The sequence below is a fragment of the Dorea formicigenerans genome, from assembly GCF_025150245.1.
Taxonomy (GTDB): Bacteria; Bacillota; Clostridia; order Lachnospirales; family Lachnospiraceae; genus Dorea; species Dorea formicigenerans.
On record NZ_CP102279.1, the window covers coordinates 1 to 57,671 of the forward strand.

At 41.9% G+C, this 57,671-nt stretch carries 46 protein-coding genes, 10 tRNA genes, 3 rRNA genes, 3 pseudogenes and 1 riboswitch (1 of these 63 running past the window's edge); of the genes and pseudogenes, 60 read left to right on the plus strand and 2 right to left on the minus strand.

Annotated features, from left to right (window positions below; genetic code table 11):
* From dnaA to NQ560_RS00070, 14 genes and pseudogenes are all read left to right on the plus strand, one after another.
* Positions 1-1,389, plus strand: coding sequence for a chromosomal replication initiator protein DnaA (gene dnaA, locus NQ560_RS00005; RefSeq protein WP_005334678.1), 1,389 nt, complete (start codon positions 1-3; stop codon positions 1,387-1,389).
* A 340-nt stretch (positions 1,390-1,729) separates the two neighbouring features.
* Positions 1,730-2,839: a DNA polymerase III subunit beta gene (gene dnaN / locus NQ560_RS00010; protein WP_005334676.1), complete on the plus strand. Its 1,110-nt coding sequence runs from the start codon at positions 1,730-1,732 to the stop codon at positions 2,837-2,839.
* A 95-nt stretch (positions 2,840-2,934) separates the two neighbouring features.
* Positions 2,935-3,144, plus strand: a complete 210-nt coding sequence (locus NQ560_RS00015; protein ID WP_005334675.1) for an RNA-binding S4 domain-containing protein — start codon at positions 2,935-2,937, stop codon at positions 3,142-3,144.
* Positions 3,134-4,219 (plus strand): DNA replication/repair protein RecF, encoded by a 1,086-nt coding sequence (gene recF / locus NQ560_RS00020; RefSeq protein ID WP_005334674.1) that lies wholly within the window; start codon positions 3,134-3,136, stop codon positions 4,217-4,219. The genes NQ560_RS00015 and recF overlap by 11 nt, the downstream gene beginning before the upstream one ends.
* 10 nt (positions 4,220-4,229) lie before the next feature.
* Entirely contained in the window at positions 4,230-6,161 is a 1,932-nt protein-coding gene (gyrB, locus tag NQ560_RS00025; RefSeq protein WP_005334672.1) for a DNA topoisomerase (ATP-hydrolyzing) subunit B, read from the plus strand.
* A gap of 57 nt (positions 6,162-6,218) precedes the next feature.
* The gene (gyrA, locus tag NQ560_RS00030) at positions 6,219-8,759 is read left to right on the plus strand and encodes a DNA gyrase subunit A (RefSeq protein WP_005334671.1); all 2,541 of its coding nucleotides are present in this window, start codon (positions 6,219-6,221) and stop codon (positions 8,757-8,759) included.
* A 149-nt stretch (positions 8,760-8,908) separates the two neighbouring features.
* Positions 8,909-9,751: a fumarate hydratase gene (locus tag NQ560_RS00035; RefSeq protein ID WP_005334670.1), complete on the plus strand. Its 843-nt coding sequence runs from the start codon at positions 8,909-8,911 to the stop codon at positions 9,749-9,751.
* A 2-nt stretch (positions 9,752-9,753) separates the two neighbouring features.
* Positions 9,754-10,305, plus strand: coding sequence for a Fe-S-containing hydro-lyase (locus tag NQ560_RS00040; protein WP_005334669.1), 552 nt, complete (start codon positions 9,754-9,756; stop codon positions 10,303-10,305).
* Entirely contained in the window at positions 10,302-11,012 is a 711-nt protein-coding gene (locus NQ560_RS00045) for a lysophospholipid acyltransferase family protein (RefSeq protein WP_005334668.1), read from the plus strand. The genes NQ560_RS00040 and NQ560_RS00045 overlap by 4 nt, the downstream gene beginning before the upstream one ends.
* A gap of 11 nt (positions 11,013-11,023) precedes the next feature.
* Complete coding sequence (locus NQ560_RS00050) at positions 11,024-11,347, plus strand: Spy0128 family protein (protein ID WP_005334667.1); 324 nt, start codon at positions 11,024-11,026, stop codon at positions 11,345-11,347.
* Positions 11,304-11,792, plus strand: a pseudogene (locus tag NQ560_RS00055) (Spy0128 family protein). Before NQ560_RS00050 ends, NQ560_RS00055 begins: the two are co-directional and overlap by 44 nt.
* Complete coding sequence (locus NQ560_RS00060; RefSeq protein WP_005334665.1) at positions 11,770-11,922, plus strand: sortase B protein-sorting domain-containing protein; 153 nt, start codon at positions 11,770-11,772, stop codon at positions 11,920-11,922. The pseudogene NQ560_RS00055 and the gene NQ560_RS00060 overlap by 23 nt, the downstream one beginning before the upstream one ends.
* 295 nt (positions 11,923-12,217) lie before the next feature.
* Positions 12,218-12,412 (plus strand): annotated as a pseudogene (locus NQ560_RS00065) (hypothetical protein); the annotation flags it as partial.
* 294 nt (positions 12,413-12,706) lie between these two features.
* Positions 12,707-13,534, plus strand: a complete 828-nt coding sequence (locus NQ560_RS00070; protein WP_005334661.1) for a MurR/RpiR family transcriptional regulator — start codon at positions 12,707-12,709, stop codon at positions 13,532-13,534.
* A gap of 178 nt (positions 13,535-13,712) precedes the next feature.
* Here the strand turns inward: NQ560_RS00070 and NQ560_RS15830 are convergent.
* A pseudogene (locus NQ560_RS15830) lies at positions 13,713-13,787 on the minus strand (hypothetical protein); the annotation flags it as partial.
* Between NQ560_RS15830 and NQ560_RS00075 the strand changes: the two are divergent.
* From NQ560_RS00075 to sdaAA (NQ560_RS00230), 32 genes are all read left to right on the plus strand, one after another.
* The gene (locus NQ560_RS00075; protein ID WP_373130730.1) at positions 13,785-15,383 is read left to right on the plus strand and encodes a peptide ABC transporter substrate-binding protein; all 1,599 of its coding nucleotides are present in this window, start codon (positions 13,785-13,787) and stop codon (positions 15,381-15,383) included. The pseudogene NQ560_RS15830 and the gene NQ560_RS00075 sit on opposite strands and share 3 nt — an antisense overlap.
* Positions 15,384-15,449: 66 nt before the next feature.
* Positions 15,450-16,373 carry an ABC transporter permease gene (locus NQ560_RS00080; RefSeq protein ID WP_005334658.1) on the plus strand — a complete coding sequence of 308 codons (924 nt, stop codon included), beginning with the start codon at positions 15,450-15,452 and terminating at the stop codon, positions 16,371-16,373.
* Positions 16,374-16,384: 11 nt separating this feature from the next.
* The gene (locus NQ560_RS00085) at positions 16,385-17,332 is read left to right on the plus strand and encodes an ABC transporter permease (RefSeq protein WP_005334655.1); all 948 of its coding nucleotides are present in this window, start codon (positions 16,385-16,387) and stop codon (positions 17,330-17,332) included.
* 17 nt (positions 17,333-17,349) lie between these two features.
* Complete coding sequence (locus NQ560_RS00090) at positions 17,350-18,372, plus strand: ABC transporter ATP-binding protein (RefSeq protein WP_040015604.1); 1,023 nt, start codon at positions 17,350-17,352, stop codon at positions 18,370-18,372.
* On the plus strand, positions 18,372-19,349 hold the full coding sequence (locus NQ560_RS00095) for an ABC transporter ATP-binding protein (RefSeq protein WP_005334650.1): 978 nt from the start codon (positions 18,372-18,374) through the stop codon (positions 19,347-19,349). The genes NQ560_RS00090 and NQ560_RS00095 overlap by 1 nt, the downstream gene beginning before the upstream one ends.
* 83 nt (positions 19,350-19,432) lie before the next feature.
* Positions 19,433-20,815, plus strand: coding sequence for a TldD/PmbA family protein (locus tag NQ560_RS00100; protein ID WP_005334648.1), 1,383 nt, complete (start codon positions 19,433-19,435; stop codon positions 20,813-20,815).
* A complete protein-coding gene (locus tag NQ560_RS00105) occupies positions 20,809-22,185 on the plus strand; it encodes a metallopeptidase TldD-related protein (RefSeq protein WP_005334646.1) in 1,377 nt (458 codons plus the stop codon). The genes NQ560_RS00100 and NQ560_RS00105 overlap by 7 nt, the downstream gene beginning before the upstream one ends.
* A 26-nt stretch (positions 22,186-22,211) precedes the next feature.
* Entirely contained in the window at positions 22,212-23,126 is a 915-nt protein-coding gene (locus NQ560_RS00110) for a YitT family protein (protein ID WP_005334645.1), read from the plus strand.
* A gap of 68 nt (positions 23,127-23,194) precedes the next feature.
* Positions 23,195-23,282 (plus strand) — tRNA-Ser (locus tag NQ560_RS00115).
* 155 nt (positions 23,283-23,437) lie between these two features.
* Complete coding sequence (locus tag NQ560_RS00120) at positions 23,438-24,526, plus strand: AAA family ATPase (protein WP_005334644.1); 1,089 nt, start codon at positions 23,438-23,440, stop codon at positions 24,524-24,526.
* A gap of 529 nt (positions 24,527-25,055) precedes the next feature.
* Positions 25,056-26,586, plus strand: a 16S ribosomal RNA gene (locus NQ560_RS00125).
* Positions 26,587-26,705: 119 nt separating this feature from the next.
* Positions 26,706-26,823, plus strand: a 5S ribosomal RNA gene (rrf, locus tag NQ560_RS00130).
* A gap of 88 nt (positions 26,824-26,911) precedes the next feature.
* A tRNA-Ile gene (locus tag NQ560_RS00135) sits at positions 26,912-26,985 on the plus strand.
* 39 nt (positions 26,986-27,024) lie between these two features.
* Positions 27,025-27,097 (plus strand) — tRNA-Ala (locus tag NQ560_RS00140).
* Between the two features lie 227 nt (positions 27,098-27,324).
* A 23S ribosomal RNA gene (locus NQ560_RS00145) occupies positions 27,325-30,213 on the plus strand.
* Together the 16S, 23S and 5S rRNA genes with 9 tRNA genes alongside form the textbook arrangement of a ribosomal RNA operon.
* 67 nt (positions 30,214-30,280) lie before the next feature.
* Positions 30,281-30,354 (plus strand) — tRNA-Asp (locus tag NQ560_RS00150).
* Between the two features lie 4 nt (positions 30,355-30,358).
* A tRNA-Val gene (locus NQ560_RS00155) sits at positions 30,359-30,431 on the plus strand.
* A 34-nt stretch (positions 30,432-30,465) separates the two neighbouring features.
* A tRNA-Tyr gene (locus tag NQ560_RS00160) sits at positions 30,466-30,547 on the plus strand.
* A gap of 17 nt (positions 30,548-30,564) precedes the next feature.
* A tRNA-Thr gene (locus NQ560_RS00165) sits at positions 30,565-30,637 on the plus strand.
* Positions 30,638-30,665: 28 nt separating this feature from the next.
* A tRNA-Met gene (locus tag NQ560_RS00170) sits at positions 30,666-30,739 on the plus strand.
* A 30-nt stretch (positions 30,740-30,769) separates the two neighbouring features.
* Positions 30,770-30,842 (plus strand) — tRNA-Phe (locus tag NQ560_RS00175).
* A gap of 32 nt (positions 30,843-30,874) precedes the next feature.
* Positions 30,875-30,947, plus strand: a tRNA-Lys gene (locus NQ560_RS00180).
* Between the two features lie 143 nt (positions 30,948-31,090).
* Positions 31,091-33,079, plus strand: coding sequence for an acyltransferase family protein (locus tag NQ560_RS00185; RefSeq protein WP_005333833.1), 1,989 nt, complete (start codon positions 31,091-31,093; stop codon positions 33,077-33,079).
* 263 nt (positions 33,080-33,342) lie between these two features.
* A riboswitch (glycine riboswitch) is annotated at positions 33,343-33,453 on the plus strand.
* A 106-nt stretch (positions 33,454-33,559) separates the two neighbouring features.
* A complete protein-coding gene (locus tag NQ560_RS00190; protein WP_040015547.1) occupies positions 33,560-34,801 on the plus strand; it encodes a serine hydroxymethyltransferase in 1,242 nt (413 codons plus the stop codon).
* A 53-nt stretch (positions 34,802-34,854) separates the two neighbouring features.
* The gene (gene gcvT / locus NQ560_RS00195; RefSeq protein WP_005333839.1) at positions 34,855-35,946 is read left to right on the plus strand and encodes a glycine cleavage system aminomethyltransferase GcvT; all 1,092 of its coding nucleotides are present in this window, start codon (positions 34,855-34,857) and stop codon (positions 35,944-35,946) included.
* A 51-nt stretch (positions 35,947-35,997) separates the two neighbouring features.
* A complete protein-coding gene (gene gcvH, locus NQ560_RS00200) occupies positions 35,998-36,375 on the plus strand; it encodes a glycine cleavage system protein GcvH (protein WP_005333840.1) in 378 nt (125 codons plus the stop codon).
* 25 nt (positions 36,376-36,400) lie between these two features.
* A complete protein-coding gene (gene gcvPA, locus NQ560_RS00205; protein ID WP_005333842.1) occupies positions 36,401-37,711 on the plus strand; it encodes an aminomethyl-transferring glycine dehydrogenase subunit GcvPA in 1,311 nt (436 codons plus the stop codon).
* A 3-nt stretch (positions 37,712-37,714) separates the two neighbouring features.
* On the plus strand, positions 37,715-39,148 hold the full coding sequence (gcvPB, locus tag NQ560_RS00210; protein WP_005333843.1) for an aminomethyl-transferring glycine dehydrogenase subunit GcvPB: 1,434 nt from the start codon (positions 37,715-37,717) through the stop codon (positions 39,146-39,148).
* A gap of 63 nt (positions 39,149-39,211) precedes the next feature.
* Complete coding sequence (locus NQ560_RS00215) at positions 39,212-40,210, plus strand: lipoate--protein ligase (protein ID WP_005333844.1); 999 nt, start codon at positions 39,212-39,214, stop codon at positions 40,208-40,210.
* Positions 40,211-40,341: 131 nt separating this feature from the next.
* Entirely contained in the window at positions 40,342-41,748 is a 1,407-nt protein-coding gene (lpdA, locus tag NQ560_RS00220; RefSeq protein ID WP_005333846.1) for a dihydrolipoyl dehydrogenase, read from the plus strand.
* 20 nt (positions 41,749-41,768) lie between these two features.
* Entirely contained in the window at positions 41,769-42,443 is a 675-nt protein-coding gene (gene sdaAB, locus NQ560_RS00225; RefSeq protein WP_005333847.1) for an L-serine ammonia-lyase, iron-sulfur-dependent subunit beta, read from the plus strand.
* 1 nt (position 42,444) lies between these two features.
* On the plus strand, positions 42,445-43,314 hold the full coding sequence (sdaAA, locus tag NQ560_RS00230) for an L-serine ammonia-lyase, iron-sulfur-dependent, subunit alpha (protein ID WP_005333849.1): 870 nt from the start codon (positions 42,445-42,447) through the stop codon (positions 43,312-43,314).
* Positions 43,315-43,423: 109 nt separating this feature from the next.
* Here the strand turns inward: sdaAA (NQ560_RS00230) and NQ560_RS00235 are convergent, their stop codons facing one another.
* Positions 43,424-44,467, minus strand: a complete 1,044-nt coding sequence (locus tag NQ560_RS00235) for a M42 family metallopeptidase (RefSeq protein ID WP_005331751.1) — start codon at positions 44,465-44,467, stop codon at positions 43,424-43,426.
* Positions 44,468-44,632: 165 nt separating this feature from the next.
* Here NQ560_RS00235 and NQ560_RS00240 point away from each other — a divergent pair, with 165 nt between their 5' ends.
* The 14 genes from NQ560_RS00240 to NQ560_RS00305 all read left to right on the plus strand — a co-directional run.
* Positions 44,633-45,796: a DUF819 family protein gene (locus NQ560_RS00240; protein WP_005331753.1), complete on the plus strand. Its 1,164-nt coding sequence runs from the start codon at positions 44,633-44,635 to the stop codon at positions 45,794-45,796.
* Positions 45,797-45,954: 158 nt separating this feature from the next.
* Complete coding sequence (locus NQ560_RS00245; RefSeq protein ID WP_005331758.1) at positions 45,955-46,632, plus strand: GntR family transcriptional regulator; 678 nt, start codon at positions 45,955-45,957, stop codon at positions 46,630-46,632.
* Positions 46,633-46,700: 68 nt separating this feature from the next.
* Positions 46,701-48,092, plus strand: coding sequence for an aminopeptidase (locus tag NQ560_RS00250; protein ID WP_040015362.1), 1,392 nt, complete (start codon positions 46,701-46,703; stop codon positions 48,090-48,092).
* Positions 48,093-48,135: 43 nt separating this feature from the next.
* Positions 48,136-48,972, plus strand: coding sequence for a YitT family protein (locus tag NQ560_RS00255; protein WP_005331761.1), 837 nt, complete (start codon positions 48,136-48,138; stop codon positions 48,970-48,972).
* 12 nt (positions 48,973-48,984) lie between these two features.
* A complete protein-coding gene (sdaAB, locus tag NQ560_RS00260; RefSeq protein WP_005331763.1) occupies positions 48,985-49,656 on the plus strand; it encodes an L-serine ammonia-lyase, iron-sulfur-dependent subunit beta in 672 nt (223 codons plus the stop codon).
* Positions 49,657-49,658: 2 nt separating this feature from the next.
* Positions 49,659-50,528 (plus strand): L-serine ammonia-lyase, iron-sulfur-dependent, subunit alpha, encoded by an 870-nt coding sequence (gene sdaAA / locus NQ560_RS00265; protein WP_005331765.1) that lies wholly within the window; start codon positions 49,659-49,661, stop codon positions 50,526-50,528.
* A 105-nt stretch (positions 50,529-50,633) separates the two neighbouring features.
* Positions 50,634-51,491 (plus strand): YitT family protein, encoded by an 858-nt coding sequence (locus NQ560_RS00270; protein WP_005331767.1) that lies wholly within the window; start codon positions 50,634-50,636, stop codon positions 51,489-51,491.
* Positions 51,492-52,239: 748 nt separating this feature from the next.
* A complete protein-coding gene (locus tag NQ560_RS00275; RefSeq protein ID WP_005331770.1) occupies positions 52,240-52,686 on the plus strand; it encodes a hypothetical protein in 447 nt (148 codons plus the stop codon).
* 84 nt (positions 52,687-52,770) lie between these two features.
* On the plus strand, positions 52,771-53,307 hold the full coding sequence (locus NQ560_RS00280) for a hypothetical protein (RefSeq protein ID WP_005331772.1): 537 nt from the start codon (positions 52,771-52,773) through the stop codon (positions 53,305-53,307).
* On the plus strand, positions 53,304-53,801 hold the full coding sequence (locus tag NQ560_RS00285; protein ID WP_005331774.1) for a hypothetical protein: 498 nt from the start codon (positions 53,304-53,306) through the stop codon (positions 53,799-53,801). The genes NQ560_RS00280 and NQ560_RS00285 overlap by 4 nt, the downstream gene beginning before the upstream one ends.
* 47 nt (positions 53,802-53,848) lie before the next feature.
* Positions 53,849-54,154, plus strand: a complete 306-nt coding sequence (locus NQ560_RS00290) for a hypothetical protein (protein ID WP_005331776.1) — start codon at positions 53,849-53,851, stop codon at positions 54,152-54,154.
* A gap of 172 nt (positions 54,155-54,326) precedes the next feature.
* Positions 54,327-54,818, plus strand: coding sequence for a hypothetical protein (locus NQ560_RS00295; protein WP_005331778.1), 492 nt, complete (start codon positions 54,327-54,329; stop codon positions 54,816-54,818).
* Between the two features lie 192 nt (positions 54,819-55,010).
* A complete protein-coding gene (locus NQ560_RS00300; protein WP_005331779.1) occupies positions 55,011-55,637 on the plus strand; it encodes a hypothetical protein in 627 nt (208 codons plus the stop codon).
* A 514-nt stretch (positions 55,638-56,151) separates the two neighbouring features.
* Positions 56,152-57,671 carry the 5' portion of a cation-translocating P-type ATPase gene (locus NQ560_RS00305; protein ID WP_005331780.1) on the plus strand. The gene runs 1,024 nt beyond the window's last position, so the window shows 1,520 of its 2,544 coding nt (coding positions 1-1,520); its start codon is at positions 56,152-56,154; its stop codon lies beyond the right edge, outside the window.

Here is a 57,671-nt window from a genome sequence, read left to right on the forward strand (position 1 = left end):
ATGAACGAAGTGAAAGAAAAATGGCCTGAGATCATCGAACATTTACGAGTGGAACACGAGCTGCTGAATGTATCCTTTAATACGTGGATAAAGCCGCTGAAAGTTTACGATGTCATCGATGACACTGCTTATATTCTTGTGAACAAGGATTCCAGTGTTGAATACATCGATAAGAAGTACCGTCTCCCACTCATGGTATGTATTGCTGAGATTACAGGCAAAGAGTACGAGATACAGTTTGTATCGGAAGATGACGATAAACTGAATGAAATTCATAATGCATCTATTGATAACGGTCAAAAGAAAAAGACGAAGTCCTTAGCAGAGAAAGCAGGGCTGAATCCAAAATATACTTTTGATACTTTTGTTGTAGGCGGAAATAACAACTTCGCTCATGCAGCTTCACTGGCCGTTGCCGAATCTCCCGGTGAAGTGTACAACCCTCTCTTTTTATATGGAGGTGTTGGACTTGGAAAAACCCATTTGATGCATTCCATTGCACACTTCATTTTGGACAAGAATCCGAAGAAAAAAGTATTATATGTAACCAGTGAGACGTTCACCAACGAACTGATTGATGCCCTGAGGAATGGTAAAACAGCCGGTAATGAATCTGCCATGCTGAACTTCCGTGATAAATACAGGAACATTGATGTTCTGTTGATTGACGATATCCAGTTTATAATAGGTAAAGAAAGTACTCAGGAAGAGTTCTTCCATACTTTCAATCACCTTCATACACTTGGAAAACAGATCATAATCTCCAGTGATAAACCTCCGAAAGATATCGAGACACTGGAATCCAGACTCCGCACACGTTTTGAGTGGGGTCTCATTGCTGATATCTCATCTCCGGATTATGAGACACGTATGGCAATTCTCCAGAAGAAGATCGAACTGGATCATCTGGAAAAATATAACATTAAGAATGATGTACTGGATTATATTGCAGCCAACGTCAAATCTAACATCCGTGAGCTGGAAGGTTCTCTGAATAAACTCATTGCCCTCTATAAGCTCAACAACAATAATAATCCGATTGATATTGCTCTTGCAGCAGAAGCATTAAAAGATATTATTTCTTCTGATAATAGAAGAGAAGTTACTCCGGAACTGATACTTGATATCGTTGCGGATCATTTTGGTATCACCGTTGCTGACCTTAAAAGCAAAAAACGTGATTCGGAGATTGCCGTTCCACGTCAGATCTGTATGTATCTGATGCGTACTATGACCGATACTGCCCTGAAAGGAATTGGTGCAGTTCTTGGAGGTAAAGACCACTCTACTGTCAAATATGGAGTAGAAAAGATCGCCAAGGATATCGAATCAGATGAGATGATGGCGAATACAATCAATATAATAAAGAAGAAAATCAACCCGGCTTAGGATTTTCCATATAGTTATCCACAATTTATCCACATTATCCACATTTTTGGATACTTGTGTGGATAGTATGTGGACAGTGCGTGGAAAATCCTCCGATTTATTTGGATATGGTGTGGAGAAGTGCTTTTTTGTCCATTTTTCAAAAAAGCAACAAAAATGTTTTCCAAAGCAGTTCCACACATTTTCCAGTTTAATTACACAGACTTATCAAAGCGCGAAACGCCTGAGTTTACTGGGCGCGCAGGGGTTTTCCTCTTATCCACAGCCCCTAAGGCGAATAAGGCGGAAAAAATTTATTTATTTCTATATATGCGTAACGTGGGAAAGGAGTTTTACACATATGAAAATCGTATGTAACAAATCAGACCTTGTAAAAGGAGTTAATATTGTTTCTAAAGCTGTTCCTGGAAAAACAACAATGCCAATATTGGAATGTATCTTAATTGATGCCACTACTGACATTATTAAGTTGACTGCCAACGATATGGAACTTGGCATCCAGACAGAAATTGCAGGTGAGATCATTGATCGTGGTATGATTGCCATTGATGCAAAGATTTTTTCTGAAATTGTTAGAAAACTTCCGGATAATGAAGTTTCTATAGAAACTGATGACAGACTTCAGACAACTATTGTGTGTGAAAAAGCAAAATTTGATATTTCCGGAAAACCTGGCAATGAATTTGCTTATCTTCCAATTATTGAGAAGGATGATTCTATAGTAATTTCACAGTTTACTTTGAAAGAAGTCATTCGCCAGACTATCTTTTCTATTGCTGATACAGAAAGCAACAAATTAATGACCGGAGAATTATTTGAAATAAAAGATAATGTTTTAAGAGTTGCATCCTTGGATGGACATCGAATTTCTATCCGTAAAATTGAATTGAAAAATCCAGTAAGTGATTATAAGATGGTTGTACCTGGTAAAACTTTAATTGAAATTAGTAAAATTTTATCCGGAGAAGCTGAGAGTATGGTTGAAATTTCTTATACAAATAACCATATTGTGTTTGAATTTGACAATACAATCGTTGTTTCCAGACTTATCGAAGGCGATTATTTTAAAATTGATCAGATGCTGTCCAGTGATTACGATACAAAAGTAAGAATTAACAAAAAAGAATTCTTAAATTGTATCGACCGCGCAACACTTCTCATCAAAGAAGGAGATAAAAAACCGATCATCATTGACATCCAGGATGAAATGATGGAGTTAAAAATCAAATCTCAGATTGGATCCATGAATGAAGAGATTATGATTTCCAAGGATGGAAAAGATCTTCTGATCGGATTCAATCCGAAATTCCTGATTGATGCACTGCGTGTTATTGATGATGAAGAGGTTACACTTTATCTGATGAATGCAAAAGCACCTTGCTTCATCAAGGATGAGACAGAAAGCTATATTTATCTTATCCTTCCTGTAAACTTTAATGCAAATGTATAATAAGTGCATAATTATACGAAAACGCTAATATTATCCATAAAAATGCATGAATAATTATACATTTATTCATTTTTGATAAATATAAAGGAGCGACTATGGAAACAATCAAATTGCGTGATGAATTTATAAAGCTTGGGCAGGCATTAAAAGCAGCCGGTCTTGTTGAATCGGGCGTTGAGGCAAAAGAAGTCATCCAGGACGGACAGGTGTCTGTAAATGGAGAAATTGATACTCGCCGTGGAAGAAAATTATACGGCGGGGATGTTGTATCATTTGGCGGAGAAGAAATCAAAATTGAAGATTAAATCTTTGAAACTGAAAAATTTTAGAAACTACGAACTTTTGAATCTGGAATTTGACGACAGCACCAACATTTTCTACGGGGATAATGCCCAGGGAAAGACGAATATTCTGGAGGCTGTCTATCTGTCCGGGACGACGAAGTCCCACAGAGGGAGCAAAGACCGGGATATGATCCGGTTCGGGGCAGAGGAATCACACATTGAGGTGATTGTTGAAAAACGCGGGATTCAGGATCAGATTGACATGCATCTGAAGAAGAACCGGCCGAAAGGTGTTGCTATTAATAAGATTCCGATACGCAAAGCCGGAGAATTATTTGGCATTGTAAATCTCGTATTTTTTTCACCGGAAGATCTGAACATTATAAAAAATGGTCCGGCGGGAAGAAGAAAGTTCATAGATTTAGAGCTGTCACAGCTTGACAAAGTATATTTTAATCATTTATCCAACTACAGTCGGGTCGTAAATCAGAGAAATCATTTACTAAAAGACAGTGCATACCGGCAAGATGCAATGGAGACTCTGGACATCTGGGATCTCCAGCTTGTTCAGTATGGCAATGCAATCATTGCGAGGAGGAAACAATTTGTTGACGAAATGAACGAAATTGTTTCCGGAATACATAAGAAACTGACTGGCGGTAAGGAAGAAATCCGTCTGATCTACGAACCGAGTACGAAAAACATGTCTCTTGAGCAGGCTCTTGAGATGAACAGACAGCGAGATATCAGGATGAAGAGTACTTCGGTAGGGCCTCATCGAGACGACGTCTGTTTTATGGTCGGGAATCTGGACATCCGGAGATTCGGATCCCAGGGACAGCAAAGGACCGCAGCATTGTCATTGAAACTGGCAGAAATCGAGCTAGTGAAAAGAGTGACCGGAGACACACCGGTCCTGTTACTTGACGATGTGTTGTCTGAACTTGACAAACACAGGCAAAACTATTTATTAGACAGTATTCATGATATACAGACACTCATTACCTGTACAGGAGTGGATGAATTTGTAAATCATAGATTTGAAGTCAATAAAGTATTTCATGTCCAGAACGGACAAGTGATAAAGGAAAACTAGGAGGATTAGCATGGCTACAGAAAAGGTACAGCACGAATATGGCGCAGACGAAATTCAGATACTGGAAGGACTGGAAGCTGTAAGAAAGCGTCCGGGAATGTATATTGGAAGTACCTCATCAAGAGGTCTTCATCATCTGGTATATGAGATTGTTGATAATGCGGTTGATGAGGCGTTGGCAGGATTCTGTGATACCATTCACGTAACGATCAATCCGGATAATTCCGTTACTGTCACAGATAATGGACGTGGAATTCCGGTCGGAATCAACCATAAATCAGGACTTCCGGCAGTTGAAGTCGTATTTACGGTGCTTCATGCCGGAGGAAAATTCGGTGGTGGAGGATACAAGGTATCCGGAGGACTTCATGGAGTAGGTGCATCTGTTGTAAATGCGCTTTCTGTCTGGCTGGAAGTTGAAATCTGTCACGAAGGAAAAGTATACAGACAGCGCTATGAGCGAGGAAAAGTTGCAAAGAAGCTGGAAGTCATCGGAGAATGTGAGCCGGGAAAGACAGGAACAAAGGTCACATTCCTGCCGGATGGAGAGATTTTTGAGACAACAATCTTTGATTACAGCATTTTACAGCAGAGATTCCGTGAGATGGCATTTTTGACAAAGGGACTGAAGATCGTTCTTCGCGATGAAAGACCACAAGAGCCGATTGAGAAGACTTTCCACTACGAAGGTGGAATCAAAGAATTTGTTGAGTATCTGAACCGCAGTACGACTCCGCTTTACGAGCAGATCATTTACTGTGAGGGAATCGTCAACAATGTATCTGTTGAAGTTGCAATGCAGCACAATGATTCCTACAATGAGAACAGCTACGGATTTGTAAATAATATTACGACTCCGGAAGGCGGAACTCATATTGTCGGATTTAGAAATGCGTTAACAAAGACATTTAATGATTACGCAAGAAAGAATAAACTTTTAAAAGATAATGAGCCGAACCTGACAGGTGAGGATATCCGTGAGGGACTGACTGCAATTATCAGTGTCAAGATCGAGGATCCTCAATTCGAAGGTCAGACAAAGCAGAAACTTGGAAACAGTGAGGCAAGAGGAGCAGTTGATAATGTTGTCAGTGAACAGCTTCAGATTTTCCTGGAACAGAATCCGCAGGTCGCTAAAGTAACAGTTGAGAAGTCTGTGATGGCACAGCGTGCGAGAGAGGCTGCAAGAAAAGCGAGAGATCTGACAAGAAGGAAATCAGCCCTTGATGGTATGTCACTTCCTGGTAAGCTTGCAGACTGTTCTGACAAGAATCCGGAAAAATGCGAAATCTACATCGTAGAGGGAGACTCCGCCGGTGGTTCCGCAAAGACAGCCAGAGACCGTGCAACACAGGCCATCCTTCCACTTCGTGGTAAGATCCTCAATGTTGAGAAGGCAAGACTGGATCGAATTTATGGAAATGCGGAGATCAAAGCCATGATCACGGCATTTGGAACCGGAATCCATGAAGACTTTGATATCAGCAAATTACGTTATCACAAGATCATCATCATGACCGATGCCGACGTGGATGGAGCCCATATCAGTACACTGCTTCTGACATTTATGTACAGATTTATGCCAGATCTGATCAAAGAAGGATACGTGTATCTGGCACAGCCGCCACTTTATAAGCTCGAAAGAAATAAAAAAGTTTGGTATGCATACAGCGACGAAGAACTAGACAGCATTTTGCAGGAAGTTGGGCGTGATAACAATAATAAAATTCAGCGTTACAAAGGTCTTGGAGAGATGGATGCAGAGCAGCTTTGGGATACCACTATGGATCCGGAGCACCGCGTACTCCTTCGTGTCACAATGGATGATGAGACAGCAAGCGAGCTGGATCTCACATTTACAACACTGATGGGAGATAAGGTAGAGCCAAGACGTGAGTTCATCGAAGAAAATGCACAGTATGTACAGAATCTTGACATTTAAACCTGACATTTAAATATCAGCGAAATATTTTCGCTTTGCAGAAAGGAAAATAGATAAATGGAAGACAATATTTTTGATAAAGTCCATGAGGTTGACCTAAAGAAAACGATGGAGACCTCCTATATCGATTATGCCATGAGTGTTATTGCTTCCCGTGCGCTTCCAGATGTAAGAGACGGATTGAAACCTGTACAGAGAAGAATTCTTTACTCCATGATCGAGCTGAACAATGGACCGGATAAACCGCACAGAAAATCAGCCCGTATCGTCGGTGATACAATGGGTAAATATCATCCGCACGGTGACAGTTCTATTTACGGAGCATTGGTTAATATGGCTCAGGAATGGTCTACCAGATATCCGCTCGTTGACGGGCATGGAAACTTCGGTTCTGTGGACGGTGACGGAGCAGCGGCTATGCGTTACACAGAGGCAAGATTGAGTAAGATTTCCATGGAACTGACTGCTGATATCAACAAAGATACAGTAGACTTCATGCCAAACTTTGATGAGACGGAGAAAGAGCCGGTTGTACTTCCGGCAAGATTCCCGAACCTTCTGGTGAACGGTACATCCGGTATCGCCGTAGGTATGGCAACGAATATCCCTCCACACAATCTTCGTGAGGTTATTGACGCAGTAGTCAGAATTATCGATAACAAGATTGCAGATAAAGACGAGACAACAATGGAAGAAATCCTTGAGATCATCAAGGGACCAGACTTCCCGACCGGTGGAGAGATTCTTGGTACAAGAGGAATCGAGGAAGCATATCGAACAGGACGTGGTAAGATTCGTGTACGTGCCGTAACGAACATTGAGACGATGCCGAATGGAAAGAGCCGCATCATTGTTACAGAGCTTCCGTACATGGTCAATAAGGCCCGTCTGATCGAGAAAATCGCAGAGCTGGTACGTGACAAGAAGGTGGATGGAATCACAGACTTAAGTGATCAGTCCAGCCGTGAAGGTATGCGTATTGTTATTGAACTTCGTAAAGATGTCAATGCAAATGTATTGCTGAACCAGCTTTACAAACATACACAGCTTCAGGATACATTTGGCGTAATCATGCTGGCACTGGTCGGCAAACAGCCAAAAGTCATGAATATTTTAGAGCTTCTTGGATATTACCTGAAGCATCAGGAAGATGTTGTGACACGTCGTACAAAGTACGAACTGAACAAAGCAAAAGAAAGAGCGCATATCTTAAAAGGATTATTGATCGCGCTTGATAATATTGACGAAGTTATCCGAATCATCCGTGGTTCCAGTACGGTACAGGCTGCAAAAGCAGAACTCATGGAGAAATTCGAACTGGATGATGTTCAGGCTCAGGCTATCGTAGATATGCGTCTGCGTGCTCTGACAGGATTGGAAAGAGAGAAGCTTGAGAAAGAATATGCAGAACTTATGGCTCAGATTGAGAGACTGGAGGCAATTCTGGCAGACGAAAAATTACTTCTTGGAGTGATTCGTGAAGAAATCCTTGTCATTAAGGATAAATATGGTGATGACAGAAGAACATCCATCGGATTTGACGAGTATGACATTTCCATGGAGGATCTGATTCCGAAGGAGAATATTGTAATTACCATGACAAAGCTTGGTTACATCAAGCGTATGTCTGATGATACATTTAAGGCACAGAATCGTGGCGGTAAGGGAATTAAAGGTATGCAGACTCTGGATGAAGACTATGTGGAAGAGCTATTCATGACGAATACGCACCACTACATTATGTTCTTTACGAACACCGGACGTGTCTACAGACTGAAAGGTTACGAGATTCCGGAGGCAAGCCGCACATCAAGAGGAACTGCGATCATCAACCTGCTCCAGTTAATGCCAGGTGAGAAGATTACCGCAGTAATCCCGATTGATTACTACCGCGACCAGGATTATCTGATCATGGCAACGAAGAAAGGTCTTGTGAAGAAGACATCGCTTCGCGAGTACATGAATGTAAGAAAAACAGGACTTGCCGCAATTACACTACGTGATGAAGATGAACTGATCGAAGTAAAATTCACAGACAACAATCAGGAAATCATTCTTGCAACGAAGTATGGTCAGTGTATCCGCTTTAATGAGACCGACGTAAGAGCAACAGGACGTAACTCCATGGGAGTACGCGGAATCAACCTTGCAGACCGCGATGAAGTGATTGGAATGCAGCTTGTGACCCAGGGACATGACCTTTTGATCGTATCTGAAAAAGGTATGGGTAAACGTACAGACATCCATGAATTTACAGCACAGAACCGTGGCGGCAAAGGAGTGAAGTGTTACAAGATCACTGAAAAGACAGGAAATGTCATCGGAATCAAGGCAGTTGACGAAGACGATGAGATTATGATCATAAACACAGACGGAATCATCATCCGTATGCTGTGTTCCGGAATCTCCGTACTCGGAAGAATCACATCCGGAGTCAAACTCATCAACCTGAAAGATAAAGAGACCGTAGCAAGTATCGCAAAAGTCAGAGACGAAGAAAAAGAAGAAGCCAAAAAGAAAGAAATCTTCGGCGAAGATGGGGTTGAAGTAGACCAGATCGATGTAGAATCACTGGCGTTAGAAAGTGACGAAGAATAAAAATAATTCTATCTGAGAAAAGAAAACTTAATAAGACTATAAAAAAATCTGCAGCTGCAGGACATGAAAATCCGAGGCTGCAGATTTTTTTGTCTTGTATATCACTAAGGGACAGGGTAAAATGAAAAAAGAGATGAAAGGAGATCATTATGCGTTCAGTCGATGTAAGTATAGTTACGAGAAATATTAAAGAAATGTGTATTCAGGCGAATCATTTTCTGTCTGAGGATATGGATATAGCAATGAAAAATGCGGTGGAGACGGAGGAAGCACCGCTTGGAAAGCAGATTCTGACACAGCTTCAGGAGAATTTAAAGATTGCAGGAGAGGATATGATCCCAATCTGTCAGGATACTGGTATGGCGGTCGTGTTCATAGAAGTTGGTCAGGAGGTACACTTTGAAGGTGGAAGTCTTACGGATGCCATCAATGAGGGTGTGCGCCAGGGATATGTGGAAGGATATCTTAGAAAGTCTGTTGTAGGTGACCCGATCATCCGTGAGAATACGAAAGATAACACGCCGGCAGTTATTCACTATAACATTGTGCCGGGGGATAAAGTAAAGATTAAAGTTGCTCCGAAGGGATTTGGAAGCGAGAATATGAGCCGTGTCTTTATGCTGAAGCCTGCCGATGGGATTGAAGGTGTGAAGAATGCAATTCTGACAGCTGTTCAGGATGCGGGACCGAATGCCTGTCCGCCGATGGTAGTCGGTGTCGGAATTGGTGGTACCTTTGAAAAATGTGCTCTTATGGCAAAGGATGCCCTGACACGTGAAGTTGGCACACACTCAGACATCCAGTGGGTCAAGGATCTGGAAGAGGAGATGCTTGAGACGATCAACAAGCTTGGTATCGGACCTGGAGGTCTTGGAGGAACAACAACAGCTCTTGCGGTAAATGTTAATACATACCCGACTCACATTGCGGGACTTCCGGTAGGAATCAATATTTGCTGTCACGTCAACAGACACATTGTGAGGGAGGTATAGTCATGGAGAAGCATATAAAAGCACCAATCAGCAAAGAAGTATCCCGTAAGCTCAGAGCAGGAGATTATGTATACATTACAGGAACTATCTACACGGCGAGAGATGCCGCTCACAAGAGAATGGATGATGCTCTTAAAAATGGAGAAAATCTTCCGGTAGATATGGTTGGACAGACGATTTATTACATGGGACCATCTCCGGCGAGAGAAGGGCGTCCGATTGGTTCTGCAGGGCCGACAACTGCGAGCCGTATGGACCGTTATGCGCCGAAGCTTCTGGACCTTGGCCTCACAGCCATGATTGGAAAAGGTAAGAGAAGCAAGGAAGTACTGGATGCTGTCAAAAGAAACGGAAGTGTTTACTTCGCGGCAGTGGGAGGAGCAGGAGCGCTTCTTTCAAAATGTATTAAGACTTCTGAGGTCGTAGCTTATGATGATCTTGGAACGGAAGCTATCCGCAAGCTTTATGTGGAAGATTTCCCGGTGATTGTAGTCGCTGATTGCGAGGGCGGTTATCTGTACGAAAGTGCCATAAAGGAGTACAAGAAGATATGAAACGAATCATAATGATGGTTCTTCGGAACATTTTACTTGTTCCGTGGATGTGGGCAAAATTATGTTATCATGCATCCCACGTAGACAAATACACAGAAGAAGAACATTACCGGATGCTCCGGTTCATCACACACCGCGCTAATAAAGGTGGAAATGTGACCATAGATGCCCACGGGCTTGAGAATATCCCAGAAGAAAACGGCTTTATGTTCTTCCCAAATCATCAGGGACTTTACGATGTACTGGCACTTGTAGATGTCTGCCCGAAGCCATTTTCCGTAGTTGCCAAAAAAGAAGTGGAAAATGTGCCATTTTTAAAACAAGTTTTCAAATGTATGAAAGCATATATGATGGATCGGAATGATATCCGTCAGTCACTGCAGGTCATTGTAAATGTGACAAATGAGGTAAAGAACGGAAGAAATTATCTCATTTTCCCGGAAGGAACAAGATCTAAGATGGGAAATGAGATGCTGGAGTTTAAAGGCGGAAGCTTTAAAGCAGCAACGAAAGCAAAATGCCCGATCGTGCCGGTTGCACTGATCGATTCTTTCAAGCCATTTGACACTAACAGTATCGCACCGGTCACAGTGCAGGTACATTTCTTAAAACCGCTGTACTATGATGATTATAAAGACATGAAGACGAATGATATAGCGGAACTTGTAAGAAGTCAGATCCAGAAAACAATCCATGATTCCATTTAGCCTGTCGGAGTGTGTGGAGTTATGTTGGATACGAAGGTGATGTTGGAAATACATTAGAGCCAGTAGAGGACGATGAATTCCTGATATTTAATAACTATCACTTTATGACGATGAGCATGGATTATGCTCTTGCCACGATTACAGGAACTTATTCTTACACTGTAAAAGAGATTAATGAGCAGGGTGAAAATAACGTTAGCGATATTGAATATGATCCGTCTGTATATATCGTTACGGTAAATGTGGATGAAAACATGGATATGTCTATAACTTACACAAAAAATGGAACAAATGTGGATAACTCATCCGAGAGAATTTACATTCCAGTTATTTGATGAGAATAATAACTTGATTGATACTAAGAAAAATACAGACAATGGTTCTGCACTCTTTGATTCCATTATATTTGATGAAGTTGGAGATTATAATTACACAATTAAAGAATTGATTCCGTCAGATCCGGGATAAATTACTTATGATGACAGAGAAATCAAGGTCAATGTAAGTGTAACAAAGGATGATACAACAGGAAATCTTGAGGCGGCCATTACTTATCTTGAAGATAATGCACCGACAGAAGAGCCGACATTTGTAAATACATATAATCCAATCAGCATACGCGTACAGAAGACTTCTAAAGAAGGCAGTAAAGATCCGCTTAAGGGAGCAACTTATGCACTGTATAAAGTACTTAGTGGTGAAGGCCGCGACATTCTGATAGGCACACAGATATCAGATGAAAATGGTTATATGACATTTGAATACGAAAGAAAATCATAATCAAAAATTTGTGGATGTAGTAAAAACTGTGAAAACAGGAGATACAGCCCAGATTGGATTATTTGCAATTCTTTCTATTGCAGCAATTGTAGTTGTGATTATCGTACTTCGCAGAAGAAAAAATTCATAAAGTAAATGATTGAAGGGGCTGTGAAAAAAGAATAGTCCCCCAAAAAGAAAGACCAAGAGTTTATAATGAACTCTTGGTCTTTCTTTCTGTTATGGGCTTTAGCCTGTTGAGTGAGATGGAGTTTTTCGTTGTTCCGAAAAATGGAATTTCACTCAACATTTAACCACCCGCTATTGATATGCCCCTTGTCAAGTAGACAGGTAAAATATCATGGACGGGTGGTCCTGATTATAATTAACTTGTGAAAAAAATTAATAACATAATCTATTCTAACCCAAAACAGGCAGTTTTGCCAATGCTAATTCAAGATTATTTGGACATCTGTGATCCAGTGCTGACTTTTGACAGATTTATGGGAGAAATCGAACTGGAGAATCAGTGTAAAGTTAATCTCCGCTTCATATATCTTATGGATCATCAAGCACCTTCTTACCGTACTTTCGGCTACTTCATCAAAGAAGTACTTGCTGATTCCATTGAAGAAATATTTTAAAATATATTGCTTGAAGTATTTCTCGTTTCTATCGGACACAATCTTTATAAATATCGCAACAAACAGAAAAAAGTTGCAACTGCCGCATAGAATTTCATAATAGCATTCATATGGGGAAGGGGAACTATATCTTTTTTGCGATTCGTCACGTTAAAGTGATAAAATACTATATGGTAAAAACAAAATATAGTGATTTTATAATAACTTTATAGTAATATAGTTGCGCAGAGATATCAAAGTAATGTATACTAAGAAAAATCAAGGCGGTCAGATGGAAAGAGAGAAGAAATCATGGACATTATAGAAAGTATCAAAAAGAGAAGCACAGAGCTTACAAGAAAACAGTACATGGTTGCAAAGTATATGATTGATCATCCGGACGAGATGGCATATATTACATTGAAAGAGTTGAGTCGGGACATTGGAGTAACGGAGATTACGATACTCAATACATGTGCATCACTTGGCTATGAAAGTTTTACCCAGATTAAATATGAATTTCGCAAGGATATAATTCAGAAACAAAAGACGGATGTTCTGGACGATAGCAGTGTCTATACAGAGAAAGTTCCCAAATATGAACATGATAACCGGGAAAAGGTTCTGGCAGAGATTGGAGATGAAGAGGTCAAAGCTATTACGGATTACTGGAAAAATATTGATTTAAAAAAATATTTTGAAGCGGCAGATTTGATTTTGAACAGTAAGCAGATTTTTATCTGTGGAAGAGGCATTTCCTGGACGATGGCGGAATATATGAAAAATAGACTCTCTTCTTGTGAGGTCCTTGGAATTACTGCAAATACAGAATTGAATGATGATGTTTATGGAATGTTGACTTCACTGACAGAAGAATCTCTGCTCATACCGATTTCATTTCCGGATTACTACTTTATGACAACGAAAGTGACTGAGCGGGCAAGAATGCAGAATGCAAAAATACTGGCAATTACTGACCGTCTGGACACAGCAGTGGCGCAGTGCGCAGACTTGACATTGACAGCTCCGACTATGACGCGTGTTTTTCTGAATACATTGACATCACCGATGCTTATGCTGAATTTATTGACCTCCGCTATAAAATTAAAGCAGGGCAAGACAGAACTTAATGAGAATTAGCGTGCAAAAAAGAATTAAAGAACAATAACGGATTAGTAAAATAGACTGAAAATAAAGTGAGAATAAAGTGAAGATATAAGAAAAGTGGTGCAATATTACTGAAAATGTAGTATAGCACCACTTTTTATTAAAAAAAGATAGACCGAAATTAAAGTATTTGATATAATATAGACAAATATTATAGATGCAACGGAAAAAGGAGGGCTAATCTATGAAAAAGAAAATCATAAGTGCACTTCTCGCAGCTGTTATGGTATTTTCCTTGACAGCCTGTGGTGGTGGAAGTGACAAAAAGTCAGCAGACGGAACGTATTACAACACGTATCTGGACACAGATCCGACAACGATGGATCCGGTCAAAGGTAATGATACTTACAGTATGGGAATCCTGAGAAATATTATGGAGCCTTTGACACGTATGGAAGAAGATGGAGATAAGCAGGAACGTAAAGGTGCCGGAGCAGAATCATGGGAATCTAATGATGACGGTACCGTCTGGACATTCCATCTTCGTGATAATAAGTGGTCTGATGGCGAGCCGGTTACAGCAGATGATTACGTATACGGAATGAAGCAGACACTTGACCCGGAAGCTGGTTCACCAAATGCATTTTACATTACATGTATTAAGAACGGTGAAGCAATCTACAATGGAGAAAAAGATGTGTCTGAACTTGGCGTAAAAGCAGTCGATGATAAAACACTTGAGATTACATTAGAGTACTCGGTACCATATTTCCTTTCTCTGACAGATACAAGAGCGATGTATCCGGTTCGTGAAGATCTGGTAGAAAAATACGGAGAGAGCTATGGCGCAAATGTAGAATCTATGGTCGGATGTGGACCATTCAAGATGACAAGCTGGAAACGTAATTCTAAAATCGAATTAGAGAAAAATGAAAATTACTGGGATAAAGATTCTGTAAAATTAGATAAAGTAAATTATCAGATTGTATCAGACCAGACAGCAAGATTCAACTCCTTCGACAGTGGATCTCTGGATTATATTGCATGTGCTGATAAAGAGTGGATCGGAAGATTTGATAAGAAAGACAAAGTTGATGTTGTTGAAGCACCAATCCCAACAGTAAGATACGATTTCTTTAACTGCCAGGACAAAATATTCAGCAATGTAAACATCAGAAAAGCTTTCACAATGGCAGTAAACCGTGAAGATATGTGTTCTGTTATTTACAATGATATCCACAAACCATTATACGGCTGGGTTCCATATTCTACATCAACGGGTGAACTTGGAGAGTATCGTGATCAGGTAGAAGAGCCATTAAAATCTATTACAGAAGATCCAAAAGAGTTACTTCTTAAAGGTATGCAGGAATTAGGACTCGGAAGTGATCCATCTACATTAAATATTACATACACATTAAGTGCTACAACTGAGTGGACAAGAACTTATGCAGCATATTGTCAGCAGATGTGGGAGAAAATTCTTGGAGTAAAAGTTGAGCTTGACTTCAATGAGTGGGGAACATTCCAGAGTAAGACGAATAATGGTGAATTCCAGATTGCTATGATGACCTGGTCTATCGACTATGATGATCCAATGGCTATGATGGAAGTATTTGCCGGTGGTTCTAACATGGTTCCTGTATTCTGGCAGAATGATCAGTATGACAGTCTTGTTGCTCAGGCAAGAAAAGAGATGGATGAAAAGACAAGAGTTGACCTTTACAAACAGGCAGAAAATATTCTTCTGGCAGATGACTGTGTTGTCAGCCCGAACGTAAATGAATATACACATTCTTATTATTATCAGTATGTGAAGAATTACAATAAACTGGCAAGTTCAACAAGTGGACTGAAATATGTAGATACAAGTGCAAGATAGTAAAAGATAAGAATTTTTCCGCCGCTTAATCTAAGAGCGGCGGTATTTTTAACAGGAGCGGATAATATGAAAAAATTTCTTGTAAAAAGAATCGGTTATATGATTGTTACTCTCGTAATCATCATTACAGCCACATTTTATATGATGCACAGTATTCCGGGAGATCCGCTTGCCCACATGGCAAGAAATCTTCCTGAGCAGACAAAAGCAAATTATTATGCAAAATATGGACTGGACAAATCCACAACGGAACAATATGGAATTTTTATGAAGAATCTGATTACGAAAGGTGATCTTGGTGAGTCTTTAAAATATCCTGGAACTTATATAACAGACACACTTCTTGAAAATTCCAAAGTTTCAGCAACTCCGGGAGGACTGGCGCTGATTGTTGGAGTATTTTTAGGTATTATTCTTGGAATTGTGGCCGCACTTCATAAAAATAAGTGGCCTGATTACATAGTCATGTTCATAGCAATACTGGGTATTACGGTTCCAGTCTTCGTACTGGCATCACTTCTTCAGTTTGTATTCTGTGTACAACTCGGAGTGTTGCCAACAACAGGATGGGGAAGCTGGCAGAATGTGGTGCTTCCGACCGTTGTATTGAGTTTTGGCACGATTGCCACTTATGCTCGTTATGTAAAGTCCAATATGCTGGATGTTATGAATCAAGATTATATTCTGACAGCGGAAGCAAAGGGTGTCAGCAGATTCAATGTGATCCGCAAACATGTTATGAAAAATGCATTTCTCCCATGTATGACACTTCTCGTAGGCCAGATATCCGGAATCTTTACAGGTTCTTTCGTTGTAGAAAAAATATTTGGAATACCAGGACTTGGATTTTATTACATCAATTCAATTAATGACCGAGATTACACGATGATTATCGGAACCACTGTATTTGCAGCATTTTTATTTGTATTTGTACAGTTGATCGTAGATATTGCATATACAGTTCTGGATCCTAGAATCCGGGTTGATTAGGAGGAAGATACATGATGGAAAACCAGAATACATTTGATATGACAGAAAATATCCCAGATGAAATGTTTGAAATCATCGGACTTGAGAAAGATGAAGAGGTTCCTGCTCGTCCGAGAATCGGATACTGGGCCGATGCATGGAGAAGATTTAAAGAAAATAAAGTAGCGCTTCTGGCAGGTATTATCCTTCTTGTTCTTATATTTTTCATTATATTCGGACCGGCCATCAGTGGGTATGGATATGAGAAAATTGATTCGGGTGCAATCAATCAGGGACCAAGTGCAGCACATTGGTTCGGAACAGATGACCTTGGACGTGATCTGTTTGCCAGAGTATGGCAGGCGGGACGTGTCTCTCTTTTGATTGGTATTACAGGAGCGCTTGTAGCCAGTTTGATCGGAAGTATCTATGGAGGTATCGCAGCATATTTTGGAGGAATTGTGGACGATATCATGATGCGTATTGTAGAGGTTCTTTTAAGTATTCCATATCTTTTGATTGTTATCCTGATTTCTGTAGTGACGGACAGCAAGAGTCTTGGAACGATGCTGATTGCCTTGACACTGACAGGATGGTGTGGAATTGCCAGACTGGTGCGTGGACAGATGCTTCAGCTGAAATCACAGGAATTTGTCCTTGCAGCAAATGCACTCGGTGTATCGCCGATGAAAATTATTATGAAACATATGATTCCAAATACACTCGGTATGATTATCGTAGCTATTACATTTGATATTCCAGGATACATTTTCTCAGAGGCGTTCTTAAGTTATGTAGGACTTGGAATCCAGCCGCCACAGACAAGCTGGGGAGCTCTTGCATCTGCCGCTCAGCAGAACTTTATGTTCTATCCAACACAGCTTTTGTTCCCGGCAATTATGATTGCCCTTACAATGCTGAGCTTTACTTTGCTTGGTGACGGACTTCGTGACGCATTAGATCCGAAACTTAGAAAATAGTCTGGAGGTAGATGAAGATGGAAAATGAAAAAGTATTAGAAGTAGATAATCTGCATGTTTCTTTTCAGACTTATGCAGGAGAAGTAAAAGCTGTCCGTGGTGTCAGCTTTGAATTAAAAAAAGGTGAGACGCTTGCGTTCGTAGGAGAGTCAGGATGTGGAAAGACCGTAACGGCCAAAGCTGTCATGCGTCTTTTAAAACCGCCATTCGCAGAGATTAAACCGGAGTCGAAGATTGTCTGTAATGGAAAAGATGTCATGAAAATGACGGACAAAGAATTATATAAGTTTCGCGGAGACGAAATCAGTATGATTTTTCAGGATCCAATGACCTCACTGAATCCTACGATGACCATTGGTAAGCAGATTATGGAAAGTCTGATCATTCATCGTGACATGAATAAGGCAGAGGCAAGAAAAGAAGCTATCCGTATGCTTGAGATGGTCAAGATTCCAAGCCCGGAATCTCGAATTGATAATTATCCGCATGAATTATCCGGTGGTATGAGACAACGTGTTATGATTGCCATTGCACTTGCATGTAATCCGAAAATTCTGATTGCAGATGAACCAACAACTGCGCTTGATGTAACAATCCAGGCACAGATTATGGATTTGATGCGCGAATTAAAAGAAAAATCTAATACAGCTATTATTCTGGTAACACATGACCTTGGTGTTGTGGCTAATTTTGCGGATCGTATTCAGGTTATGTATGCAGGCCAGGTCGTAGAGAGAGGAACTGCCCGTGAGATTTTCTATGAAAGCAAACATCCGTATACATGGGCGCTTTTAAGTTCCGTGCCAAAGGTTACCAATGAATCAAAAGAAGAATTATATGCGTTAAAGGGAACACCTCCGGATCTCCTGCTTCCATTACATGAATGCCCATTTGCATCCAGATGTGAGTACTGCATGGGAATCTGTAAAGAGAAAAATCCAATGGAGACATCCTTAAGTGATACACATAAGGTGTCATGCTGGCTGCAGCATCCAAAAGCACCGAAGGTAAAATCCTTCTATGATAAGGAGGCAAAATAATGGATCAGAATAATTATATCTTTGAAGTAGAAGACCTTTGTAAATATTTTCCGGCAGGAAAGAAAAAGGTCGTAAAGGCTGTAGACGGAATTAATCTGAAGATTCGAAAAGGCGAGACGATTGGTCTTGTTGGAGAATCTGGTTGTGGAAAGACAACTTGCGGAAGAACGATTATCAAGTTGTATGAGCCGACAAAGGGAAAGATTCTTTTTGAAGGAAAAGATGTATCCAAACTTCATGGAAAGGAACTGTTATCTTTCAAAAAGGATGTTCAGGTCATATTCCAGGATCCGTATGCATCTCTGGACCCACGTATGACAATCGGAGAGATTATTAGTGAAGGAATGCATGTACATTTGAAACTTTCTCAGAAAGAAATGGATGAAAGAGTCGCAGATCTGTTAAATAAAGTAGGTTTAAATGCTGAATATGCCAACCGTTTTGCTCATGAATTATCCGGTGGTCAGAGACAGCGTGTCGGTATTGCCCGCGCGCTGGCGGTAGAACCGAAGTTTATTATGTGTGATGAGCCAATCTCTGCGCTGGATGTTTCTATTCAGGCACAGGTCGTCAATCTTCTGATCAAATTGCAGAGAGAGATGGGACTGACTTATCTGTTCATTTCCCATGACCTGTCCATGGTGAAACACATTTCCGACCGTGTCGGAGTTATGTATCTTGGATCCTTCGTGGAGCTGGCAAGCAATGAAGTGCTGTATTCATCTCCGAAGCATCCGTATACACAGGCGTTGATCTCAGCAATCCCGGAAGCAGATCCTGATTATGAGAGCCAGAAGGAAAAGACGAAACTGGAAGGTGAGGTTCCAAGTCCATTGAATCCACCATCTGGATGTAAATTCCGTACCAGGTGTAAATATGCGACCGAGCGGTGTGCGCAGGAGCCCCCAGTGTTCAGAGAGGTAGAGCCGGAGCATTTTGTGGCGTGCCATCTGTTTGATAAAGCCGGAGAAAAATAAGATTTTGATTCACAATTTTTAAATTTATTTTGAACAGACCATGTCTAAAAGGTCTGAATGTAACATGTTAAGGAGGAAAAGACATGCTCAGTCAGAATATGACAGATAAAATCATAGACTACATCATGTCTCATGGAGGGGATTTTGCAGAAGTGTTCGCAGAGCATACACGACGGAATCAGCTTGCCATGACAGGTGGAAATATGTCAGAGGCACTGGCAGGAATTGAATCGGGAGTAGGAATCCGTATATTTTCCGGCGACCAGTGTGCATATTTCTACACAGAAGATGAGAGGGAAGAGAATCTTTTCCGTCTGTTAAAAGAAAACTGGAAGGCAGGGGAACCAGTCAGACCGGACTGGGAGAAGCTGTCTGCAGATCAGAAAATATATGACAGCACGACAGAATATTTCCAAAGTGCTTCTGTCAAAGATAAGATGAAACTTATGGAAAAATGCGACAAAGCAGGACGTGCATATAGTAGTCAGATTTCGCAGATGTATCTGAAATATTTGGATATGGATCAGCATGTGCAGATTGCCAATTCGGAAGGTTGCTACATGGAAGACCACCGCATGAAGACAAGACTCTTTATTGAGGCGGTTGTCCGTGACGACCAGGACGTGCAGCGGAGTTATTATGGACCTGGGGCAATGGGAGGTTATGAGTTCTTGAAACAGATAAATGTAGAAGAGTGTGCCAGAAAGGTCGCACAGAACGCCATCCGCTGTCTGGGAGCCAGAGCTTGCCCGACAGGAAGAATGCCAGTCATTATTGCTAATGGATTCGGAGGATTATTCTTCCATGAGGCCTGCGGTCATTCTCTGGAAGCGACTTCTGTTTCTGACAATGGAAGTGAATTTTCAGGAAAATTAGGTACAAAAGTCGCTTCTGAGAAAGTGACACTAATTGATGACGGAAGTATTCGTGATGGCTGGGGATCTGGCTATATCGATGATGAAGGTGAATTGACAAGAAAAAATGTGCTGATTAAAGATGGAATCCTAAAGAATTATTTGGTGGACCGCTTGAATGGAAAGAAACTTGGTCTGTCTGCAAATGGAAGCAGTCGCCGCGAGAGCTATCGGTTTGCGCCGGTGGCAAGAATGAGCAACACTTATATTGCACCGGGCAGTGATGACGTAGAGAAAATGATTGCGTCTGTAGACCGTGGAATCTATGTAAAGAGTATCAATGCAGGTTCGGTCAACAGTATTACCGGCGAGTTCAACTTTAATACGGGAGAAACATTTCTGATTGAACACGGAGAGATTACGGTGCCGGTTCACAGTGCCACTCTGATTGGAACAGGAGGGGATATCCTTCAGAAAGTCGAGCAGGTAGGAAAGGATTATGAGCTTGGTCAGGGGTTCTGCTATGCAGGAAGCGGAGCTATCTATATTGGGGCGGGACAGCCTACCGTAAAAGTATCAGAGATGACAGTGGGAGGAGACGAGATATGTTAGATTGCAGAGAGCAAAAAACAATAGAAAAGCTGTCTGAGGAGCTTGAAAAAGCTGGCTATACTCATATTTCTTTCCAGGTCGTTCATACGAAGTCAAGAACAACAAGTGTACGTGGTCACAAGTCTGTAAAAAAACAGGACAGCGAGGATGCAGTCTATGTAATCGAGGCTGCTCATGACGGAAAAAAAGGAAAGTCTTACTGGACAGCTCTTCCGGGAGCAGAAGATTTAATTACAATGCTGAGAGAGAATATGGAATCTCTGGGTGAAAAATATGAAGAAGATGTGGATAATTCTGAGAATTCAAAAGAAGCATGTGGAGAGGATGAAATAGTGCAGTTCATGTGGGAGAACCATGAGACTGTGATGAAAAAGCTTGCAGAGGCAAAGGAAGAAGCTTATCAGGTCCCGAATATAGACCTTGTGGATTATCTTGGATATGAGCAATATTTGGAAGAGATTTATGTATTGGGACCGGGAGATAAGAGGTTCATGGATGCTACAGGATACCACAGTCTCCGTGCAGATTTAAAGGCGGAGAAGGATGGACAGGCATCTTATGCCAGAGGATGCTGTTATGTGAGTGAGTTGGCAGATGACAGTGCAAAGAAGCTGGCGTGTGAGACAGCTAAAGAAGCCAGAGCCGGCCTTGGTGCAGAACCGATTGCGTCAGGGCAGTATCCGGTCATTTTGAAAAACTCCGTGATGGCAGAATTACTGGAAGCGTATATTCCGGCATTTTATGCAGACCGGATTAAAAATGAAAGAAGTGCGCTTGCAGGACATGAGGGTGATAAGATTGCATCTGCAAATGTTTCATTAAAAGAGGTGCCAGATTTGAAAGAGGGCAGAGTATGCCGTAGAATTGATGATGAAGGAATACCTGTGAAAGAAAAATACCTGATAAAAGAAGGAACATTTAAAACACAACTTGTAAATAAAGAACTTGCGAAAAAATTAAAAATCGAACCTACAGGAAATGGTTTTAAACAATCGCCAAAATCTGATGTGGAAATTGGGATTACAAATGTTATTTTGCAATCTGAATGTGATCTGGGTGAGAAAACAGAATCCTCAATTTTGGACTTGAAGAAAAAAATGTGTCATGGTATCCTTGTAACCGATGTAGATGGTGTATTTGCAGGAATTAATGTAATGACGGGGACATTTTCATTAATTGTAAAAGGAAGAAAGATTGAGAATGGCCAGGAAACAGATGCATTTTGTCAGGTGACGATTGCAGGTAATTTCTTTGACATGCTTGGTCAGATTCAGGGAATCGCAAATGATTACATATCTACATATCCGGATTGCGCAAGTGTAATTGCTCCATCAGTGTATGTAGGAGAATTGGCAGTATCCGGAATATAAGTATGTGATTTCGGAGGAAGAAAATTGTGGAAAACAAAAATCAGACAATGTTACAGCGGGGAATAACATTGTTGACAGTTATTATTGGAAATGCTATGTACGCAGCGGTCGCAGTATTATTTCTGCTTCCGTCAGGACTGCCGACCGGAGGAACGACAGGTATTGCGCTTTTAGTGAACAGATTGACCGGATTATCCGTTTCGATGTTCGTGCTGGGATTTAATATTGTGATGCTGGTGGTCGGATTTATTTTTCTTGGAAAGAAATTCGCATTTACGACTATTGTAAGTACATTTACTTATCCAATCTGCCTGGAGTTATTCGGACAGATCTTTGCAAATGTACATTTCACAGACGATATCTGGCTGAATACGATATTCTCCGGGCTGGGAATCGGAGTGGGGCTTGGAAGCGTCATTCGTATGGGAGCATCCACCGGAGGTATGGATATTCCGCCGTTGATTTTGAATAAATATTTCAAGATACCCGTGTCGGTCAGCCTGAATGCATTTGATATATGTATCCTGCTTGGCCAGGCTATCCTCATACCGCCTGAAATGCTGTTATATGGAGTTATTCTTGTTATAACCTATACAACAGTGCTGAATAAGGTATTGCTCCTTGGCGGCTCTAAAATGGAGGTTAAGATCATCAGCAGAGATCCGGAGCCGATCCGCCAGGCGATTATCGGGCATCTGGACCGGGGACTTACAATTTTGCGTGCAGAAGGTGGATATTCGCAGGAAGACCGCCAGGTGCTTCTCGTTGTTGTGTCAAATCGTGAACTGCATCAGTTGGAGCGTATTGTAAAGAATATTGATCCGGAAAGCTTTGTGATCGTAAGTGAAGTCAGAGAAGTCAGCGGTCGTGGATTTTCATTGACAAAAGAGCACAAGAGTACTCAGAGCGAAGAAAATAGTGCCAGTGCAAATGTGAAGTAAGAGTTTGAAAAAATAAAATAAAAAAATGATTGACATTAGGGTAAACCTCTAGTATAATCATTTTTGCTGGAGAAATACTCAAGAGGCTGAAGAGGCGCCCCTGCTAAGGGTGTAGGTCGGGTGACCGGCGCGAGGGTTCAAATCCCTCTTTCTCCGTAGGTAAGAGATTTGGAAGAAATTCCAAATCTCTTTTTTTCGTTCTAAGCAAAGACCGCTACTTGAAATTTACATTTGCCTGGGGTACTATCTTTTTAAATAAACTACACGTATAGAAGGAAAGATGTATAAGAAACAGAGAATGGAGAAAAAGTATGGATGATAAAGAACTTGGACGCATGCTTCGGCTTGAGAAGGTAGAAGAGAATACATTTCCAGAGGAAAAGACAAAAGAAGTATTACAAAAAGAAAAGCATGATCAGCTCAAATTCCGTCTGAAGAAACGAATCCGTCCGGAAGTATTTGCACGGATGCCGGAAGAAATACAGGATTTCCTGATAGATATGGATCCGACAGACATGAAAGAAGTATATATATCTACATTGCTGAATCTTCCATGGGAGTCTGAGTTCAAGGTTCCAAAGATTGAGTTAATGGAAGCCAAGACGATGTTGGACAGTTCCCATTATGCTATGCTGGAGGTAAAAGAGAAGGTATTACGTTATATGGCTTGCCAGAAGTACCTTGGAAAGAACTACGGGGCAGTTATGCTGCTTGCCGGACCTCCCGGAGTAGGCAAGACATCCATTGCAGTTTCGATTGCAAAGGCGATGGGAAGACCTTGTGTGAAAATATCACTGGCAGGTGTTTCGGATGCATTATTTCTACGAGGAACACAGACAGTATTCAATAATGCCAAGCCGGGAAGGATTGTGGATGCTCTGGTACATGGGAAAAGCTTCTGCCCATTGATCTTATTGGATGAAATTGACAAAATGGGGAGTTCCATCGAACATGGCTGCCCGGAAAATGTACTTCTTGACATATTAGACAGTGACCGTTCAAAATTTGTAGATAACTATCTGGGATTTCCGCTGGATCTGTCAAATGTAATTTTTGTGGCAACAGCTAATAGTCTTGAACCGTTGTCGCCGATATTACAGGATCGTCTGGACATTGTAGAATTACCTCCATATACGATAAGAGACAAAAAGCAAATTGTGAAAGGATACATTTGGCCAAAACTGATCAAGGAGTATCAAATAGAGCAGGTAGATATTGAGGAAGATGCAATAGAAGAATTGATTGCACTGTGTCCGGAGGAAGGTGTCCGTGACCTTGAAAGGATCTGCCGGAAAATGTGTGAATCTGTTATTAGTTTATATTATGTAGAAGGAAATATCATAAAGAACATCAAAGCAGAGAATCTGGCAAAAATAATGGGACCTATTTATTATAGATAAGATTGTAATAATGGGCACTATATTTTGTATGTTATATGCGTGTAAACACTAAGTATAGATGCGAAAAATTAATGAGAAAAAGATGTAAAAAAAGATGAATAAAAGTATTGACATATGGTTGTCCAAATGATATTATAACTAAGCTGATTCGCGAGAAAACAATTCTTAAGAATCAAAAAAAAGAATAAAAAAGTTATTGACAAGAGTTAATAATTATGATATTCTAGATAAGCTGTTTCGAACGACAGAGACGATCAAAACGGACAGCAAAAAAGAAAAATAAAAAAGTTGTTGACAAGCGATTGCGAATGTGATAATATAAATGAGCTGTTGCTGAGGCGACAACAAAAAGAACCTTGATAATTAAATAATAGACAACAACCCTGAAGATTCTTTAAGAGAAAATTCAGAACGGACATTGAATAACAATGTCAACCTTAAAACAGTAAAAGGGATAAGAAAGCTAGTAGTTTTCTTGACCTGGAACGAACTTTGATTTTAAATCCGAGTCAAATCGGAATTAAGATTTTTAAACGAGAGTTTGATCCTGGCTCAGGATGAACGCTGGCGGCGTGCTTAACACATGCAAGTCGAGCGAAGCACTTAAGTTTGATTCTTCGGATGAAGACTTTTGTGACTGAGCGGCGGACGGGTGAGTAACGCGTGGGTAACCTGCCTCATACAGGGGGATAACAGTTAGAAATGGCTGCTAATACCGCATAAGACCACAGTACTGCATGGTACAGTGGTAAAAACTCCGGTGGTATGAGATGGACCCGCGTCTGATTAGGTAGTTGGTGAGGTAACGGCCCACCAAGCCGACGATCAGTAGCCGACCTGAGAGGGTGACCGGCCACATTGGGACTGAGACACGGCCCAGACTCCTACGGGAGGCAGCAGTGGGGAATATTGCACAATGGGCGAAAGCCTGATGCAGCGACGCCGCGTGAAGGATGAAGTATTTCGGTATGTAAACTTCTATCAGCAGGGAAGAAAATGACGGTACCTGACTAAGAAGCCCCGGCTAACTACGTGCCAGCAGCCGCGGTAATACGTAGGGGGCAAGCGTTATCCGGATTTACTGGGTGTAAAGGGAGCGTAGACGGCTGTGCAAGTCTGAAGTGAAAGGCATGGGCTCAACCTGTGGACTGCTTTGGAAACTGTGCAGCTAGAGTGTCGGAGAGGTAAGTGGAATTCCTAGTGTAGCGGTGAAATGCGTAGATATTAGGAGGAACACCAGTGGCGAAGGCGGCTTACTGGACGATGACTGACGTTGAGGCTCGAAAGCGTGGGGAGCAAACAGGATTAGATACCCTGGTAGTCCACGCCGTAAACGATGACTGCTAGGTGTCGGGTAGCAAAGCTATTCGGTGCCGCAGCTAACGCAATAAGCAGTCCACCTGGGGAGTACGTTCGCAAGAATGAAACTCAAAGGAATTGACGGGGACCCGCACAAGCGGTGGAGCATGTGGTTTAATTCGAAGCAACGCGAAGAACCTTACCTGATCTTGACATCCCGATGACCGCTTCGTAATGGAAGCTTTTCTTCGGAACATCGGTGACAGGTGGTGCATGGTTGTCGTCAGCTCGTGTCGTGAGATGTTGGGTTAAGTCCCGCAACGAGCGCAACCCTTATCTTCAGTAGCCAGCATTTAGGATGGGCACTCTGGAGAGACTGCCAGGGATAACCTGGAGGAAGGTGGGGATGACGTCAAATCATCATGCCCCTTATGACCAGGGCTACACACGTGCTACAATGGCGTAAACAAAGGGAGGCAGAGCCGCGAGGCCGAGCAAATCTCAAAAATAACGTCTCAGTTCGGATTGTAGTCTGCAACTCGACTACATGAAGCTGGAATCGCTAGTAATCGCAGATCAGAATGCTGCGGTGAATACGTTCCCGGGTCTTGTACACACCGCCCGTCACACCATGGGAGTCAGTAACGCCCGAAGTCAGTGACCCAACCGAAAGGAGGGAGCTGCCGAAGGTGGGACCGATAACTGGGGTGAAGTCGTAACAAGGTAGCCGTATCGGAAGGTGCGGCTGGATCACCTCCTTTCTAAGGAAGATGGATAAAGTAGGTTGCAAAGCAGCCGAATCAATCCAACTAAAACGGAAAAAGTAAGGGTTGTTGTCTGTTATTTAGTTATTAAGGCTGTAAAAAGCTTAATAAGTATTTCTGGTGGCGATGCGCTTAGGGGACACACCCGTTCCCATCCCGAACACGATGGTTAAGACCTAAGCGGCCGATGGTACTTTACTGGAGACGGTATGGGAGAGTAGGTGGCTGCCAGACTATAAAAATAATGAGTTCATTGAAAATGAACGAATATATTTTTAAGTCGTTCGCTGACAACAGGAAGCGAACAACCAAATTTTAAGATGGGCTTATAGCTCAGCTGGTTAGAGCGCACGCCTGATAAGCGTGAGGTCGGTGGTTCGAGTCCACTTAAGCCCAGACCTTTGAAAAAGCTCATAGGTTGAGAAAATTAAATATGGGGGATTAGCTCAGTTGGGAGAGCGCCTGCCTTGCAAGCAGGAGGTCACGAGTTCGAATCTCGTATTCTCCACTTGATGATTGAAAAAATCATCAGTCATGTACCTTGAAAATTGCATATAAGAAATATAGATAAGATATTAAATATCTAATCAAGACATCCGAGGTAATTGTTATAAACAGAGTAATAATTACTACACAATTCGAAGAAAACGAATTCAAAAAATTGACCTAGAAGCCAACGCATGCAACGCTATGCATGTGTAAGCAATCATTCATTCCCGTGGATGAGAGCAAGTTGGTTATGCTAATAAGAGCGTATGGTGGATGCCTTGGCACTAAGAGCCGATGAAAGACGTGATAAGCTGCGAAAAGCTTCGGGGAGGAGCAAATATCCTATGATCCGGAGATCTCTGAATGGGGAAACCCACCTGAGCAAACCTCAGGTATCCTAACGCCAATACATAACGTTAGGAGGGGAACCCGGTGAACTGAAACATCTAAGTAGCCGGAGGAAGAGAAAACAACATGTGATTCTGGAAGTAGCGGCGAGCGAAACCGGAAGAGCCCAAACCGGAGTGCGTGCACTCCGGGGTTCGGACCGCGGAATTGATCCAAAAGACTTAACAGAACGGCCTGGGAAGGCCGGCCAGAGAGGGTGAAAGCCCCGTAAGTGAAAGGTCGATTGGCATGGCGGTATCCAGAGTAGGTCGAGACACGTGGAACCTTGACTGAATATGCGGGGACCACCCCGTAAGGCTAAATACTCCTTAGTGACCGATAGCGCATAGTACTGTGAAGGAAAGGTGAAAAGGACCCCGGGAGGGGAGTGAAAAAGAACCTGAAACCATATGTTTATAAGCTGTGGAACCACTTTAAATGTGGAACCGCGTACTTTTTGTAGAACGGTCCGGCGAGTTACGCTGGCTGGCGAGGTTAAGTCCTTAAGGGATGGAGCCGAAGGGAAACCAAGTCTGAATAGGGCGAAGAGTCAGTCGGAGTAGACCCGAAACCGGGTGACCTATCCATGTCCAGGATGAAGTTGCCGTAAAAGGCAATGGAGGTCCGAACCCACATCCGTTGAAAAGGGTGGGGATGAGGTGTGGATAGGGGAGAAATTCCAATCGAACCCGGAGATAGCTGGTTCTCCTCGAAATAGCTTTAGGGCTAGCCTCATACAAGTCTTGCGGAGGTAGAGCACTGAATTTCCTAGGGGGCGTCAAAGCTTACCGAAGAATATCAAACTCCGAATGCCGCGTAGATGGTGTATGGGAGTCAGACTGCACGAGATAAGTTGGGTAGTCAAAAGGGAAAGAGCCCAGACCTGCAGCTAAGGTCCCAAAATGTGTGTTAAGTGGAAAAGGATGTGGGATTTCGAAGACAACTAGGATGTTGGCTCAGAAGCAGCCATACATTCAAAGAGTGCGTAATAGCTCACTAGTCGAGAGGTCCTGCGCCGAAAATGTCCGGGGCTGAAACACACTACCGAAGCTCAGGAATGTACTTGTACATTGGTAGAGGAGCATTGTATACGGGAAGAAGCAGTACCGATAAGGAGCTGTGGACTGTATAGAAGAGAGAATGCCGGAATGAGTAGCGAGAGGAAGGTGAGAATCCTTCCGGCCGAATATCTAAGGTTTCCAGAGTAAAGCTGATCTGCTCTGGGTAAGTCGGGGCCTAAGGCCAGGTCGAAAGACGTAACCGATGGACAACAGGTTGAAATTCCTGTACCGCGATATAACAGAACTGTGGGGACACGTGTGGAGAGCACAAGCCGGGAATGGAAAGCCCGGCGCAAGCAAGGTAGGAGTCGTACTGGCAAATCCGTACGGCAATCCGAAGATGTGATGCGTACCGAATTAAGAGTAGGGAAGAGTGTGAGCCATGCGTCAAGAAAAGCCGCTATTGTTTGTATCGCGCCCGTACCGTAAACCGACACAGGTGGATGAGGAGAGAATCCTAAGGCCGACGGGAGAAGCATTGTTAAGGAACTCGGCAAAATGACTCCGTAACTTCGGGAGAAGGAGTGCCACTGAGAGGTGGCCGCAGAGAATTGGCCCAAGCAACTGTTTAGCAAAAACACAGGTCTATGCAAAACCGAAAGGTGAAGTATATGGGCTGACGCCTGCCCGGTGCTGGAAGGTTAAGGGGAGAGGTTAGCGCAAGCGAAGCTTTGAACTTAAGCCCCAGTAAACGGCGGCCGTAACTATAACGGTCCTAAGGTAGCGAAATTCCTTGTCGGGTAAGTTCCGACCCGCACGAAAGGCGTAATGATTTGGGCACTGTCTCAACAATGCACCCGGTGAAATTGAAATACCAGTGAAGATGCTGGTTACCTGCGCCAGGACGGAAAGACCCCATGGAGCTTTACTCCAGCTTGATACTGGGATTCGGTATTGCATGTACAGGATAGGTGGGAGGCTTTGAAGCGGTGACGCCAGTTGCCGTGGAGCTGCTGTTGGGATACCACCCTTGCAGTACTGGGTTTCTAACCAGCGGCCTTAAACAGGTCGGGGGACAATGTCAGGTGGGGAGTTTGACTGGGGCGGTCGCCTCCGAAAGGGTATCGGAGGCGCTCAAAGGTTCCCTCAGAATGGTCGGAAACCATTCGAAGAGTGCAAAGGCAGAAGGGAGCTTGACTGCGACACCGACGGGTGGAGCAGGTACGAAAGTAGGACTTAGTGATCCGGTGGTATAAAGTGGGATTGCCATCGCTCAACGGATAAAAGCTACCCTGGGGATAACAGGCTTATCACTCCCAAGAGTTCACATCGACGGAGTGGTTTGGCACCTCGATGTCGGCTCATCGCATCCTGGGGCTGAAGTAGGTCCCAAGGGTTGGGCTGTTCGCCCATTAAAGCGGTACGCGAGCTGGGTTCAGAACGTCGTGAGACAGTTCGGTCCCTATCCGGCGTGGGCGTAGGATATTTGAGAGGAGCTGTCCTTAGTACGAGAGGACCGGGATGGACTGGCCGCTGGTTGATCTGTTGTTCTGCCAAGAGCATAGCAGAGTAGCCAAGCCGGGACGGGATAAACGCTGAAGGCATCTAAGCGTGAAGCCCCCCTCAAGATGAGATATCCCAACGCAAGTTGTAAGACCCCTTGAAGACGACGAGGTAGATAGGACAGAGGTGGAAGTGTGGTAACACATGGAGCTGACTGTTACTAATAGGTCGAGGGCATAACCAAGTAAGGTGGATAGGTAAAGATGTTAAAAAGTTTCTTATATGCGATTTTGAAGGTACATCCTTCATAAGGCCCAGTGGCTCAGTTGGTTAGAGCGCCGCCCTGTCACGGCGGAGGTCGAGAGTTCGAGTCTCTTCTGGGTCGTTATGGGATCATAGCTCAGCTGGGAGAGCATCTGCCTTACAAGCAGAGGGTCATAGGTTCGAGCCCTATTGGTCCCATTACAACTTAAAAGTTGTTAGTTATATTGAATATGGGTGGATTCCCGAGTGGCCAAAGGGGACAGACTGTAAATCTGCTGCTTAATGCTTCGGTGGTTCGAATCCACCTCCACCCATTAGCCTAAAGGCTTGCGCCGATGTGGCTCAATTGGCAGAGCAGCTGATTTGTAATCAGCAGGTTATCGGTTCGAGTCCGATCATCGGCTTAACTCTTTTAAAGAGAAATTTTAATATCGCGGGGTGGAGCAGTCTGGAAGCTCGTCGGGCTCATAACCCGAAGGTCGTAGGTTCAAATCCTGCCCCCGCAACTTACATTGGCAATAGCTGATGTGATGAATGCCCAGATAGCTCAGTTGGTAGAGCAGAGGACTGAAAATCCTCGTGTCACTGGTTCGATTCCGGTTCTGGGCATTTTCCTTTATGATATGCATAATGGAAGAAACGGGCGTGTAGCTCAGGTGGTAGAGCACTTGACTTTTAATCAAGTTGTCCGGGGTTCGAATCCCCGCACGCTCATGTAGACAAGCAAGAACTTTAAAGGTTCTTGCTTTTTTTTGTACTTTTATTTAATATTATGTATAAGAGATATTATAGACGACAGGAGAGGCAACAGAAGTTATGAGCTAAACAATAAAAAGTACAAATGAGGATGAAGAGTTATGGGGAAAAAGAGAAGATACATCACAGGGCTTGATGGCATAAGAGCAATTGCGGTTATTATGGTACTGTCATATCATTTGAAGCTGGCTTTATTTAAGAGCGGCTTTCTTGGTGTGACAGTATTTTTTGTTTTATCAGGATATTTAATTACAGGTATTCTGATTTCCGAAGTGGAAGAAGAAGGAACAATAGATTTGAAGAACTTTTGGTTGAGACGTATCAGGCGTCTTGTTCCTGCAGTCATGTCAATGGCAGTTGTTATAATATTTGTCAGCGCAGTCGTAAACAGGATTATTTTTACAAAGGGCTGCAAGGATTTCCTGGCATCTGTTCTGGGATTTAATAACTGGTGGCAGATTTTTAATAAGGTATCTTACTTTGAAGCGGCCGGAGTACCATCCCCATTTACGCATTGTTGGTCACTGGCGATTGAAACACAATTTTATCTGATATATCCATTGATTCTTCTGGGAATCTATAAGTTAGCAAAAAGCAGAGGAGAGGGACGGGCAAAGAGAGGTCTTTTGTTTGCCGGAGTAACGTTGTTGCTGGCGCTGATCTCAGTTATTTTGATGATTGTATTATTTGATCCACAGCAGGATGCCAGCCGGGTATATTATGGGACAGACACGAGAGCATTTTCTCTTCTGTTCGGTGCATTACTTGCAATTCTGTGGGAGTACCGGATGGTTCCAAGAAGACTTTCGGCAAGTGTCAATATGGTCTTGGGCAGTGTGTCTTTTGCAGCATTGCTTGTGATGACGATAGCAATCAATGGTTCCAGTAATTTTTGGTACAGAGGAGGACAATTTGTTGGAACAATTCTGACCGTATTGATGGTCTATGCAGTATCAGGACGAAAGACCTGGCTTAGCAGATTCTTAAGTAACCCAGTATTGAAATGGATTGGGGATCGTTCATACAGCATATATCTGTGGCATTATCCAATCATTTTGTTAATCAGTAAGGGGATAAAGGCATCCTGGTGGATTACATTAATTGAGATTGTATTAAGTGTTGTCATGGCAGAGCTTTCTTATCGTTTTATCGAGACGCCGATCCGCCATGGTATTATTGGGGAATATTTGAACATTTTAAGAAGCAGACCGAAATCCAGACAGGAGAAAAAGCGTCAGGTACAGGTGGCAAGAAGAAGTTTGAAGGTAATGGCAGGTACATTTGTACTGACTGTGTCACTGATACTTTGTATGGTATTCGTGCCGAAGAAAAATGCATTGGATACATTGCAAAAACGTGAGGCAAAGGCAGAAGAGACAGGTAAGATGACGGAAGAACAACTCGCAAAGCAGAACGCGAAAGGCTCAGAGAGTGATGATACCATCTGTACGGCTGATCTGACAGATGATGAGATTCTGGAAGGTTTAAATCTCCTGCTCATCGGAGATTCTATTGCAGTTGATGTGACAGATGATTTTTATGAAATATTTCCCAACAGCGTCAGTGATACAAAAATCGGACGGATTACATCACTTGGTAAACAAGTTCTTGATTCCTACATTGACGAAAAGAAATGGGAAGGAGAAGGCGTAATATTTGCATCACTTTCGAACAGTCCGATCAATGGTGAACTTGAAGATATTCGGGAGAAGATAGGAAAGGATATGCCATTGTTTCTGACAACAGTCCGGATTCCGCATGATACGTTCGAAGAGGAAAGCAACAGCAAGATAAAAAAATTTGTAGAAGAAAATAATCATACATATCTGATCGACTGGTATGCTGCAAGCGAGGGTCATGATGAGTATTTTGATGCAGACGATACACATTTGCTCCCGGCAGGTGCGAAAGCATATGCAAAATGTATCAAGGAGGCTGTACTGGCTGCATATAAGAAAGAGAATATCGAAATTCCTAAGTCAAGATTGAGCAGTGGTGCAGATACAAGTACGGACAGCAGTAATGCCAGTAGTACAGATTCCAATACGGATAGTAGCAATGACAATCGTACAGATACAAGTACAGAATAGTTGTTATTTACTGAGAAAAACGCATGTAAAACTGGCGTAAAGGCTGTAAATACGGTGTCAGATATTTAACGATAATCACTGATAGAATTCTAACAAGTAAGAAAAATATTTAACGCTTGACTTTATTATCAGACAGCTGTATTCTGAGGTTAAGTTGAAGGAAGGACTTGTGAGATACCACTATCATGTGAGACGCGACACATGGAATGATAGACTGGAGCCGAAGGGGCAAGCAGAAACTCTCAGGCAAAAGGAACGGGTCTGGACAACACTCTGGAGAACAATGGAAGGGATTGTACCGAAGAAGTAACTTACCTGCCATACACGCGAAGACCGGTAAGTAATCTTTCAGGTGAAAGGACAGAGGCAGATAAAAAATAATTAGTCTTAAGATTGTTAAGAAATTATTTTTTACCTGCTTTTTTTGTACCCTTTTTTAAAAATTTTTGGGGAAATTTGGAGGATGATTAGAAAATGAACATGGTTGAACAGGTAACAGATTATGTGAAGAACTATGACGAAGAGGTTGGAAAAGCAATTGAGTTGGAGCTTGGACGCCAGAGAAGAAACCTGGAGCTGATTGCATCTGAGAACATTATCAGCCCGGCAGTGATGATGGCTATGGCAACTGTACCGGCAAATAAATACGCAGAAGGATATCCGGGCAAGAGATATTATGGGGGCTGCGAGAATGTAGATATCGTTGAAAATCTGGCAATTGAGAGATTAAAAGAATTATTTGGCTGTGATCATGCATGTGTTCAGCCACATTCAGGAGCAAATGCAAACAATGCAGTATATCAGGCACTGATTAAACCGGGTGACACAGTAATGGGACTGAACCTGGCACACGGCGGACATCTGACACATGGATCACCGGTAAACCAATCCGGTATTTTATATAATTTTGTTCCTTACAACATCAATGATGACGGAGTACTGGATTACGATGAGATTCGAAAACTTGCACATGAATGTAAGCCGAAGATGATTGTTGCAGGAGCTTCCGCTTATCCAAGAGAGATCCGATTCGATATCTTTGCAGATATTGCAAAAGAAGTTGGCGCTTATCTCTTCGTAGATATGGCACATATCGCAGGACTGGTTGCAGCAGGACTTCACCAGAATCCGGTTCCATACGCAGATGTAGTTACAACGACAACGCACAAGACACTGAGAGGACCAAGAGGCGGAGTGATCATGTGTAAGGAAGAACATGCAAAAGCAATTAACAAAGCAATCTTCCCGGGAACTCAGGGGGGTCCGCTGATGCATATTATTGCAGCAAAAGCTGTCTGCTTCGGAGAGGCATTGAAACCAGAGTTCAAAGAGTATCAGAAGCAGGTAGTGAATAACGCGAAAGCACTTGCAGATGCATTGATTGCAGAAGGCTTCAATCTGGTAAGTGGTGGAACGGATAACCACTTGATGTTAGTAGATCTTCAGAACATGAACATTACCGGAAAAGAACTTCAGAACCGACTGGACGAGGTTTACATCACAGTCAATAAGAACTCAGTACCAAATGATCCGGCAAGCCCATTTGTAACAAGTGGAATCAGAATTGGTACACCGGCAGTTACAACAAGAGGACTGAAGGAAGAGGATATGAAGATAATCGCAAAACTGATCAAGATGACAGTGACAGACTTTGAGACAAAGGCAGATGAAATCAGAGATGAAGTTACAAAAATCTGCAAGAAATATCCATTATATGAATAAATTAATGTACCTATAATTAACGTCCCTATTAAAAACAAGAAGGAGGATATGATATGGAGTTAAAAACACCACTTTATGGTGCGCATGTGAAAGCAGGCGGTAAGATCGTTCCATTTGCAGGATATCTCTTACCGGTACAGTATGGAACAGGTGTTATCACAGAGCATATGGCAGTTAGAGAAAAAGCAGGACTTTTCGATGTGTCTCATATGGGAGAGGTATTGTGCCAGGGAAAAGATGCACTTGCAAACCTGCAGAAGCTGCTGACAAATGATTTTACCAACATGGTAGATGGGCAGGCAAGATACAGCCCGATGTGTAACGAGAATGGTGGAACGGTAGATGACCTGATTGTATACAAACGTGGAGATAATGATTACTTTATCGTAGTAAATGCGGCGAACAAAGATAAAGATTATCAGTGGATGTTAGACCATCAATTCGGAGAGGTCACATTTACAGATGCATCTTCTGAGTATGGGCAGATTGCACTTCAGGGACCAAAAGCAATGGAGATCCTGAAGAAATTAACGGCAGAAGAGAACATTCCAAAGAAATATTATCATGCAGTATTCGATACAGAGGTAGCTGGAATCCCATGTATCATTTCCAAGACAGGATACACAGGAGAGGACGGAGTCGAGTTATATCTGGCAAGTGAAAATGCTGAGAAAATGTGGGATGCACTTTTAGAGGCCGGAAAAGACGAAGGGTTGATTCCATGTGGACTTGGAGCCAGAGATACACTTCGTATGGAAGCAGCAATGCCGCTGTACGGACATGAGATGGATGATGAAATATCACCACTTGAGACAGGCCTGAAATTTGCAGTCAAGATGGGAAAAGAGGAAGACTTCATCGGAAAGAAAGCCATGGAAGAGCGTGGTGAGCCGAAGATTACAAGAATCGGACTCAAAGTAACCGGAAGAGGAATTATCCGTGAACATCAGGATATCTATGTTGGAGAAAAGAAAATCGGACATACAACAAGCGGAACACATTGTCCATTCCTGGGATATCCAATCGCAATGGCATTAGTAGATGCCGGAAGTGTAGAGATTGGTAATAAAGTAGAAGTAGATGTAAGAGGACGTAAAGTCGAGGCAGAAGTCATTGCACTGCCATTCTACAAGAGAGCAAAATAAGTTTTAGTGAAGGATTAAAAAAGAGAATATATAAAAAAGGAGATTATTAAGATGGAAATCAGAGAAGGATTATTATATGCAAAATCACACGAGTGGGTAAAAGAAGAGGGAGATGTTGTTACAATTGGTCTTACAGACTACGCACAGTCTGAGCTTGGAGACTTAGTATTTGTAAATCTTCCGGAAGAGGGAGACAGCGTATCCGTTGGTGAGGCATTTGGAGATGTTGAGTCTGTAAAGGCTGTTTCTGATGTATATTCACCAGTTTCCGGAGTTGTGTGTGAGATTAACGAGGAGCTCTTAGATGCACCGGAATCTATCAACGGAGCACCATATGATGCATGGTTTATCAAAGTAAAAGAAGTATCTGAGAAAGAGGAATTATTATCCCCATCAGAATACGAGGCATTTGTAGCAAGCGAGCAGTAAGACAAAGACGGGAGGTGGACGGCATATGGGAAGCTATGTACCGAATACGTTAGAAGAACGTCAGGAAATGTTAAAAGAAATCGGATACAATTCTATCGAGGATCTGTTCGCACATATTCCTGATGAGGTTAAAATCAAAGGCGGACTGAATATTCCGGAAGGAAAGTCAGAACTGGAAGTCCGCAGAGAGATGGAAAATATCGCATCAAAGAATCAGGTATTCAAGACCATTTTCCGAGGTGCAGGAGCATACAGACATTTTATTCCATCCATAGTGAACAGTGTGATTTCAAAAGAAAATCTGCTGACAGCATATACACCGTATCAGGCAGAGATCAGTCAGGGAATCTTACAGTCCATTTTTGAATATCAGACAATGATCTGTGATCTGACTGGAATGGACGTGTCTAATGCCTGCGTGTATGATGGTGCCGAGGCGGTAGCAGAAGGTGTGGCAATGTGCCAGGAGAGAAAGCGCAAGAAAGCATTCGTATCAGCAGCAATCCTGCCGGATGCACTGGCAACGATCCAGACATATTGTCATGGAAATGGAATGGAGATTGAAGTCATTCCGGAAAAAGACGGAGTGACAGATCTTGACTACTTAAAAGAGCATATTGATGAGCAGACAGCATGTGTCTACATCCAGCATCCGAACTATTACGGTAATCTGGAAGATGCACAGGCAATTGGGGAAATTGCTCATGGTGCCGGGGCAAAATATATCATGGGCGTAAATCCAATCTCCCTTGGAATCATTAAGACACCGGCAGAGTACGGTGCAGATGTGGCAGTTGGAGATGGACAGCCACTGGGACTTCCACTTGGATTTGGAGGACCATACTTAGGATTTATGGCAGCCACAGAAGGCATGATGAGAAAGCTTCCGGGAAGAATTGTCGGTCAGACAGAAGACCACAATGGAAAGACCGGATATGTATTAACACTTCAGGCAAGAGAGCAGCATATCCGTAGAGAAAAAGCTTCCAGTAACATTTGTTCCAATCAGGCACTTTGCGCGCTGGCAGTTGGCGTGTACATGTCAGCTATGGGAAGTGAAGGAATCAAAGAAGCAGCGCTTCAGTCTACTTCCAAAGCACATTATCTGGCAGCAGAGCTTGATAAAATCGGATTTAAAGTAGAGAATAAGGGAGAATTCTTCCATGAATTTGTAACTGTATCTGAAAAATGTCCTTGCGAGGCATTAAAGGCGCTGGAAGAGCATGGAATTCTGGGAGGATATCCACTTGGAAACCACCGAGTATTATGGTGCTGTACCGAGATGAACACGAAAGAAGAGATGGATGAAGTTGTCCGTATTTTAAAGGAGGTGTAGAGCATGTTAGTATTTGAAAAAAGCAGAGCCGGACGGGGCATGAGCATGCTCCCAGCCTGCGATGTAGAAATCAAAAAACCTGGCGAGAAGGATGCAAGACAAAAAGAGCTTCACCTTCCGCAAATGTCTGAGAATGACCTTTCCAGACACTATACAGAACTGGCAAAGAAATCCCATGGAGTCAATGATGGATTCTATCCACTTGGATCTTGTACGATGAAGTACAATCCGAAAATTAATGAAGATATGGCAGCATTGCCGGGATTTACCCAGATCCATCCGCTGCAGCCAGAACATTCTGTACAGGGATGCCTGGAAGTTCTGAAAAAATCCGAAGAATATCTGTGCGAGATCACAGGAATGGACGGTATGACATTTCAGCCTGCAGCAGGAGCTCACGGAGAGTTCACAGGTCTGATGCTCATTAAGGCATATCATGAGAGCAGAGGAGACGATAAGAGAACGAAGATTATCGTACCGGATTCTGCACATGGAACAAACCCGGCCAGTGCGACAATGGCAGGATATAAAGTGGTCAGCATTGCATCTGCACCGGACGGAGGAGTAGACCTTGAAGCGTTAAAGGCAGCTTGTGGGGAAGATACTGCCGGACTGATGCTGACCAATCCGAACACGGTTGGATTGTTTGACAAAAATATTTTAAAAATTACAGAAATCGTACATGAATGCGGTGGTCTTTGCTATTACGATGGAGCAAACCTGAATGCAGTTATGGGAACTGTAAGACCTGGAGATATGGGATTTGATGTTATTCATCTGAATCTTCATAAGACATTCTCAACACCTCATGGAGGAGGCGGTCCGGGAAGCGGACCGGTTGGCTGCAAGAGCATGCTGATGCAGTTCCTGCCATCCTACAGAGTGGTAGAAAAAGAAGGGGCTCTGGCAATGGAGAAAGCAGAGCACAGCATCGGTGAGATGAAAGAATTCTACGGAAACTTCCTTGTAGTTGTCAAAGCACTGACGTACCTGATGACACTTGGAAAAGAAGGAATTCCGGAGGCAAGCCAGAACGCAGTCCTTAATGCGAACTATATGATGAACAAGTTAAAAGACCTCTATACAATGGCATATGATGAGGTATGCATGCATGAGTTTGTTATGAGTCTGGAAGATCTTAAGAAGAAAGCAGGCGTATCTGCAATGGATATCGCAAAAGGACTTCTGGATAACGGAATCCATCCGCCTACAATGTACTTCCCATTAATCGTACATGAAGCGCTGATGGTAGAGCCGACAGAGACAGAGTCAAAAGAAGTACTGGATCATGCAATTGAGGTATTTCGTAAGCTTTACAATGACGCGCTTGAGAATCCGGAAAGCCTGCTTCAGGCACCAGTGACAACACCGGTCACAAGAATGGATGAGGTAGAGGCAGCAAGACATCCGGTACTCAAGTATAACTTTGAGGCGTAATTTCAGAAGTAGTGTAAATAAAAGCGAAAGATATTATTTGAAAATAGGATAAGGGGATCGCATATGGTAGAGAAGATTACTTACATTGAGAGCGGTCAGTTTCATCCATATAAAAATCTTGCAGTGGAGGAGTATTTACTCCTCCACTGTGAACCTCAGGAGTGTATTTTATATTTGTGGCAGAATCAGAATACCGTTGTAATCGGAAGAAATCAGAATGCCTGGAAAGAATGTAAAGTTGATAGTCTTGAGGAAAATGGAGGACATCTGGCACGTCGTCTTTCCGGTGGCGGAGCGGTATATCATGACCTGGGAAATCTGAATTTCACATTTCTCGTGTCAAAAGAAAATTATAGCATTGACAGACAGTTGGAAGTCATTGTCAAAGCAGTGCAAAAGTTAGGTGCAAAAGCGGAGAAGTCCGGAAGAAATGACATTTTGATTGATGGAAAGAAATTTTCCGGAAATGCATTTTATGAGCAGGAGCAGCATTGCTATCATCACGGAACATTGATGATGAATGTTAACAAAGAGATGCTTTCCAAATATCTGACTGTATCAAAGGAAAAATTACAGTCCAAAGGTGTGGACTCTGTAAAATCAAGAGTGACTAATCTGGTGGATTACATACCGGATCTTACACTGGAAGCATTGAAAAAAGCACTTCGTGAAGCATTTGAAGAAGTTTATGGTCTGACATCGAAAGAGTGTAAGATGGAAGATCTGGATCAGAAAGAAATCGAACAGCGGACGAAACATTTTTCTTCCTGGGACTGGCGCTATGGACGGAAAATTGATTTCCAGTATGAGATATCAAAGAGATTTTCGTGGGGGCAGATGAATATTCAGTTCCAGGTGGATAAAGGAAAAATCTCTGATGTCAATGTGTACTCGGATTCGCTGAAACCTATGACAATCGAGAAGCTTCCGAAGTATTTAAAAGGTATCCGTTATCATAAGAAGAATATTTGCTCAGAGCTTAGTCTTTACTGGGCCGAGGACAAGCAGGAAGAAGAGATGATAGCAGATATTATCGAGTGGATAAAAGAGGAAGAACTCTAGCAGAAAAATGTCTTTCCGAATTCAATTTAAGTGTTACATCCAGTTGAACAAGGTGGAAAGATATGAAAGAAGTTGTGGAAAAAGACACTGCCATTTGGCAGTATTGTGGATAATTACAGGAGGACATCAGTATGAGCGAGAAATATGATGTAATCGTGATCGGTGCCGGACCGGGAGGATATGTGGCAGCCATTAAAGCAGCGAAGCTTGGATTTAAAACAGCTGTTATTGAGGCAAGAGAAGCAGGCGGAACATGTCTGAATCGTGGATGTATTCCGGCAAAAGCAATGATTCATGCAGCAGAAGTATACAGAAGCGCAAAAGAGTGTGAGCGCTTTGGTATCCATGCAGAAAATGTAACATTTGATTTTGAAAAAATATTTGAATATAAAGAAGAGACAACAAAGCAGCTTGTTTCCGGTGTGGAAGGGCTGTTTAAGGGCAACGAAGTTGACCAGATCGCCGGAAAAGGAACCCTTCTTCCAGATAAGAAAGTAAAAGTTGTGTCTGAAGACGGAGAGAAGATTCTGGAGGCAGAACATATTATTCTGGCAGCAGGCTCTAAGCCGTTGATCCTGCCGATTCCGGGTATGGATCTTCCGGGAGTCCTGACCAGTGATGAACTGTTCCGTATGAAGAGTGTGCCGGAGAGCCTTACAATTATCGGTGGCGGAGTTATCAGTGTGGAATTCGCAACGGTCTACGCAGAACTTGGCTGTAAGGTGACGATTCTTGAGGCACTTCCGAGAATTCTTCCGAATATGGATAAGGAGATTTCTCAGAATCTGAAATTGATTTTGAAAAAACGTGGCATTGATATTCACACAGCAGCTGCTGTACAGGGTGTAGAAGCAGACGGAGACCAGTACATTTGTAAATATGTAGAGAAAGAAAAAGAAGAGAGTGTAACTTCTCAGTATGTACTTTGTGCAGTAGGAAGATGCCCGAACACAGACGGATTATTCGCAGAGGATGCGACTCCGGAGATGAACCGAGGACGTGTTGTTGTAAACGAAAAATTTGAGACAAGTATTCCGGGTGTATATGCAATCGGAGATCTGATCTTTGGAGCACAGCTTGCGCATGCGGCAAGTGCACAGGGAATCCAGGTTACAGAGCAGCTTGCCGGAAAAGAAGTGTCTGTAGATGTCAATGTAGTTCCGGGTTGTGTGTACACAGATCCTGAGATTGCATCTGTCGGTATCACAGAAGATGAGGCAAAAGAAAAAGGTATCTCCGTCAAAGTTGGTAAGTTCATTATGAGTGCCAACGGAAAATCTCTCATCACAAAAGAGGAGCGGGGATTTATTAAAATCGTTGCAGAAGAAGAGAGCGGCGTGATTGTCGGGGCACAGATGATGTGTGCAAGAGCAACTGATATGATTGGTGAGTTTGTAACTGCAGTAGCAAATAAGCTGACAGTATCACAGCTCCTGAAAGGAATGCGCGCACATCCGACCTATAATGAAGGAATCGGAGAGGCATTGGAAGAAATCGAAGGTGGAGCTATCCATGTAATGCCTAAGAAAAAGAAATAATTGAGAAAAGGAACAGATATATGGGAAGTATTTTTGATATTTTAGGACCAGTCATGGTCGGCCCATCTAGTTCCCATACAGCGGGAGCTGCCAGGATCGGTTACACGGCCAGGCAGCTCTTTGGCGAACCTGTGAAAAAGGCGGAAGTCTATCTACACGGATCATTTGCCGCTACAGGAAAGGGACATGGTACAGATCGGGCAATTATCGCCGGACTTCTTGGGATGAAACCAGATGACTTAAGAATTCCGGCAGCATTTGAAGAAGCAAAGAAAGCGGGGATGGAATTCACCATTTCCAATAAAGAATTAAAAAATGCACATCCGAATACAGCCAGAGTAATCATGGAGAATGAGCTGGGGAAAAAGATGACGATTCAGGCGTATTCTATCGGAGGCGGACGGATCCGAGTCAGTATTTTGGATGGAATTGAAGTAGATTTCAGTGGTGAGAGTAATACTTTGATCGTCCGGAATATAGATCGACCAGGGTGTATCACGGAGGTCACTGCAGCATTAAGTCATGAAAAGATTAATGTAGCGACGATGCAGGTATTTCGTCATAAGCGTGGAGGCAGTGCAGTTATGGTCGTAGAGACCGATCAGTCAATACCGGAAAATGTTGCAGTTGAATTGAAAAAGAAAGAAGATATCCTGGAAGTAATATTATTGAATCTTGAAGAAAGGGGGGCTTAACATGGCATATCAGTCAGTGGAAGAAATACAGAAGCGATGTGAAAAAGAGGGCATTCCTTTTTGGAAAGCAGTTCAGCTTGAAGATTGTGAGGAAAATGGTATTACGGAAGAAGAATCTTGGCAGCAGATGACTTTGATGTGGACTAGGATGAAGGAAAGCGTAGATGCATATGATTCTTGTGAACGATCTAGAAGTGGTCTTGTAGGAAAAGAAGGTGGACTTATGGATCAGTATCGTCTAAAGGAAAATACGCTTTGTGGTGATTTTGTATCAAAAGTTATTGCAAATGCTTTAAAAATGGGCTGCAATAATGCCTGTATGAAAAGAATCGTAGCGGCTCCGACTGCCGGGGCATGTGGCGTGATGCCGGCGGTTCTTGTGACGTATTGTAGAGAGTATGGAGTAGATGAAGACTGTATGATCGAAGCTATGTATGTAGCGGCAGGAATCGGGCAGGTCATTGCAAACCGAGCATCTCTGGCTGGGGCATCTGGAGGCTGTCAGGCAGAAATTGGTTCAGGATCTGGAATGACAGCGGCAGCAATCTGTGCAGTCAGAGGAGGAAGTGCTGTTCAGATGGGGCACGCTTGTGCGATGGCACTCAAGAATCTGATGGGACTTGTATGTGATCCGGTAGCAGGGCTTGTAGAAGTTCCGTGTGTAAAAAGAAATGTAGGCGGTGCAGTCAATGCACTGGCGGCAGCAGATATGTCGCTGGCTGGAATTATCAGCCAGATTCCAGTAGATCAGGTTATTGATGCAATGGGCGAAGTTGGAATGAAAATGGATGTAAGTCTCAGAGAGACAAGTCTTGGTGGAGTTGCTGTCAGTCCAAGAGGATTAGAAATTGCAGAGTCACTTGGACTGTAGTGAAAATAATGAGTGAAGATATAGAAAAAAAGCTGCCTTGTAAGACAGCTTTTTTTCTATAAGATTTATCAATAGGGAAATGAAAACGTCTATTTTATATTGCCGATTTTTATGGAATCAGCTCGAGATATGCGGCGCAAAGTTTTAAGGTTCCCATAAGTCCTTTGATGTGTGTGCGCTCCATACCGTGGGAAGCATGTACGCCCGGTCCAATGAGGGCGGCGCGTGTATCATAACCAGCTTTCCATGCAGCAAATGCATCAGAACTGTAACGCGGATAGATATCTGTTACAGCGTCGATATGATGCTTCTTGGCAAGGTTTACAAGTCTGGTTGTCATCTCGTAGTCATAAGGACCAGAAGAATCTTTTGCACAGATAGATACTTGCTCTTCCGTGCATGTCAGATCAAGACCAACACAGCCCATATCTACAACGAGAAGTTCTTTGATATCTTTTGGAAGAGTAGCTCCGCCGTATCCGATTTCTTCATGTGTAGAGAAACAGATATATGTCTTATGCTTTGGTTTTATGTCGTAGTCTTTCATGATTTTTAAAAGTGTGAGTTCCAGTGCAGAACAAGCTTTATCATCAATGAAGCGTGATTTGAAAAATCCGCTCTTTGTAAATGTTGTCTTTGGGTCGTAGCATACAAAATCACCAGCATGGATTCCGAGTGCTTCGACATCTGCTTTCGAATGTACAATCTCGTCAATGCGGACTGCCATATTCTGTTCATCTCTGTCTCGGGAAAAAGCATCCGGAAATACGTGGACTGCCGGTGACAGAGAAAGGATGGTTCCGGTGTAAACATTTCCGCCTCTTGTGTGGATATTACAATACTCACCGTCAAGTGATGGAAGTAGTGGAGAGCCGATGGAGGTGAGCATAAGCTGTCCGTCAGATGTAATAGAACGAACCATAAGTCCAAGTGTATCTACATGTGCAGACAAGGCGACTGGTTCAGAGTCATCTTTACCTTCTACGGTTACAATAACATTACCAATATTGTTCTTATAAACAGGATACCCCAGTTCTTTTACTGTATCAATCAAATAGTCAGTTACTTTTGCTGTAAATCCACTGGTACTGTCGATGGACAGAAGAGAAGTTGCTGTGTCGATCAGATAATTCTGATATTGTTCAAAATTCATAGTAAAACCTCCAATATTAAAAAGTTGTTATTGCAATTTGTCAATCACCGTGGTATATTTAAACCACAAATCCTATTGTTAACAATCTACAATAAACAAAACAAATTGTCAAGTCTTAATAGTAAAATTGTAAGACTTGAGTAAACCAAGGAGGAACAAAAGAAAATGAAAACTTTAATTTCAAGTACAGAGGGTCTGTTATTTGTAATTTTACTTATGGTAGCATTCGCACTTTGGCTTCAGAGGTACAAGGTATTCCGTTCACTGGGACCAGTACTGACAGTTGTAATCATCGGAATCGTACTTTCTAACACACATGTTGTGCCGATATCACATGATTTGTACAGCTCAATTTCTACTTATTGTGTACAGGCAGGAATTTCCATCTGTCTGTTAAGCATGAATGTGACAGAGCTTAAGAAGCTGAATCGTCAGCCGGTTATTGCTTTAGTATCTGCAATCTTCTCCGTATGTATCGTGGCAATTGGTCTTGGTATCATCTTTGCACCACAGATTACAGAAGGATGGAAATGTGCAGGAATGTTCGTAGGAACATACACAGGAGGAACACCGAACTTAACGGCAATTGCGACAGGAGTTGACTGTTCAAGAGAGACACTTGCAGCAGCAAATGCAGCAGACTATGTAGTATCTACACCACTGATGGTTCTGATGTTTGCAGCACCGGCTATTTTCAAAGCTTCTAAGAGATGGAATAAATTATGGCCATACTCATTTACAGAGGAAGAGCTTGATGAAGGTGAGCATAAGCCACTGATGTCCGATAAAGAATGGTCCATCAAAGATATAGCATGGCTTCTTACAATCGGATTTGGTGTAGCATTTATTACAACAGCAATTGCACAGCGCATTTTCCCGGATACATTCTGGAAAGCAGGAAGACTCCTTATGGTTACAACAATTTCTATCTGTCTTGCACAGTTAAAACCAGTGAAGAAACTTCGTGGTAACCTGGACCTTGGACTTTTCATTTCCCTGTGCTTCCTTGCAACAATCGGATTTGCAGTAGATTTAAGAGAGTTCGTAGGATCAGCATTTATGATGACATTATATGTATTCCTGATGTTAATCGGATGTACAGTATTACATTTCCTAATCTGCCGTTTGTTCAAGATCAAATACGAGTATGTACTTCTTTCTATGGTAGGATGTATCGTAGACGGACCGACAGCATCTCTGACAGCAGCAGGTGGAAACTGGAAATCATTGATTAATGTCGGATTGATCATGGGAGTTATCGCCGGAGCATGTGGAAACTATGTCGGAATATTTGTCGCCTATGTGGTTAAGGCTATATGCGGCCTATAGGCTTGTAAGTGGCAGTATATAGCAAAAAAATATCAGTAAAGAGTTTCCTTTTCTACATTTGTTATGCTATGATTAAAGAAATCAAAAATATTGCGCATTGTATGAAAACAACTGCTGGGAGCAGAATGATATTATATGTAGTAAGGAAATGAAATCATATGGCAAAATTAAGATATCGTACATTGAGAGAAAATGTTGTAGATGAAATTCGGATGAAAATCTTGAACCGGGAATATGAACCGGGAATGCGAATCGTAGAGCAGAACCTGTCCGATGAACTTGGAGTAAGTCGAGGACCAATCAGAGAAGCTTTGCGTCAGCTGGAACAGGAAGGACTCGTAGAATATGTGAGAAATGTTGGATGTTCGGTCAAGCAGGTTACATTGGAAGATATTTATGAAATCTATCTGCTTCGTGCAACTTATGAGCAGGTAGCAGTTCGAACATATGAGGGACAGCTTTCCGATGAAGATCTTGCACAGATGGAATCCATCGTGGAAGAGATGAAGATTTTTGGTGAGGATGATTTAGGGGATCTTGTAGATTGTGATTGTAGGTTTCACCAAGTAATCGTCGAAAAAGCAGGTCTGAACAGACTTCTGAAAGCCTGGACCGAATTGAATTACGGCAATATTGTCTGCTATTTTGCCGGAAATTCGGACCGGAAGGAAGCGGCAAACCGGCAGCATGATATTCATGAACGACTTTTGAATGTATTTAGGAGTAAAGACGAAGAGACAATCTGCAACGCAATTTCGGAGCATTATATGAAGACAGTAAAGCGTCTGATAAAAGAGGGATCCATGTCAGACGAAAGTTTTAAATATAAAGTGTAGAAGTATATGAATTGAATGAAAGATGCCGGTCCATGGGGGGACGGCATCTTTTTTGTGGAGGTTTAAGTATGGAACGTAAAAATATGTGGGAACACTATACGGAAGAGCAGGAAAGAGAACTGGAGGAACTGGCAGTCAGATACAGAAAATGTCTGGATCAGTCCAAGACGGAGAGAGAATGTGTGACACTGTCCATCGCGATGGCAGCGGAAAATGGATATCAGAATATTGAGGACTGTATCCGTGAGGGCGTGACACTGAAAGCCGGGGATAAGGTTTATGCACAGTATATGAAGAAGACGCTGGCACTTTTCCACATCGGAACAAAACCGCTGACAGAGGGAATGAACATTCTAGGTGCACATGTGGATTCACCGAGACTAGATGTAAAACAGAATCCATTATATGAAGATACACAGATGGCATATTTGGACACACACTACTATGGCGGTGTGAAGAAATACCAGTGGGTGACGATTCCTCTTGCAATTCACGGCGTTGTTGTGAAAAAAGACGGAACAGTCGTGCCGGTCGTTATCGGTGAGAAGGAAGATGACCCGGTATTCGTAATTTCTGATCTTCTGATACATTTATCCCAGGATCAGCTTGAAAAGAAAGCAAGAATCGTGATTGAGGGCGAAGGTCTGGATCTTCTGGTTGGAACAAAACCAGTAAAAAATGCAGATAAAGATGAGAAAGAAAAAGTACGCGCGTGGGTAGTTTGTTATCTGAAAGAAGCCTATGATATAGAGGAGGAAGATTTCCTCTCTGCAGAGCTTGAAATTGTGCCGTCAGGAAAATCCAGGGACTGTGGATTTGACAGAAGTATGATTCTAGGATATGGACAGGACGATAAGGTATGTGCTCTGACTTCACTTTTTGCAATGCTTGAGGCAGAAAGTCCGGAGCGTACAGGTTGCTGTATTCTTGCGGACAAAGAAGAAATTGGAAATATGGGAGCGACCGGTATGCAGTCAAGCTTCTTCGAGGATATGGTCGCAGAGGTTCTGGCACTGACAGGGGAGGATAGCCCGGTGAAAGTAAGAAGAGTGCTTCGCAATTCCTGTATGTTATCTTCTGACGTAAGTGCCGCATACGATCCGCTTTATCCGGAAGTATTCGAGAAGAAGAATACAGCATATTTCGGGAGAGGACTTGTGTTGAATAAATACACAGGAAGCCGTGGAAAGAATGGAACAAGTGATGCTAACGCAGAGTATGTTGCGAAAGTAAGAAATGTATTTGACAACAATCATGTTGCTTTTCAGACCGCAGAACTTGGAAAGGTCGACCAGGGCGGCGGTGGAACCATCGCCTACGTCATGGCAAATAAAGCAATGAGCGTTATTGATAGTGGTGTGGCAGTTCTGTCCATGCATGCACCATACGAAGTGACAAGTAAATCTGATATATACGAAGTATACCGCGGATACAAAGCCTTTTTAAAAGATATGAAATAAAAAGTATGAAACATAAAGTATAAAATAAAGGGTATAAAATGAGATGGAAGCAGTGAAAAGATATGGAATATTGACAGTTGGTTCTGTTGTATTGGGAATTTCGGACTACATGTTCAAATTTCAGAATCACTTTAGTTTTGGTGGGGTCAGCGGTATCGCCGTGATTATGAGTGGTCTGCTTGGAGGCTCTGCGAGCACGTATACATTTGTCATTAATATGCTTTTACTTGTAGTTGCATTTATATTGTTGGGAAAAGAAGTGGCAATGCAGTCTGCCTATGTGAGCGTCTTGTACAGTGTAACACTGGAAGTCATACAGTATGTGTGGCCGATGTCAAAGCCACTTACAAATCAGCCGGTGTTGGAACTTGTATTTTGCTTTATGATCCTTGCAGTATGTTCCGCAATTTTCTTCAACATGAATGCATCCAGCGGGGGATCGGATATTATTGCTTTGATATTAAAAAAGTATACCAATGTTTCAATCGGAACAGCGCTGCTGGTCGTAGATTTCATAGTTGTCATTGTGGCATTTTTCGTGTATGGTGTAACTGTAGGGTTATTCTCACTGGCCGGATTCCTTGCGAAGTCATTTTTTATTGACACGGTCATTGAGACATTGAATCTATGTAAATATTTTACAATCATTTCCAAAAATGCAGAGCCAATCTGCAATTACATTAATGCAGAGTTGAATCACGGTGCGACGATTTACGATGCAAGAGGCGCATATACGAAAGATAACAAACAGGTAGTTATGGCAGTTGTAAAACGCGAACAGGCGAGAAATCTCCGGAACTATGTTCACAAAGTAGATCCGGACGCATTTATGATGATTACTAACAGCAGCGAGATTATTGGTAAAGGATTTATAGAATAGGAGGAGCTTGCGATGAGCAGCATATTTGATATATTGGGACCGGTCATGGTCGGTCCGTCCAGTTCCCATACAGCAGGAGCGGTGCGAATTGGATATACAGCCAGACAACTTTTTGGGGAGCCGGTGAAAAAAGCAATTGTATATCTTCATGGTTCATTTGCAGCAACTGGAGAAGGACATGGGACGGATAAGGCAATCATCGCGGGTCTTCTTGGGATGAAGCCGGATGATCTTCGAATTCCAGATAGTTTTACAGTCGCAAAGGAAAATGGCATGGAATTTGTCATTGATAAGAAAGAAATCAGAGGGGCACACCCGAATACAGCACGAATCATTATGGAAAATGATGCGGATAAAAAAATGGTCATGCAGGCATACTCCATTGGAGGAGGAAGAATCCGTGTCAGTGTTCTGGATGGGATCGAGGTAGATTTTAGTGGTGAGAGCAATACACTGATTGTTCGAAATATGGACAGGCCGGGATGTATTACGGAAGTAAGCGCGGCACTTAGCTATGAGAAGATAAATGTTGCAACGATGCAGGTATTTCGCCATAAAAGAGGTGGAAGTGCAGTCATGGTCGTAGAGACAGATCAGTTCATTCCGGAAAATGTAGTGAATGAACTGAAAAAGAAAGAGGATATTCTGGAAGTAATATCTCTGAATCTGGAGGAGGGACGATAATTATGGCATATCAGGCAGTGGATGAGATTATGACAAGATGTGAGAAAGATGGCGTGGAGTTCTGGAAAGCTGTCCAGCTTGAAGATTGTGAAGAAAATGGAATCAGTGAAGAAGAGTCCTGGAAGCAGATGACTTTAATGTGGACAAGAATGAAAGAAAGTGTGGAGGCATATGATCCGGAAGCAGTATCCAGAAGCGGGCTTGTAGGAAGTGAAGGTAAGCAGATGGATGTATATCGGGAGAATGAAAAGCCATTATGCGGAGATTTTGTGTCAAAGGTTATCGCAAATGCATTAAAAATGGGTTGTAATAACGCATGTATGAAGCGAATTGTCGCAGCTCCGACTGCCGGAGCGTGTGGGGTTATGCCGGCAGTACTTGTCACTTATTACAAAGAATATGGAGTATCAGAAGAAATTATGATTCAATCCATGTATGTGGCAGCGGGAATTGGACAGGTCATTGCAAATCGTGCATCACTTGCCGGAGCATCTGGTGGATGTCAGGCGGAGATAGGTTCAGCTTCCGGAATGGCAGCCGCAGCAATCTGTGGTGTGCGCGGAGGAAGTAAGGAACAGATGGCACACGCCTGCTCGATGGCATTGAAGAACTTGATGGGACTTGTCTGTGATCCGGTAGCCGGACTTGTAGAGGTTCCATGCGTAAAGAGAAATGTTGGCGGTGCAGTCAATGCATTGGCTGCGGCAGATATGGCACTTGCAGGAATCATCAGCCATATTCCGTTAGATCAGGTTATTGATGCAATGGGCGAAGTTGGTATGAAGATGGATGTGACACTTAGGGAGACAAGTATGGGCGGTGTTGCGACAAGTCCAAAAGGTCTTGAGATTGCAGAGAGACTTGGAATGTAAATATTACGAAAAGGAATGCCGGAGGGCATTCCTTTTTTTAGGAGAGTATGTTATAACAAAGATAAACAATCAAGTGTCATGAGTAAGGTAAAGAGGGGATAAATTATGTTAGATGAGCACATGGGACCGATTAAAAAATACAGTATACTGACTGTGGGGGCAGTCGTACTTGCACTGGCGAACTATGTATTTAAGTTTCCGAACCATTTTAGTTTCGGAGGTGTAGCCGGTTTTGCAGTTATTTTAAGTGGAATGTTTGGCGGTTCTGCCAGTACGTACACATTTGTAATCAATATGTTATTGTTATTGATTGCATTTCCAATATTGGGAAAGGAAGTTGCAATGCGGTCTTTCTATGTCAGTATCGTATTCAGTGGTGTGCTGGAAGTTGCGCAGTATGTGTATCCGATAGACAAGCCAATCACGAACCAGCCGGTGCTGGAGCTTGTATTTTCTTTTATGCTGCTGGCAGTGTGTTCCGCGATATTCTTCTTCATGGATGCGTCCAGCGGAGGAACCGATATTATTGCTTTGATATTAAAAAAGTATACCAGCGTGTCAATCGGAATGGCGTTACTGCTTGTAGATTTCGCAGTTGTTTTGATTTCTTTCTTTGTATATAATCCGACCGTTGGACTGTTTTCATTTGCCGGATTCCTTGCAAAATCATTTTTCATTGATTCCGTAATTGAGAGTCTGAACCTGTGTAAATATTTTACAATCGTGTCAGATAATGCTGATACAATCTGCGATTATATTCATAAAGAGCTGAATCACAGTGCGACCATTATGTCGGCAGAAGGCTCTTATTCACACGAGCCAAAGAAAGTTATCATGACAGTTGTGAATCGTGACCAGGCGCTGAAGCTCCGGAAATTCGTAAGAAGCGTGGAACCGCATGCATTTATGATGATCACGAACAGTAGTGAGATCATCGGAAAAGGATTCCGGAATACGATGTAGGAAAATCGTGGTTAGAGTATGAAAATAAAGCAGGTGAATGAAGAGGATTTGTGACTTTTCATTCACCTGCTTTTTGTAAATATTAAGCTTGAACATATTGTTTTTATAGTTTAAAGATGTACAATGATATTGAATATTTCTGCCATAAATGTCGAAAATATTCAATTGTGTCATGCTAAATAAGGGAAATAAGTATTGGTTGAATGAAAATGACAAAATTGTATAAAATGTTCATAGGTAATTGATAAATGGTTTTATCAGCACTTGTGGATAACTCTCCCCTATATAAGGAGAAAAAAAGGGTCAGTATTCAGAAATGTTTCTGAATTGACATAGAACATCAGATTTTGGGCGTATTTTAATAAGCCCAAATAAGTATTATGACAATTAAATATTTTTTCAGGAAACTAAAGGTTTCAGGCTTCTAATGTACTGTGGACAATTCATTGCATATGCAACGATTACGGTTAACTGGCTGGCAATGCCAGCGAGGAAAACATCAGCTTTTGTGGTGGTATGGTTTCTGGTCTTTCTACCAGCGATACACATATTGGTTTTGAAGTGCTTGATGGAACGTTCTACAATAGTTCTTATTTTATAGATGCGATTCCATTCATCAGAATCACGTTGGATACCAGGAAACATGCACAAATGAAACGAAAGCAGTAAAGTCCGCAAAGTAAGATATTTCTATGATGAGCTGGATCAGCTGATTCGAGAGGATAACAGATGGCAGAATCAGACGATTGTGTATACATATGATGCCGGAAGCAATATTACAACCTGTAAGACCTATGCTTATACAGAAGCTGATACAGTGACTGGTACAGCAAAAACTACAGAAACTTATACTTACGGAAACAGTGCATGGAAAGATCAGCTTACTGAGTACAGAGGTCAGAAGATCCGCTATGATGCAATGGGTAATCCAATTAGTTACCGCGGAATGACTATGGAATGGGAGCAGGGCCGCAAACTGAAAAAGATTACAGGAAATGGTGTGACACAGAGTCACAGTTATGATGCAGATGGAATTCGTATCAGAAAAGTGGTAAACGGAGTAACAACACAATTCTACACAAACGGAACATCTATTCTTGCACAGAAGAGCAGCGATGGAACACGACTGGATTTCTTATATGATGATCAGGGCAAACTTTTTGCTATGGAGTATGAAGGAGAGCGATACTTCTAAAAGAAAAAATAAAAGCGAAAAGGAGTGGCTTGTCTACCGGTCGTTCTTTTATGTACAGAAGTAAAAAGAAGAGGGGTGTAATTTATGATATTTCAGGAAGTGCCGTTGAATGTAGTTCTTACAATTTATTCAGAAGATATAGATGAAGACTACATTTATGGAAAAATCGTTATGCGCAATGAAGAAGAGGTTATTATTGCACAAATAAATGATAAAGGAGAGAGTGACGGTTATCTGTATCTCCAATGGGAAGGCATTTATCGAATTGATTATGAATCAAGTTATGAGGAAAAAATTGAACGATTATATCAGGCAAAAAATCAATATCATGAAGAATTAATGTTTCCGAAAAAAGAAGATACACTTTTGAAAAATTTATTAAATTGGGCCTTTTGTGAGAAGAAGATAGTTTCTATATATTTTGCGGACAGTGATATGGAAGTGGAAGGATATTTGAAAAATGCTCAGGGCAGCCAGATTGCTCAGGTAGATGTGTATGAAGCTGTTTTTGAAGCGGGGAACTCATTTGTAGATGTCACGAAAGCGCAGTATATTCATGTTGATTCAAAAAGGGCGAGAGATGCAGAAATTGTATTGAGGTACAAGGAGAATGAACAATGATAGATGGGGATATCAAAAATGCATGTGAAAATTCGGAAATGATTTGTATTGGATTGCGAAATGATCCGGCAGATGATTATTTAGTTGGTTATGTAGAGTGTTGTGATGAGGAAGGAATTATATTTTGCAATGTTGATTATCGGGGAATGAAAACAGGATATATATACATGACAAATGATAAGGTAACAGGAGTGATGTATAAACCCGATTATATACAAAAGCTGAAAATTTTAATGAATAATAAAAAACAGAAGTATAAGAAAATTTTTGGTGGTGCTGATATAAAAGAAACTTCTGTGAAAGAGTATTTTTTAAGATGGATTTTCACTAATAAAAAGATGATATTGGTCAGAGATAAGGATGAAGAGTTTAAGGGGATTCTAGAGTCGATTTCGGAAGAAACAGTGAGTATAAAAGTAATTGATAAGATTACTGAAAAAAGAAATGGGTATACAGTTCTTTTGCGTTCGCATATAGATTATTTTTCTGTCTAAATATTGGATTTAGAAGATACGAATGATAAAAAGCAAGGGGAAAAAGTATGTATAATTTGACAGGAATTTATCAATCGATGAGAAATGAAGGTTTATTTTTTGGTATTGGGGGAATTCTTATTATCATCGCAAGTCTTCCGTTGAAAAAAAAGAAAAAAAAGATGATAGATTTATTATTTGGAGTATTATGTATAATTCTATCAATAAGTACTGTGTTATATTATACATATGTAACCACACATCCCCAAATTAAATATTTTGAGGGAAGTTATGACGGATTGAACCATTATAGGACATATGGGGAAACGGAGTATTCATTTAAAGATAATGAGGGGATAACAGAATTTATTTAGGATTCACATTCGAAGAAAAAGATTTATCCGGATGATTTTGAGGAAGGAGTAAAGTATAGGATATTTTATGAAGATCGTACGTCGATAATTGTAAAAGTTGAAAAGTTAGATCCTTAAATTTTTTACTAAAAACGGAATCTAAAAAGATATTCAGAAAGGGGGAAATAAAACGATGTGGCATATATGGACACTGGATGATTGGGAAAAGAATATAGATTTGGAAAGAAGTGGCCATCGGTGTGGACTGAGGTTACGGTTTGATAAAGAGGTAGATAGCGAGGTACGCAGAGCATGTAAGGAATTTGCAGTTTTTTTAAGAAGAGAATATTTTTTCCCGATTCGAGTGGTCATATATGTAAAGGCACGTGAGCGTATAATAGCAATGGATGGAGACAAATGTTGTGGAATATTTTGGTGTATGCCAGATGACTATACGATTGAACCATACATACGTCTGGCAGCAGGAGATTATGAAAAATTATGCAAGAAATGGGGGAAGGATGGTGCGCTGACAAATATACTGCTGTGTATGGCACACGAGTTGACACATTATTTTCAATGGATTAATTCAATAAAATTAACCCCTATAGGGAAAGAACGTCAGGCAACTAATTATGCGGATTATGTGTTAGAAGATTATGCTGAAACAAGGGAACACCCATAGAAAAGATTATACAGTCGAAGTCTAAAAATAGACCGATAATTAAATTTATAAGCGAACAGGAGCGGCTTAAAGAACGATTTAGCCAGTAAGTAATATGATTGGAATTATAATAGAAATTATTTTCATTTTTGTACAAATATTTCTTTTTTTATATTTTAAAATTTTGCATACGTGGTTTGGGTTTTGGTGTTTATGGGTGTAGAGTCAACAATAAATGATGTAAATCCTAAACACCATCAGGGAGTTGTAAAGGATTATCCACGAGAAGATTGTATTAAGCCACCTGCCCAAGTTCAATTTCTATTTAAAAAAGTAGATACCCGTTTAAAAGATATTCCAAAAGAGATGTATTATTCAACAATAATACAGAGTATAGGATTTGTTGTATATACGATTGTGGTTATATTTGTTGCATTATTATGGGGGCAGTATGTAGGTACTATAATAGGAATTATATATTTAGTAATCTCGGAAGGAATTGTTTCTTTTCTTCAATCACGGATGGAGAATAAAAGCTTTAGACAGCGCTATAAGAAGCTGACCGGGTATAATCTGAAATATTACCTTATATCGTCCGATAATTCAGATCCAACAGAAATAGGAACATGTACAATTGTAAGCTGGTATGAAAAAAGGAAAAGAAAAATTGCGACAGTTAAAGTGGTAGAAACTGGAGAAGTTATAAAAGATGTATTGATTGACGGGAGTCTATGTGAAGACGAAAATGCAGTATACACTCTTTATGAGATATGTAAATTATATTATCTGAAGCAAATGAAAAGAAATAAAGAGAAGAAGAACTGCAATAAAAAAAAGTAATAGAAAGAAAAAATAATCTTATTCTAGTATAATGAAATAAGATTATAAAAAGAATAGTATATTATCTTTTCAAGAGATGGAATTATACATCAGAATGTTATAGATTTTTTGATGGAAAGGTAAAAAACCCCGTTGACAGATTCGAAGGAATCGACTATATTAACATTAATAAAAGGGAGTAACTGGCGCCTGTCAGTCTTGCAAAGTAGAAAATCAGGCGTTTGCGATGTCGTCAGTACGATGAGTGATCATCCGTATCGTAATGAAATGGTGAGACTTTTATTGCATATTTTTGGTGTGCAATAAAGGTCTCTATTTTTGTACACCTGATAAGCCATGCACAGGAAAGCAGGATGCGGTGTGCATGCTTGCATGCAGACAGGGCATCCTGCTTTCCTGTATAGGGCGTTTAGCCACAGCGATATGAAGCGGAGCGGAATAGAGCTGGCATGGCTTATCAGCTCTAAAGCAGTATAGGACGTTTGGCCACAGCGATTAAAAGGAGGTACAAATTATGTTGACAAATGAGCAGGCGAAGGAAAACCTAAAGAAATACGGACCGAATGAACTGGAAGAGGGAAAGAAAAAAAGTGTCTTTCAAATATTTTTAGAACAGTTCAAGGATTTTCTGGTAATTATTCTGATCATCTCCGCGGTGATCTCAGGATTTCTTGGAGATGTGGAGAGTGCGATTGTAATCTTTGTAGTTATTACGATGAATGCGATTCTTGGAACGGTGCAGACGGTGAAGGCGGAGCAGTCGCTGAATAGTTTGAAGCAGCTGTCGGCACCGGATGCGAAAGTTGTGCGTGACGGGCAGTTAATGCAGGTACCGGCGAGAGAAGTGACCGTCGGTGATGAAGTAATTGTGGAGGCGGGAGACTTAATCCCGGCAGATGGAAAGTTACTTACAGTTGCAAGTCTTAAAGTGGACGAAAGTGCACTGACAGGTGAGAGTCTTCCAGTGGAGAAGTCTTTAGATGAAGTGCCGGAGGGCGCAGCACTCGGAGATCAGACGAACCGAGTATTTTCTGGAAGCTTCGTGACTTATGGGCGAGCATCTTATGAAGTAACGGAAGTCGGAATGAGTACGGAGGTCGGTAAGATTGCCGGGCTTCTGAAAAATGCATCCGAGAAGCAGACACCGCTTCAGAAGAATCTGGATGATTTTGGTAAGAAGTTGTCCATCACAATCCTTGTATTTTGTGGGATTTTATTTGCCATCAGCGTAATCCGTGGAGAATCTATTGTAAATGCATTTTTATTTGCGGTAGCGCTGGCGGTAGCAGCTATCCCGGAGGCGCTTAGTTCTATCGTGACCATCGTGCTTTCCTTTGGTACACAGAAGATGGCGAAGGAGCATGCAATCATCCGTAAGCTTCAAGCGGTCGAAGGACTTGGCAGTGTGTCAATCATCTGCTCTGATAAAACTGGAACTTTGACGCAGAATAAAATGACTGTGGAAAATTATTATGTAAATGGTGAGAGTGTCTGTTCCGGAGAGATTGATCTGAAGGATCCGGCGCAGCGAGAGTTACTGATGTTCAGTATGCTTTGCAATGATTCTACAAATCACGATGGTCAGGAAATCGGGGATCCGACGGAGACGGCTCTTATTAATCTTGGCAGCCTTTTGGGAGAAGATTATGCACAAGTACGTGAGGAGTACCCAAGGCTTTCCGAGGTGCCGTTCGACAGTGACAGAAAACTTATGTCCACGGAGCATTTTATAGACGGACGGTATGTTATGGTCGTAAAAGGTGCGGTCGATGTGCTTCTTGAGCGTATGAGCCACATTCAGGATGGAGATACTCTAAGAAAGATCACAGAAGAAGACCGCGTCAGAATTGAAGTGCAGAATAAACATTTTTCAGAAAACGGACTGCGAGTTCTTGCATTTGCATTTAAGACGATGGAACAGGAGCAGGGGCTTACATTAAATGATGAAAACGACCTGACATTCCTGGGACTGATTTCCATGATGGATCCGCCAAGAGTGGAGTCTAAAGATGCAGTTGCGGAATGTATCAAGGC

Bases quoted from the DNA above. Each gene is read 5' to 3' on its own strand.
- dnaA (WP_005334678.1), top strand. From the start codon at position 1: ATGAACGAAGTGAAAGAAAAATGGCCTGAGATCATCGAACATTTACGA.
- dnaN (WP_005334676.1), top strand. From the start codon at position 1,730: ATGAAAATCGTATGTAACAAATCAGACCTTGTAAAAGGAGTTAATATT.
- NQ560_RS00015 (WP_005334675.1), top strand. From the start codon at position 2,935: ATGGAAACAATCAAATTGCGTGATGAATTTATAAAGCTTGGGCAGGCA.
- gyrB (WP_005334672.1), top strand. From the start codon at position 4,230: ATGGCTACAGAAAAGGTACAGCACGAATATGGCGCAGACGAAATTCAG.
- gyrA (WP_005334671.1), top strand. From the start codon at position 6,219: ATGGAAGACAATATTTTTGATAAAGTCCATGAGGTTGACCTAAAGAAA.
- NQ560_RS00035 (WP_005334670.1), top strand. From the start codon at position 8,909: ATGCGTTCAGTCGATGTAAGTATAGTTACGAGAAATATTAAAGAAATG.
- NQ560_RS00040 (WP_005334669.1), top strand. From the start codon at position 9,754: ATGGAGAAGCATATAAAAGCACCAATCAGCAAAGAAGTATCCCGTAAG.
- NQ560_RS00045 (WP_005334668.1), top strand. From the start codon at position 10,302: ATGAAACGAATCATAATGATGGTTCTTCGGAACATTTTACTTGTTCCG.
- NQ560_RS00070 (WP_005334661.1), top strand. From the start codon at position 12,707: ATGGACATTATAGAAAGTATCAAAAAGAGAAGCACAGAGCTTACAAGA.
- NQ560_RS00075 (WP_373130730.1), top strand. From the start codon at position 13,785: ATGGTATTTTCCTTGACAGCCTGTGGTGGTGGAAGTGACAAAAAGTCA.
- NQ560_RS00080 (WP_005334658.1), top strand. From the start codon at position 15,450: ATGAAAAAATTTCTTGTAAAAAGAATCGGTTATATGATTGTTACTCTC.
- NQ560_RS00085 (WP_005334655.1), top strand. From the start codon at position 16,385: ATGATGGAAAACCAGAATACATTTGATATGACAGAAAATATCCCAGAT.
- NQ560_RS00090 (WP_040015604.1), top strand. From the start codon at position 17,350: ATGGAAAATGAAAAAGTATTAGAAGTAGATAATCTGCATGTTTCTTTT.
- NQ560_RS00095 (WP_005334650.1), top strand. From the start codon at position 18,372: ATGGATCAGAATAATTATATCTTTGAAGTAGAAGACCTTTGTAAATAT.
- NQ560_RS00100 (WP_005334648.1), top strand. From the start codon at position 19,433: ATGCTCAGTCAGAATATGACAGATAAAATCATAGACTACATCATGTCT.
- NQ560_RS00105 (WP_005334646.1), top strand. From the start codon at position 20,809: ATGTTAGATTGCAGAGAGCAAAAAACAATAGAAAAGCTGTCTGAGGAG.
- NQ560_RS00120 (WP_005334644.1), top strand. From the start codon at position 23,438: ATGGATGATAAAGAACTTGGACGCATGCTTCGGCTTGAGAAGGTAGAA.
- NQ560_RS00185 (WP_005333833.1), top strand. From the start codon at position 31,091: ATGGGGAAAAAGAGAAGATACATCACAGGGCTTGATGGCATAAGAGCA.
- NQ560_RS00190 (WP_040015547.1), top strand. From the start codon at position 33,560: ATGGTTGAACAGGTAACAGATTATGTGAAGAACTATGACGAAGAGGTT.
- gcvT (WP_005333839.1), top strand. From the start codon at position 34,855: ATGGAGTTAAAAACACCACTTTATGGTGCGCATGTGAAAGCAGGCGGT.
- gcvH (WP_005333840.1), top strand. From the start codon at position 35,998: ATGGAAATCAGAGAAGGATTATTATATGCAAAATCACACGAGTGGGTA.
- gcvPA (WP_005333842.1), top strand. From the start codon at position 36,401: ATGGGAAGCTATGTACCGAATACGTTAGAAGAACGTCAGGAAATGTTA.
- gcvPB (WP_005333843.1), top strand. From the start codon at position 37,715: ATGTTAGTATTTGAAAAAAGCAGAGCCGGACGGGGCATGAGCATGCTC.
- NQ560_RS00215 (WP_005333844.1), top strand. From the start codon at position 39,212: ATGGTAGAGAAGATTACTTACATTGAGAGCGGTCAGTTTCATCCATAT.
- lpdA (WP_005333846.1), top strand. From the start codon at position 40,342: ATGAGCGAGAAATATGATGTAATCGTGATCGGTGCCGGACCGGGAGGA.
- sdaAB (WP_005333847.1), top strand. From the start codon at position 41,769: ATGGGAAGTATTTTTGATATTTTAGGACCAGTCATGGTCGGCCCATCT.
- sdaAA (WP_005333849.1), top strand. From the start codon at position 42,445: ATGGCATATCAGTCAGTGGAAGAAATACAGAAGCGATGTGAAAAAGAG.
- NQ560_RS00235 (WP_005331751.1), bottom strand. From the start codon at position 44,467: ATGAATTTTGAACAATATCAGAATTATCTGATCGACACAGCAACTTCT.
- NQ560_RS00240 (WP_005331753.1), top strand. From the start codon at position 44,633: ATGAAAACTTTAATTTCAAGTACAGAGGGTCTGTTATTTGTAATTTTA.
- NQ560_RS00245 (WP_005331758.1), top strand. From the start codon at position 45,955: ATGGCAAAATTAAGATATCGTACATTGAGAGAAAATGTTGTAGATGAA.
- NQ560_RS00250 (WP_040015362.1), top strand. From the start codon at position 46,701: ATGGAACGTAAAAATATGTGGGAACACTATACGGAAGAGCAGGAAAGA.
- NQ560_RS00255 (WP_005331761.1), top strand. From the start codon at position 48,136: ATGGAAGCAGTGAAAAGATATGGAATATTGACAGTTGGTTCTGTTGTA.
- sdaAB (WP_005331763.1), top strand. From the start codon at position 48,985: ATGAGCAGCATATTTGATATATTGGGACCGGTCATGGTCGGTCCGTCC.
- sdaAA (WP_005331765.1), top strand. From the start codon at position 49,659: ATGGCATATCAGGCAGTGGATGAGATTATGACAAGATGTGAGAAAGAT.
- NQ560_RS00270 (WP_005331767.1), top strand. From the start codon at position 50,634: ATGTTAGATGAGCACATGGGACCGATTAAAAAATACAGTATACTGACT.
- NQ560_RS00280 (WP_005331772.1), top strand. From the start codon at position 52,771: ATGATATTTCAGGAAGTGCCGTTGAATGTAGTTCTTACAATTTATTCA.
- NQ560_RS00285 (WP_005331774.1), top strand. From the start codon at position 53,304: ATGATAGATGGGGATATCAAAAATGCATGTGAAAATTCGGAAATGATT.
- NQ560_RS00290 (WP_005331776.1), top strand. From the start codon at position 53,849: ATGTATAATTTGACAGGAATTTATCAATCGATGAGAAATGAAGGTTTA.
- NQ560_RS00295 (WP_005331778.1), top strand. From the start codon at position 54,327: ATGTGGCATATATGGACACTGGATGATTGGGAAAAGAATATAGATTTG.
- NQ560_RS00300 (WP_005331779.1), top strand. From the start codon at position 55,011: ATGGGTGTAGAGTCAACAATAAATGATGTAAATCCTAAACACCATCAG.